Consider the following 56,600-nt stretch of genomic DNA (forward strand, 5'->3'; position numbering starts at 1 on the left):
CCTCAGCGTTTCGCACCAGCAAAAAGGCCGATATGAAGGTGAGAGCCAGAGGCAGGGCGTCCCCGTTGAAGTAACTGAAAACATACCACGCCTGGGGTGAAATATAGAGTGGCAGGAATCCGATGCGGTATCTGCCCGGCAGCTTCCAGGCCAGCACGGTGACAAGCACCAGGAGGCCGACGTTGAAGAGGCGCAGGGCAAGATAATCTTTTCCCACAAACGGCTTCACCAGGCAGGCGAACTTGCCGGCCACGAAATACACGGCGTCCAGCTGGTTCAGATAGGAAACACCGTAGTTGCTGTAGGCGCCCAAGGCCCTTTCATCGCCGATTTTCGGGGGGTCCCAGTATTCCATGTAATACTGGCCGGCGCCCACGTGGTCCTTTTCGTCCGGATGGGCGTTGAAAGCGCTTGAAAAGGCCATGGCAACCACCAGGGCCAGTGTCGCCGAGGTCAGCAGGAACCAGAGAACGGTCCAGACGTGCGTTGAGGCCAGCCGTGCCTGTGATCCGGAGGGAGGTAACACCTGACCTCCCGGAAGAGACTCGCTCCGGGCAGCGGTGCTCCCCGTGCCCGGCCCGGGATGGCCGGAATCGGTCTGCAGGCCGCCAGGGGCGTTGGCCACTACGCGGCTCCCGCTCCGTAGACGGCTGACAGAATCTCCGCCCCGCCCTGAGCCAGAACGTCCTCGGCAACAAGCTGGCCGAGCGTCCCGGCTTCGATGCGCGGGCCGGACCGTTCGGACCGGATGATCTTCTTGCCGTCGGGATCGGCCACCAGGCCGGTCAGCGTCACCACATGGCCATCCACGCGCCCGAACGCGGCGATGGGCACCTGGCAGCCGCCCTCAAGCCGGGCCAGAAAGGCCCGCTCGGCTGTGACCGCGTCGCGGGTCTCCATGTGGTCCAGAAAAGCGACCAGGTCGCGCACGCGCTTGTCTTCGGCGCGCTGTTCCAGGCACAAGGCGCCCTGGGCCACTGCCGGGATGAACCGGGGAGGACCCAGCCGGACCATGCACGGGGCGGTGATGTTCAGCCGGTTCAATCCGGCAGCGGCCACAACGATGGCGTCGTACTGGCCTTCCAGAAGCTTGTTCACCCGGGTGTCCAGGTTGCCGCGCAGCATGCGGATATCAAGATCTGGACGCAAGGCCAGCAGCTGGGCCTGGCGGCGCAGGCTCGAAGTGCCGATGGTCGCTCCATGGGGCAGCGCGTCCAGGCTTGCGTGCGAGGAGCTCAAGAGCATGTCCGCAAAGTCCTCGCGCTCAGGGATCGGCCCAAGAGCCAGGCCCTCGCGGCGCTCCACGGGCACGTCCTTCATGGAATGCACGGCCAGGTCGGCCCTGCCGTCGGCCAGCGCCTCCTCGATCTCCTTCACGAACAGGCCCTTCCCTCCGACCTTGGCCAGCGGGACGTCTAAAATCTTGTCCCCCTGGGTTTTCAGTATGAGCAGCTCGACCGAAAGTCCGGGATGACGCTCCTCGAGCAGAGATTTGATGTGGTTGGCCTGCCACAATGCCAGCTTGCTGCCCCGGGTGGCGATGGTGATTTTTACTTGCACGTGGCGCAGCTCCCGCCCGAACATCCGGCACATCCGCCACCGCCGGAAGATGCCGGAACCGTGCTCCCCTGGTAGCCGCCCGGGTTGTGGCCCGCACTGTGACGGCAGGCGCTCATGAGCTTCTTGGTATTTTCCGAGGAGCACTTGGGGCACGGCGGGGTGGCATCGCCGAAAACAAGCTCCTCGAAGTCGCAGCCGCATTTTTCGCAGCGGTATTCATAGATAGGCATTTCAACACTCCTTAGAAGTCAACTACGCCATCGCTTCGAGATACGGCTTCAGCTCCACGACGGCCTCGAAGAGATAATGGTCCGCCAGCTTGCACATCAGGTGTCCGCAGGCGATGTGGATCTCCTGGATATACGCCGTGACCGAATGCGGCACCAGAATGGCCAGATCGCTGAACTGGACGATCTCGCCGTTTTTACCGGTCATGCCCACAGTGGTCATTCCCTTTTGCCTGGCCTGGCGCATGGCGGCGATCACGTTGGGGCTGTTGCCCGACGTGGAAATACCCACCAGCACGTCTCCCGGGCTGCCCAGGGCCTGCACCTGCTTGGCAAAAACCTGATCGAACCCGTAGTCGTTGCCGATAGCGGTCAGTATGGACGAATCGGTGGTCAAGGCTATGGCCGGAAGGGGAGGACGCTCCAGCTGGAACCGGTTCACGAACTCCGCGGCCAGATGCTGGGCGTCGGCCGCCGAGCCTCCGTTGCCGCAGAACAGAATCTTGCCGCCCTTGGCCAGGCATATTGCCATGGTACGTCCCGCGGCCACAACGGTCTGGCTGTTTTCCCGAAAGAAACGCTCTCGCAGCTGTGTCCCTTCATTGGCGTACTCGGTCACCAATTCCATTGCGTCTTGGGTCATAATGGAATCTCCTGGATTTATCGGCCGGGGGCGGAAAATAGCGGAAACCCCCGAAGATGACAACGCTGGACGCTCGTTGCCGACACCTGTTGCCAGGATTTCTGTTCCAGGGTATTTAGCTGAACCTTTTTCCCGAGGTTCGAGTCTGTATTTTGCGCGGACGAGAAAGCGGTTCGCTGAGCGGAACGACGCACCTTTTCCGTTTCGCTGAGAGGAACGATCTTTCTTTTTGTCTCGCCAAGGGAAACAATGTAGTTTTTTTGCATTTTTGTACTTTTTTTTCACTGGCGGTTGCGGTATCTGAAGCGTGCCGCGCAATGCGTGGCTTGTGTTTTGGGGAGAGTCCTTGCTTTTGAGGAATTACGCCAACCCTAACCACAGGAGCGGTCAATGAAAAAACTCTTCGTTGCCTTGCTTATTGCGGCCTTCGCCTTCCCGGCGGCCGCCTTCGGTGCCGATACCATTAAAATCGGCTTCAACATCCCGCTTACCGGCGACATCCCCAAGGTCGGCGAAATGAGCAAGAACGCCGCCGAAATGCTCAAGGAAAAAGTCAACGGCGCCGGGGGACTGGACGTTGGCGGCAAGAAATACAAGCTCGAATTCGTTTACGTGGACAACGAGGCCAAGCCCGAATCCGCAGTGAACGCCGCATTGAAGCTCATCGAGGGCGAGAAGGTGCTGGCCATGGTCGGCCCGCAGGGTTCGGCCCGCGCCATCCCGGCCGCTGAAATCGCCAACAACAACAAGACCGTGATGGTCTCCGGCTGGTCCACCAACCCCAAGACCACCCAGGGCCGTCCCTTCGTTTTCCGCGCCTGCTTCCTGGATGATTTCCAGGGCCCCGTGGCCGCCAAGTTCGCCTCCGGGGAACTGAAGGCCAAGACCGCCGGCGTGCTCTACGACGTGGCCTCCGACTACCCCAAGGGCCTGGCCGAAGAGTTCAAGAAGGCCTTCGAGGGCATTAACGGCCCCGGCTCCGTGAAGGCTTTCGAAACCTTCACCACCAAGGACGTGGACTTCAAGGCCCAGCTGACCAAGATCATCAAGGCCAAGCCCGACGTCCTCTTTACCCCCCAGTACTACAACGAGGTTCCGCTGATCGTGAAGCAGGCCCGCGACCTGGGCTACAAGGGCCCCATCCTGGGTTCCGACTCCTGGGGTTCTGCCGAGCTCATGACCCTGTGCGGCGACGACTGCAAGGGCCAGTACTTCGTGACCCACTACGCCGCCGCCGGCGCCAAGGGTGCCACCAAGGAGTTCATCGACGCCTTCAATGCCAAGTTCAAGCAGGTTCCCGACGACGTGGGCGCCCTGACCTGGGACGCCACCGGCATGGTGCTGGCCGCCATCCAGAAGATGGGCGCCGTTTCCGGCGATCTGGCCAAGGACCGCGTGGCCCTGCGTGAAGCCATGTCCACCATGCGCGGCTTCGACGGCATCACCGGCAAAATGAGCTACGACGGCAAGACCGGCGACCCGGTCAAGTGCGCCGTGATCGTCAAGATCAACGAGAAGGGCGAATTCGCCTTCCACGAATCCGTCTGCCCGTAAGCGAGTGACCCTGGGCGCGGGGGAAGAGTTCCTCCGCGCCCGTTTTTCAGTTCTGGACCCAAAGGGTCCTCAATCCGTAAGCTTCGGGACAGGTCATGTTCGACACCCTCATCCAACAGGCGTTCAATGCGCTGCAGCAGGGAAGCATCTACGCCCTCATCGCCCTGGGCTACTGCCTGGTCTACGGCGTGCTGCTTCTGATCAACTTCGCCCACGGCGACATTTTCATGGTCGGAGCCTATATAGCCTTTTTCGTGGCCTCCACGGCCCTGGGCAAATACGGGCTTCTTCCTCCGGGCATGCCCAAGTGGGTTATCCTGGCAGCTACCGTGCCTCTCACAATGCTTCTCACCTCCGGGGTGGGTGTGTTCATAGAGAGGGTGGCCTACCGGCCACTCAGGCTCAAAGGCGCCAACAGGCTCTACGTGGTCATCACCGCGCTCATGATGGGCATCATCCTGGAATACGGGAACCTTTCCATCCTTGGGGCCAACAGGCTCTCGTTCCCCACGCTCACCCCCCGCATGATCTTCGAGCCTTTCGGCGCCAGGATAACCATCACCGAACTTTCGACCATCATCACCAGCTTCGCGGTCTTCGCGCTCCTGCAGTGGATCGTCACCAAGACCAAGCTGGGCATGGCCATGCGCGCGGTGTCCTACGACAAGTTCGCGGTCCCGCTCATGGGCATCCCCCTGGACGCGGTCATCGTGTTCACGTTCTTTCTGGGTTCGTCCATGGCCGGTCTGGCTGGCCTTCTCTACGCCATGAACTTCCCGGTGCTCGACCCCTTCATGGGAGCCATGGTGGGCTGGAAGGCCTTCGTGGCCGCGGTTGTGGGCGGCATCGGCGACATCCGGGGCGCATTCGTGGGCGGCTTCCTCATGGCCTTTCTTGAAGTGGCAGTGGTGGCCGCCAGCGACTACATCCCCTTCATCAAGCCTGAAATGCGCGACCTCGTCTCCTTCTCGGTGCTCCTTGTCATCCTGACGTTCAAGCCGACCGGCATTTTCGGCAAACCCAAAACCACCAAGATTTAGCCATGGGCAACCGCATAACCGTACCCACGGCGCTCGGCGCCCTGCTTATTCTCATGATGGCCATGGCCCAGGTGGGGGCGCTCTCCCAGTACATGCTCACCTTCTTGTGCAGCATGGGCATCTACATCATCTTGTCCGCCAGCCTGAACCTGGTGAACGGCTACATGGGAGAATTCTCCTGCGGCCACGCCGGATTCATGGCCGTGGGAGCCTACGCCTCCTCCATTGTCGGGGTGTTCCTCTTCGTGCCGGACCCGGTGTTCGGCCAGCCCTGGCTGCCCATGTCGCTTACGCCCTTCGCCTTCCCGCTCATCCTGGCCGTGGGCTTCGTCACCGCCGCCCTGGCCGGGCTCGTGGTGGCCATCCCCTCGTTCAAGACCCGGGGCGACTATCTGGCTGTCATCACCCTGGCCGCCGGCTACATCGTGAAAAGCGCCATCGAGAACATCGAGGCCGTTGGCGGCCCCAGGGGATTCATGGGCATGGGCAAGATCGTCCAGGGCATGGAGAGTCTGGCCGGAATTCCCTGGATGCTCGTCTGGATCTTCCTTGGGGTGACCTTCACCATCTGGATACTGCGCCGCTTCGTGTACTCCACCTACGGCAAGGGCGTCATGGCCATCCACCAGGACGAGGTGGCCGCCGAGATCATGAGTGTTGACACCAACAAGATGAAGCTCATCGCCTTCATGCTCTCCTCTGGCCTGGCCGGTCTGGCCGGAGGGCTCTACGCCTACCTGATCAGCTTCGTGAACCCGGCCTCCTTCACCATCCTGCGCTCCACCGAGTGTCTGGTCATGGTGTATCTGGGAGGCATGGGCTCGCTCACCGGCTCGGTGCTCGCGGCCATCGTGTTCGCCATCATGCTGGAGTTCTTGAAACCACTTGAGCAGCTCAAGTGGGTGGCCATCCCGCTGCTCCTTATTCTTCTTATGCAGTTCAGGCCCGAGGGAATCATGGGCAACCGCGAGCTTTCGGACATTTTCCCCAAACTCAAGCGCTTCTACAGGTTCAAATAGCCATGGCCCTGCTCGAAATAAAAGATCTCACCCAGCGCTTCGGCGGGCTCATCGCGGTCAACGACTTCGAGGTCGCCCTGGAAGGCCGGGAGCTGAATGCCCTCATCGGCCCCAACGGCGCGGGCAAGACCACCGTGTTCAACCTGGTGAGCGGCTTCTACCAGCCCACTTCCGGGTCCATCACCATAAACGGGGTGAACACCAAGGGCATGAAGCCCCACCAGGTGACGGCATTGGGCGTGGCCCGGACCTTCCAGAACATCCGCCTCTGGAACGACATGACCGTGCTCGACAACATCCGCGTCAGTCAGCACTACCGGCTGGGATACTCCCTGGCGGATTCGCTCCTGCGCACGCGCCGCTACGCGGACCGCGAGGCGGCCATCGAACGCACGGCCATGGAGCTTCTGGAATTCATGGGCATGAAGGAGCTGGCGGGCGAATTCCCGCCCAACCTCTCCTACGGCATCCAGCGCAAGGTGGAGATAGCCAGGGCGCTCTCCACCAAGCCCAAGCTTCTGCTCCTGGACGAGCCCGCCGCGGGCCTGCCTTCCACGGACGTGGTGGAACTCATCAAGCTCATCGGGTGGATCCACAAGGAATTCGATCTGGCCATCTGGATGATCGAACACCAGATGACCGTGGTCATGAGCCTGTGCCAGTGGATCAAGGTCATCGATTTCGGAGCCACCATCGCCGAAGGCAACCCCGAGGACATCCGCAACAATCCCACGGTCATCAAGGCCTACCTGGGAGACGAGGCCATCTGATGCTCACCGTCACCAATCTCAAGGTCAAATACGGCAATATCGAGGCGCTGCACGGGGTGAGCTTCACCGTGCAGAAGGGCGAAATCGTCACCCTCATCGGAGCCAACGGCGCTGGCAAGACCACCACCCTTCTCTCCATCGCCCGCCTGGGACCGCCAGAGGGACCGAAGGTGATCGAAGGCGACATCACCCTAAATGGCGAAAGCCTGCTCCCGGTTCCGCCGCACCAGGTGGTGGCCGACCTGCACATGGCTCTGGTTCCCGAAGGCCGCCACATCTTCGGCAACCTCTCGGTGATGGACAACCTCACCCTGGCCACCTACGCCCGCAAGGACAAGGACCGCCTGGATAAGGACCGGGACTTCGTGTTCGAGCTGTTTCCAAGGCTCAGCGAACGCCGCAAGCAACGGGCCGAATCCCTTTCCGGCGGCGAACAGCAGATGCTGGCCGTTGGCCGGGCGCTCATGTCCGCTGCGGATTTCATTATGCTGGACGAGCCCAGCATGGGCCTGGCCCCGCTCTTGATGTACGACATGTTCCGCACCCTGAAGAAACTCAACCAGCAGGGCATGACCATCCTGCTCGTGGAACAGAACGCCCGCCTGGCCCTGGACTTCGCCCACAGAGGTTACGTTCTGGATACCGGGCGCATTGTGGCCGAAGGGTCCTGCGACGAACTGCGGGACAACCCCGAGGTGAAGAAGGCGTATCTCGGCGGTTAGGAAACTTCGGTTCGGGTTCTCCGGATGAACGTGTCCCGGACAGACACGTCGAAACGGCTGCGCTCCAAGGCAAGACATGACACAGGACCAGTCACCGCTCGAAGCCATGACTCCATTCGCCCCGCTAGGCCGCATAACCGACGAGCAGTGCGTCAGCCTGATCGGCATCGCCGGGGCAGGAAAGTCCACCCTGGGCAAGGCCCTGGCCGAGCGGCTGGGTTGGGCCCACCTGGATACCGACCGCCTGATCGAGGCCACCTGGGGCCAACCCCTACAGATGATCATGGACCAGCAGGGCCTCAAGAGCTTTCTCTCCATGGAAGAGGCCGTGGTGTCCATTCTCGGGGTCAAACGCACGGTCATCTCCACGGGCGGCAGCGTGGTGTACAGCCGCAAGGCTGTTGAGCGCCTGAAATCACTCGGCCCGGTGATCCACCTTCGCATCGAACTCGACACCTTCCTGGACCGCGTCAAGGACGCCTCGGGCCGGGCCTTCGTGCGCCCGGACGGGCGGAGCCTGGCCGACGTGTACGCCGAACGGGAGCCCTTGTACCTTGAGGCGTGCGATTTTCACGTGTGCACGGATGCGACCGGGCTTGACGAGTGCGTGAACGAATGCGCCGACAAGCTCGCGGAGATTTTGACGAAAGGATGACCGGGGCTTTGCCCCGAACCCCACCGGGGGGAAAGCCTCCCCCCGGACCCCGGCAATGGCTTCGTCCCCCTCGGTGTCTGGCCGTTGCAGCGCGAAGCCATACGGGTGTCCAGAGGGCTGCACAATTTCGCAGGAAAGCGAAATTGGACGCTGCGAAGCAGCGCCCGCAGGGCGAGGGCCAGGATGGCCCGAGTCAACCCTTTGGCCGCCGGAGGCCTCCCCCCTATGAACCTTCTCGCTCTCGTCCTGATGCTCCTTCTTGCCCCTGTGGCCTCCTTCGCAGCCTCCCCGGATGCGGCCACGCTCCTCAAGAAACAGCTCCCTCCCCTCATCAAGAAGCAAATGGCCCTTAATATGGTCAAGGGCCTGTCCATTGCCGTGGTCTCGGATCAGCGCGTGGTCTGGTCCCAGGGATTCGGCTTTGCCGACGAAGCTGCCAAGATCCCGGCCACGCCGGATACTGTCTACCGGGTGGGCTCCATCTCCAAGGTCGTCACGTCCATGCGCGTCTTGCAACTGGCCGATGCCGGTCTGGTGGACATCGACGCGGACGTGCGCCGCTATGTGCCGGAATTCTCCATCCACAATAGATTCGCGCTTTCCCCGGTCATCACCCCGCGCATGCTCATGAGCCACCATTCCGGCCTGCCCACTGACGTGGTGGCCGGCATGTGGTCCGAAAACCCAGCGAGCTTGGCCGAATACGTGCCGGCCATGGCCCGCGAATCCATGGCCAGCCCCCCGGCCACCCAGTGGCGGTATTCCAACATGGCGTTCAGCCTGCTCGGGCGCATGATCGAAAAAGTGGATGGCGTGGCCTTCAACGATTCCATGCGACGCGGACTCTTGCAGCCCCTTGGCATGACCGATTCCAGTTACGTGATGACCAATGATCTGCTCCCACGCTATGCCAAGGGGTATCGCGGCGGCAGTGAGGCCCCGCGTCCCACCCTGCGGGACCAGCCGACCGGCTCCCTCTTTTCCACCGTAACCGACCTGGGACGTCTGATGAGCTCGGTGTTCGCAGACGGACGCGGAATCATCTCCCGCGACGCGCTTACCGAAATGCGCCGGGCGCAATACCCTGGCCTGCCCCTGGATTTCGGCCATGTTATGGGTCTTGGCTGGATGCTCTCCGGCATGACCATGGCCGACGGCCGCTCCCTTGCCTGGCACGGCGGGGCGGCAATCCCCTTCCAGGCCTTCCTGGCCATTGACCCGGAAGCCAAGCTGGGGGTGGTCATCCTGACCAATTCCGAAGAAGCGTCCCGCTTTATTTCCACGGTTGCGGCCAAGGCCTTGGAAATCTCTCTGGAGGCCCAAACCGGGCGCAGGCCGCCGCTCCCGGCCAGGAGCAAAAAGCCGGTTCCAGTGGCTCTCCCCCGGGATGAACTTGTCCGTTATATCGGCGACTATGCCACCTTCGGAGCCCAGCTCGGGTCCGTGTGGCTGGACGGCGGGGAACTCAAGATATGGCTGTGGGACCGCAAGGTGGATCTTGTTCCAATAGCACGCTCTCGGTTTTTGCCCAAGCAGGAAGTCTTTTTCGGGCTGGCCACACGGGCCATGCCGGATTTGTCCTTTGAATTCGTAGCGGCCGAAGGTCGGGAAGCGCTCGTGCTGCACGGACACGCCATGCCTTACCCTTTCGAAAGAATCGTCCATCGGCCGGTCCCCGAAGCATGGGAAGGCCGGATCGGGAAATACGCCACGGACCAGCCCGGCGAGGGCATCTGCTACAAAGGTCTGGAACTTACAAAGAAGGATGGTCTCCTGGTGGCCAAGATCGCCGTTTCCTCAGGCGTGGCAGGTACGCCGACCGCCCAGGCCGAGTTTCCCCTGGTACCGGTTTCGGACCACGAGGCCGTCATCGGCGGTATAGGCACTGGAACGGGAGCTGTCGTACGGGCGGAAGGCGGCGGATTGTACCACTCCGGCTACGATTTCCGGCGGATTCAATAGCAGGCGAGTGTCACCGCATTTTTCCTGAGGCTGTCGGTGCTTCTCCCAAACGCTGGACATTTCTCCTGGATAAGGGTTTATTGATGCGAATACGGGTTCATATGCGGTGAGGCTTTACTTTTTAGGCGGAGACATCGGGTCTGCTCGAGTAGTTCACTACCTATTGTCGGTGATGGCGCTATGCCAATGCATTTGACTGACACCTCGTGCGGACCTTCCCTGTGCGGCACCATTTCTTGCTTCTTCGTGAACGGGAAATGAGGGGAGAGCTAACTCCATGCCAGCACCCTTCTCCTGGTCCATCCGCAAAAGCCTGACCGTCATCGTGCTTCTGGCCACATTGCCGGCCATGGCCATTATTGCCATAACCGGTTTGGAGAGCAAAAAGCACGCTGAGCAGGTTGCCCGTGAAAAGACATTGAGCTTGGTTCGAAGCCTCGCCGTCATGCAGGTGAATGTTGCCAACGAAGCTCAGGCCCTTTTGAACGCCTTAGCACGCACTCCAGCGGTAAAAAATTTAGACGCACAATCCTGCAACGCCCTATTCTCTGAGCTACATAAGGGGCGATACAACTTCATAAACCTTCTACTTGCAAAACCTGACGGCTCTGTAATAGCGTCTGGCATCCCACAGTGGTCTGATTATTAGCAGAGGAGTATTTGAACCAGTTCAGGTTTACATATACCCTGTACTAGGCACTGACAACAACATTGAAAGCGCTCTTGCACTTGCTTTATCTCCAAATAAACTCAGCGATCTCCTCACCCATTATGCACTTCCGGAAGGTTCCAGAGTTACATTTGTCGACTCTACAGGCATCCGCATGTTTGCTTATCCTGAACACGAAATGTTCCCTATTGGAAAACCCTCTCACAAACAAAACTGGGAGATCATAAACAATCTCCCTGAGGATGAAGGGACGTTCTCCGGCATCAACCTCAGCAATGAAAAGGTTCTGTTCGCCTATTCCCGCCTGAGACTCACACCATCCTCCCCGCCATACATGACCATTACGGCCTCAATCCCTGAAGTGAGCGTATTCAGAGAAGCCAAAACTCTCCTTCTGCGGAACGTGGTTTTGCTCGCGCTGACAGCTGCCATGGCGCTCATCATCACCTGGCTTATCGGAAACGCGGCGATTCTGCGCGGCTTGAGCGGGCTCATGTCTGCCACCTCCCGGCTTGGAGCCGGAGATCTGACAGCTCGGGCAGACACCAGGCAAGGGAGCAGTGAATTTCGAACCCTGGCCGTCACTTTCAACGAAATGGCATTGGCACTGGAAACAAGGCAGGACGAGCTAAGAGAATCGGCGGACACCATCAACGCCATGCGCATCATGCTCAACAACATCCTGGAATCCATGCCTTCCGCCATCATAGGGTTGGACAAGGACGATCTGGTCACCCACTGGAACAGCGGAGCGGAAAAGCTCAGTGGCAAACCAAGAGAGGCTGCGCTGGGCAAGCACCTGGAGGCGGTCTTTCCGTGGCTGTCAGGCCAGGTGCGCACCCAGAAGCGAGCCCGCAACGCGCCTCCCTTGGCGCTGGAAAAGCTCCGTTTCCCCGGGGGGAGCGACATCCAGTACGTGGACGTACTGGCTTATCCTCTGACGTCCAACGGGGTGGAAGGCGCGGTGGTCCGCATCGACGATGTCACCCGCCGGGTTCAGTTGGAAGAGATGATGGTGCAGAGCGAAAAAATGTCCACTGTGGGCAGCCTGGCCGCCGGCATGGCCCACGACATAAACAACCCCCTGGCCGGGATTCTCCAGTCGGTCCAGAACATCCAACGCCGGGTATCGCCAGACCTTTCACCCAACATCAAGGCGGCAGAAGCCGCAGGCTGTGACATCAACACCATCAGGACGTATCTTGATTCGAGGGAAATCCTGTCATTCCTCTCGGCTATCAAGGAATCAGGCGAGCGGGCCAGCACTATCGTCAAGAACATGCTGGGCTTTATTAGGAGAAGCTCCTCCGACCATATCCCATACTCTCTGGCGGAACTTGTGGACCGCACCGTGACCATTGCGGCTACTGATTACGACCTGAAAAAGCAATACGATTTCCGGGGCATCGAGATCGTCCGGGAGTATCAGCCGGACATGCCCAAAGTTCTGTGCTCCCCTTCGGAAGTGGAACAAGTTGTCTACAACTTGCTGACCAACGCTGCCCAAGCAATGAGTGCTCCCCCGGGGACCGGCAGACCGCCAAAGCTAATCCTCCGAGTTCATCAGAACGAACTCTGCAGCGTGATCGAAGTGGAGGACAACGGACCGGGTATGAGTGATGACGTGCGCAAGCGGGTGTTCGAACCCATGTTCAGCACCAAGGCTCCCGGTGAAGGAACTGGGCTTGGCCTCGCCGTGGCCTATTTCATCGTGGTCAACTCGTATAAAGGTGAGATACTCGTGGAGTCGGAGCCGGGACGAGGCACGCGGTTCATCGTGCGCTTCCCCACAAAGCCTCAGTCCCCATCGGAAGAACCGACCACCTGACCGGCCCGCACCTTCGACCGCGCATAAAAAAACTCCCGTGCCGCGTCCATGAAGGCCTCAGCCGCTGGCGAGAGCCATCGCTCGTCATGGCGCACGAGAGACACCGGCGCCAGAAGCGGTCCACCCGCCCATTCCAGCAGGGCCAAGCGCCCCTGCCGGACCTCCTCTTCCACCATGAACTCAGGCACCACCGAAAGACCGAGCCCCGCCATCACGCAGTGTATGACGATCCCCACGCTGTTGCATTCCACCAAGCCGGACAGGGATACCCCGGCCTCGAGAAGCGCTTCCTCAATAAGCGGGCGGGCGCTCCAGACGTACCGGGTAAGAAACAAGGTCATGCCCTTAAGATCCGCTGGCCGCACCGTGTGGCATCCGGACAGCTCCGAGCCCGGCGGAGCGATAACGGCCAGCCTTTCCCTGCAAAGGATCTCGACGCTTAAGTGCGGAGCCGCGAAAAGCTCGCCTATGAGAAGGGCCACATCGGTGCCTCTCTGCTTCAGATCGTGGGCCAGTTCCTGGCGCAAAGCCCGCCCCAGCGTGAGGCGGGTGTCCGGGAACTGCTCGCGAAACCTGGCCAGCATCCAGGGCAGGCACAATATTCCCAGGCTCTCGGAAACCCGCACGGACAGTTCTCCAGCCCCTTCGCCACCTTGAGAGAGAATCCTGCGCGTCTCCGCTTCCAGGTCAACCAGCCGCCGGGCATGGTGCAAGAGCCTCTGCCCGAATTCGGTGATCAAGATGGTGCGCCCCACCCGGTCGAACACGGGGGTGCCCAGTTCGGCCTCCAGAGCCTGAATCTGGGCGGTCACTGTGGATGGCGCATAGTGGAGGCTCTCGGCGGCCTTGCGAAAGGAGTTCCCTGCCACAACGGCCAAGAACGTTTTCAAGAGGTGGAGGTCCAGCATTGTTCGATTTTCCTGAATAGATGGTTCACGATTATTCGCTTGTTTCAACCTGTGCCAGAAGATAGATGCGTACTCAAGCTCAGGCACAACCATAATTCATTCGGTTTTATTGAACGATTGGAGGCAGCCATGGACGAGACCCTTCGTCAACTGTCGAGAGAAAGAAAAGCGGCGCACAAAACGCTCTGCGATCTGGACTCGGGCGTCTACAAGGCCTTTCTGGACATGGAACGCGCCACCTACAGCGACGGCCACCTGTCGAAGCAAACGAAGGAACTGATCGCCGTGGGCATATCCGTGGCCAAGGACTGCCGTTCGTGCATGCAGTGGCACATCGAACAGGCCGCATCATCCGGCGCCGGACTGCGCCAGGTACTGGAGGCCGTGGAGGTGGGCATCGAGATGGGCGGAGGACCGGCCACGGTGTCGGCCAGGTTCGCCCTTGCGGTTATGAAGGACGTTTTCGGACAGGAAGCATTCGCACAGGCCAAAACATCAGGCAGGCACCCGGCCGATTGAGTTCACGGCGCAATGGAGGTAAGTGCTGGCGCTTCGAGCTGGGGCCACGCCCCAAGCCATGGAGGCTCCTCCCATGAAATTCGTCAGCAAACGCACCCTTACCCGCCGCCTGGCCTCCCTGTATGAGAAGATGGGCCAGGCCTATTCCAAAGCCGTTCCGGAAGGCTTCACCTGCGAGGGGTGCCAGCAAAACTGCTGCGTCAGTTATTTCCAGCACCACACGCACATCGAGTGGTACTACCTTTGGGAAGGTATGAACGCCTTGCCCGAAGACAAACGGACCGAATATGTGGAGCGTTCCCGCGAGAACGTCGACAGAACCAGGGAAGCCCTGGCCAGGGGAGAGATACCCAGGGTGATGTGCCCGGTGAACGAGGACGGCAAATGCGGCCTGTACGAACACCGCATGATGATCTGCCGCATGTACGGAGTGCCGAACATTCTGCTCTCCCGGGCGGGGCTCAAGCAGTTCCCGGGTTGCCCGAAGGCCATGGAGCTTGTCGCCGGGCGGGAATACGAGCGGGTGGACCGCACCCCCCTGTATCGTGAACTTGCACAGCTGGAGATGGAATTTCTGGGCAGCCGGCGCAATCAGGTGCCCAAGGTGGACATGACCCTGGCCGAGATGATCCTGGCCGGGCCGCCCAAGCCCTGACATCAGCCGAGGTAAACGGGGACATCTCTCGCGCTGACGTCCTGGTTGCTTGCGCGAACGCAAACGAACGAACCGGAGAAGAGACTCACCCGTTATGATGTGGGACGGTATTTGGGCTCTGTGCAAAGTCCTGCTGGTCTTTGCCTGCATGCTGACCGGCATCCGGCTCCGGTTCGGCATCGGCCCGTCCATTCTGGCCGGCGGCCTCGTCCTGGCCCTGCTCTTTGGAATGGGGCCGATGACATGGCTGCATGCCGCAATCGACGCCGCCCTCACCTGGGACTGCATCTCGCTGGCCCTTATCGTGGTGTTTGTCCTCATGCTTTCGCACGTGCTCGAACGCACCAGCCAGTCCATCAAGCTCATGGACGCCCTGGCCGGCTTCCTGCCCAGCCGCCGGCTGAGGCTCATCTTCTTCCCCGTGCTCATAGGGCTTCTGCCCATGCCCGGAGGTGCGGCCTTTTCCGCCCCCATGGTGCGCCAGACCGGCCAGCCCCTGGGGCTTTCGGACGAGGAGCTCTCCATGGTGAACTACTGGTTCCGCCACGTGTGGGAGCTGGCCTGGCCCCTGTATCCAGGCATCATAATGGCCGCCGGGCTTCTGAACGTGCCCCTCTCCACCGTGATCCTGAGCACCGGGCCAGGGGCCATCTTCTTCGCTTTGCTTGGCTGGTGGTTCATCCTGCGTCCCATGGGCCCCCAACTGCGCGCCCTGGACGCTACGGCTTCCGCACCGCCCGTAAGGGATGTCCGTCTCGTTCTGCGGCTCGGCCTGCCGCTCATGATCGCCATTGTGGGATCATTCGGGCTTGAAACAGCCGTGTCCTCGCTCTTGCCGGGCATGTCCTTCGAGATGGGAATCATGGCCGCACTCGTGGCCGCCATTGCCTGCGTGTTCATCCAGAACAAGGCCGGAATATCCTTTCTCTGGCAAAGCCTCATGCAGAAGGAGCTTCGCCAGACTCTCCTCATTGTTGCCGCCATCTTCGCCTTCAACGCGGTCATGGACCAGGCCGGAGTGGTCCGCGAGATGGTGAAGTTGGGCGGCGGGGCTGCCCTTTTTTGCGCCGCAGTATTCGTGCCCGCGCTGGTGGGCATGGTTGCCGGCATAACCATGGCCTTTGTGGGAGCATCATTCCCGCTGATGCTTGGCCTTCTGGACCAGCTCGGTTTGCAGCACCAGGCCATGGCCTGGGCCGCCCTGGCTCTCATCTCCGGATTCGCGGGGGTTATGGCGTCGCCGCTCCATATTTGCTTCATCATGTGCTGCCAGTACTTCAGCGTGAACCTTCCCCGCTTCTGGCGCCTCACCGCCCCCCCTTGCCTGATTCTTCTCACGTTTGGTTTCGTCTGGTTTTGCGTGCTCCGAGTTCTCTGATCCTCGTTGACCTCATGCCTCGATAAACGTAAGAGTACGCCGCATGAGGGTGTCCTTCGACTGGAAAGGCCGATTCCCAGGACTCTTGTGTCTGGTTTTGGCCATGTTGCTTGCTTTATCTTGGAGTCCAGCATCCGTATACGCCGCATCCACTAAGGAACAGAAAAAGAGCCAGACCGCATCAAAGCCTTCAAAATCAAAAAACACATCCGCCAAAAGCTCCCAATCACAGGGAAAAAAGAAAAAACACGCCCGTTCACAGAAACACACAGTTCCGGTCTCCAGCGATCCCAGCGGCATGCAGTTGAATGTCAAAGCCGCTTTCCTGATGAACATGAACACCGGCAAGGTCTATTTCTCCCAGGATCCAGACGAGCGCATTCCTCCCGCATCCGTAACCAAGGTCCTTACGCTCTACGTGGTGCGCGAGGCGCTGGCCCAAGGCAAGATCAAGGAGAGTACTCCCATACCGGTGAGCGCCCTGGCCATCCGCACCGGAGGCTCCACCATGAGCCTGTATAAGGGCGAGAAGGTCCCTTTGTCCGAGATCATCAAGGGCATAAGCGTAGTTTCAGCCAACAACGCCTGCGTTGCCGTGGCCGAATACCTGGGCAAGGGGGATTCCCGCAGATTCGTGGCCCAGATGAACGCCAAAGCCCAAAGCATCGGCATGACCCGCAGCGTGTTCAAGAACCCCAATGGCCTGCCCGCAACCGGCCATGTGTCCACAGCCCGGGACCTGGCCAAACTTTCCGCAAGCTATCTCAAGCGATTCCCCGAGTCCCTGGCCATCCACTCCATGACCAGCCACACATACCACGGCGTCACCCACCGCAATGCCAATTCACTTCTTGGCCGCTATGAAGGGGTGGACGGCCTCAAAACCGGGTTCGTGTGCGCTTCCGGCTACAACATCTCGGCCACGGCCAAACGCGGCAACACTCGCCTGATCGCGGTGGTGCTCGGCGCCAGGAATCCGATCATCCGGGAAGTGGAGACCGCGCGTCTGCTCGAATACGGCTTCGCCCGCGCCGAAGCGGATACCCAGGCCGTTTCCAAATCTTCCCGGTCATCGAAAAAAAAGAGGGATTAAACACAGCCATGGTCCACACCACACCACCCTGCGCCTTGGGCATTCACGTGCCGAGGCGCAATGCCGATTGACCACTGGCTCGATGCCCTCACCCAGGCGAACTCCAGACATGTGGATTCGGACCTTCTCGCCCTGGCGGATCTCCCCTATCCGTTTCTCACCGCCCAGACTGTCTGTTCCCAGATAGAGCTTCTTAGCGGCCATTTGGCCCAAGTGAACGACACGGGCAGACGATTGGCCATCGCCTACTCGCTGTACACACGCCAAATGGACTCCATCCAGGAATCGTCCGTGAGAGGCATGTGCGCCGGTTCCTGCATGCGCCCGCCTGTGGGCTGCTGCAATGCGGACCATTTCGTCATCCTGTCCCCGGCTGACCTGATGGTTTCACAGCCCAGCGCAACCGCACTCCAGCTCTCGCACGTTATTTCCGGCATGCAACGAACCGAGCACAACCACTCGATCAAGAACGGGAAGACCCTGAGAAACGCCTACTGCAGCTGCCTTTCCACATCAGGATGCACCCTGCGCCTTTTCAAATCCCCCAGGTGCACCCACTACCTGTGCAAGGATGTCGAAGAGTCCCTGCGTGTTAGCCATGGCTTGTCCTCATCCGCCTTCATCGAGGCCATGCGTTCTTCCGCGTCCGCAACCATCACCAGTTCCAAAGACTTCACCAACGGACATGTCCTGACAGCTGCCACAGCGTTTCTTGACCTTCTCCCCTAACTCTGCCTCCCTCACTGGATCCACCGGAAACAATCCCGAATTTTTCTGGTCGGTGTGCGATTTCCTTTTTTGCATATATTGACATCCTCGTTGCATTGAGCGATTTCCTTCTCAGCAAAGACGGACTCGCTGTTTCTTTAATTGAAACATTATTCCTCTTAGCGGAACATGGGCTAGTCGCGGCAGCAACTTCAACAAGGATAGAATTCCATGATCATCGGCATTCCCAAGGAAATCAAACCTCAGGAAAACCGGGTGGCCATGACCCCCGGCGGCGTGGCATCTCTGGTGCGGGCCGGCCACAAGGTTCTTGTGGAGGACGGCGCGGGTCTGGGGTCCGGGCTCACCAACGACGAATACGTGAAGGCCGGTGCCGAGCTTGTCAGCGCCGACAAGGCCTGGGGCGCGAAGATGGTCATAAAGGTCAAGGAGCCCATTGCCTCCGAGTACCAATACCTTCGCCCCGACCTGCTGCTCTTCACCTATCTGCACCTGGCCGCTGCCGAGGAACTTACTAAGGCGCTCCTGGCCTCGAAATGCACCGGCATCGCCTACGAGACGGTCCAACTGCCCGACGGCAGCCTTCCCCTGCTGACCCCCATGTCCGAAGTTGCCGGACGCATGGCCACCCAGGTCGGCGCGCACTACCTGGAGAAATACCAGGGAGGACGCGGCGTGCTGCTTGGCGGCGTGCCCGGAGTGGCCCCCGGAAACGTGGTGGTCCTGGGCGGCGGAGTGGTGGGCACCAACGCGGCCAAGATGGCGCTGGGCCTGGGCGCGCAGGTGACCATGCTGGACGTCTCCCATAAGCGGCTGCAGTATCTGGACGACGTGTTCGGCGGCCGGCTCATCACCATCACCTCCACCGAACCCAACATCTGGGAAGCCGTGGCCCACGCCGACTTGGTCATCGGCGGAGTGCTGATCGTGGGCGCCAAAGCCCCCAAGCTGGTCACCCGAGAGATGCTCAAGGTCATGAAGGAAGGCTCGGTCATCGTGGACGTGTCCGTGGACCAGGGCGGCTGCGTGGAAACCATAAAGCCCACCACCCACAAAGACCCCACCTACGTTATCGACGGCGTGGTGCACTATGGCGTGGCCAACATGCCAGGAGCCGTGCCCCGCACCTCCACCTTCGCCCTCACCAACCAGACCCTGCCGTACGCCATGAAGCTGGCCGCCAAGGGCTTGGACGCACTCAAGGAAGACAAGGGGCTCTTGCTGGGGCTCAACACCCACAACGGCCTGCTCACTTACAAAGCAGTGGGCGAGGCCTTCAACATCGCCTGCGTTTCTCCTGCGGATTTGTTCTAGACAGGTTAAGCACCCCTCAACGCGAAGCTCCCGCCGGACCAAGTCCGGCGGGAGCTTTTTCGTGCCCCCCTGCCAGCAGCGCGAAACCTCTACCGATTCGCGCCGTCCAGCACCGCTTTCAAACGCTCGGCATCCAGGGCGTTTTCCGACTTGGCCACAACGATGCAAGCCACGCTGTTGCCTATCATGTTGGTCAGGGCCCGGCAGATGGCCATGAACCAGTCCACGCCCAGAAGAAGGGAGAGACCGGCTATGGGCAGGGTGGGCACGGTGGACAGCGTTGCTGCCAGGCAGATGAAACCGCCACCGGCCACAGCGGCCGCCCCCTTGGAAGTGAGCAGCAGGATGCCCAGAATGGCGGCCTCCTGCCCCCATGTCAGAGGGGTGTTCGTGGCCTGGGCGATGAATATCGCGGCCATGGTCAGGTAAATCGAAGTCCCGTCCAGGTTGAAGGTATAGCCCGTGGGCACCACAAGACCGACGACGGATTTGGCGCATCCCGCGTTTTCCAGCTTGACCAGAAGCCTGGGGAGCACAGTTTCCGAAGAAGAGGTCCCCAGGACGATGAACACCTCTTCCTTGATGTAGCGCAACAGCTTCCACAAGCTGAAGCCGGCCATTTTGCAGATGCTCCCCAACACTAGGACAACAAAGAGCAGGGCCGTGCCGTACACTCCGACCAACAGCTTGAACAAGGATTCAAGGGTCCCGGACCCGAAACTGGCCACGGCGAAGGCCATGGCCCCCATGGCGCCGACCGGAGCCAGCCGCATGATGTAGCCTATACCCAGAAACATGCAGTGGTTGAATTCCTCGATGAAGCTCAAGACCCCCTTCCCCTTCTCTCCCATGCTGGCCAAGCCGAATCCGAAAATGCACGAGAACAGCAACACCTGCAGAATCTCTCCCTTGGCGAAGGCGTCGACAACGGTGCTGGGAATGATGTTCAATATGAAATCCACTGTGCTCAGGTGCTTTGCGCCCTCGGTGAACTGGCTTAGTCCCGAAACGTCCAGCTTGGCAGGATCGGCGTTCACCCCTGCGCCCGGCTGGAGCACATGGACCATGACCAACCCGATGATCAAAGCCAGCACAGTGACTGCTTCGAAATAGATAAGCGCCCTCAGCCCCACCCGTCCGACCTTCTTCATGTCGCCCATCTTGGCGATGCCCACCACCACTGTTCCGAAGATGATCGGCGCAATCATCATCCGGATGAACTTGATGAAGCCCGTCCCCAGGGGTTTAAGATCCTTGGCGAAGGCGGGCGCAAGAAAGGCCAGGGCGATTCCCGCGGCAATGCCCACGGAAACCTGAAAAAGAAGCGACGTGTAGAATGGAGCCTTGTTTTCGGAAGTCATGAAGCCTCGCGAGCCAGCAGGCGGCAAAAAGGTCAGCAGCGGCTTAAGAAGAATCTCCGTCAACTCCGCCAAGGAGTTACGCTTTCTTAGCCTGATCTTCGTCTGGCGCACAAGCTCTTCCGCCAACAAAGCCTCTGTCCCCTCTTGTTGGCGCATGCTGTTCACAGCGCATTCACTCTCACACAACTCTTTTCGGAATTTGTGTCAAATCAAAAGGAAGGTGCTTGTTTTTGACGAAAACAGTGTGCAAATGTACCTATGCTTTATGTGGAAAAAAGGGGTGGAGAAACCATGCTCAGACATGGGAGCGAGAACCCTTCCGGCCTTTTGTGGCCTGGGGTTGCCCATGGATGCGGCATTGTTTCGCGCCGCGCGTCTGAACCGGAGTCTGACGAGGCCCCCGGTGCGAGTAGCGCTTCGGTCCGCCCCTTTCCCCGCGCGTCTTTGGGGGTTTGAGCTTCTGGTAACCCTTGGCCGCCAGACACGGGCAGGCTGAGGCAACCTCTGGCAGGAGGAGGCATATGTCACTCGAAAGGCGAGATTTTCTTAAACTGACCGCGGCCACGGCGGCGGTCACGGCCTTCGGCGGCCTGGGTCTGGACCTGACAACGGTCCACGCGGCTGCCGAACTGGCCAAGCTCAACGGAAGCAAACAGACCACCTCGGTGTGCTGTTACTGTTCCGTGGGCTGCGGCCTGATCGTTTCCACGGCCCAGGGCGGCAAAGGCCGCGCCGTGAACGTGGAAGGCGATCCCGACCATCCCATCAACGAAGGGTCCCTCTGTCCCAAGGGCGCTTCCATCTGGCAGCTCACCGAGAACGACAAGCGCATCACCAAGGTTCTCTACCGCGCCCCCAACTCGGACAAGTGGCAGGTAAAAACCTACGACTGGGCCCTCGACCAGATCGCGGCCAGGGTCAAGAAGGTGCGCGACGCATCCTTCACGGCCAAGAACGCCAAGGGCCAGGAAGTCAACCGCCTGGAGACCATCGCCTCCGTGGGCTCGGCCGCCATGGACAACGAAGAATGCTGGATATACCAGCAGATGCTCAGAGCCCTGGGACTAACATACATCGAACATCAGGCCCGTATCTGACACAGCGCAACTGTAGCGGCTCTGGCAGAGTCGTTCGGGCGCGGCGCGATGACGAATCACTGGATCGACATCAAGAACAGTGATGCGGTGTTAGTAATCGGCTCCAATCCTGCCGAAAACCATCCCATATCCTTCAAGTGGATCATGCGGGCCAAGGACGCTGGCGGCAAGCTCATCGTCGTTGACCCCAGGTTCACCAAATCCGCCCAGAAGGCCGACTTGTACGCACCGATCCGCTCGGGGTCGGACATCGGTTTCTTCGGCGGCTTCATCAACTACATTGTCGCCAACAACATGATGTTCAAGGACTACGTGGTGAACTACACCAACGCGTCCTTCATCCTGGGCGACAAGTATGAATTCAAGGACGGCATGTTCTCCGGCTTCGACGCGGGGAAAAAGGCCTATGACAAGTCTTCCTGGTCCTTCGCCAGGGACGACGCGGGCATGATCAAGAAGGATCCCACCCTGCAGGATCCCAAGTGCGTCTTCCAGATCATGAAGAAGCACTACGAGCGCTACACCTTGGACAACGTGTCCAAGATCACCGGCTGCCCCGTGGCCAAGCTGGAAGAAGTCTACAAGATGTTCGGAGCCACCGGCGCCCCGGACAAGACTGGCACGGTGCTCTACGCCATGGGCCAGACCCAGCACACCGTTGGCGTGCAGAACATCCGGGCCATGTCCATCGTGCAGCTCCTTTTGGGCAACATCGGCACGGCCGGCGGCGGCATCAACGCCCTGCGCGGCGAAGCCAACGTCCAGGGTTCCACGGACCAGGGCCTGTTGTTCCACATCCTGCCCGGCTACAACCCCACACCCTCGGCCTCCGTTGTGGACCTCAAAGCCTACAACGAGAAGTTCACCCCCAAGACCAAGGATCCCAAGTCCGCCAACTGGTGGGGCAACCGGCCCAAGTACCTGGCCAGCTACCTGAAGGCCATCTACCCCAAGCAGAAGCCGGAAGATTCCTACAAGTGGCTCCCCAAGTGCGAGGACGGCAAGGACTACTCGTGGCTTAGCCTGTTCGACGAGATGTACAAGGGCGCGTTCAAGGGCTTCTTCGCCTGGGGCCAGAACCCGGCCGCCTCCACGGCCAACTGCGGCAAGGCCCGCCAGGCCATGGCCAAGCTGGACTGGATGGTCACGGTGAACATCTTCGACACCGAGACCGCCTCCTTCTGGAAGGGCCCGGGCATGGACCCCAAGAAGGTGAAGACCGAGGTCTTCTTCCTGCCCTGCTGCGTGTCCATTGAAAAGGAAGGCTCCATCTCCAACTCCGGACGCTGGATGCAGTGGCGCTACCCCGGGCCCGCGCCCTTGGGCGGAACCAAGCCCGACGGCGACCTGATCTACGAGCTTTTCGACAAAATCCAGAAGCTCTACCAGAAAGACAAGAAGGCCGTGTTCCCTGACCCGATCCTGAACCTGAACTGGGACATCGCCACCAACCACGTCTTCGACCCGCATAAGGTGGCCAAGCTCATCAACGGCTGGTTCATGACGGACAAGACCATCGGGGACAAGACCTACAAGGCCGGCGACCCCGTGCCCGCCTTCGGCCTGCTGCAGGACGACGGTTCCACCTGCTCCGGCAACTGGATCTACTGCGGTTCCTACACTGACAAGAACATGTCCGCGCGGCGCGACAAGACCCAGACCCCCATGCAGGAGAAAATCGGCCTGTATCCTGGCTGGACCTGGGCCTGGCCGGTGAACCGCCGCATCATCTACAACCGCGCTTCGGTCGACCCGCAGGGCAAGCCCTACCAGCCCAGCAAGCCTGTCATCGAATGGGTGGACGGCAAGTGGGTGGGCGACGTGCCTGACGGTCCGTGGGCCCCCATGGCCGACGAGAAGGGCAAGAACCCCTTCATCATGACCACTGAGGGCTTCGCCCAGATATTCGGCCCCGGCCGCAACGACGGACCGCTGCCCGAATACTACGAGCCCCTGGAATGCCCGATCACCGAACATCCGTTCTCCAAGGTGCTGCACAACCCCACGGCGCTGGTTTTCCAGGGACCGACCGAGACCCGGGCCGTGTGCGACCCGCGCTTCCCGTTCGTGTGCTCCACCTACCGGGTCACCGAACACTGGCAGACCGGCGTCATGACCCGCTGGACACCCTGGCTGCTCGAGTGCGAGCCCCAGATGTTCGTGGAGCTCTCCCCCGAACTGGCGCAGCTCCGTGGCATCAAGGCCGGCGACAAGTGCATCGTGGAGAGCGTCCGCGGTTCCCTGTGGGCCATCGCCATCGTCACCGAACGCATCAAGCCCATGCAGGTCATGGGACAGACCGTTCACATGGTGGGCATCCCCTGGCACTACGGCTGGGTCTATCCCAAGGACGGCGGAGACTCCGCCAACCTGCTCACCCCGTCTGTCGGCGACCCGAACACGGGTATCCCGGAAACCAAGGCCTTCATGGTCAACATCAAAAAGGCCTAGGGAGGTAAACGAACATGCCAGGTAAGACCTTCTTCGTCGACCTCTCCAGGTGCACTGCCTGCCGCGGTTGCCAAGTCGCGTGCAAGCAGTGGAAGCAGCTCCCCGCGGAGCAAACCAAAAACACGGGTTCCCACCAGAACCCGCCGGACCTGTCCTTTGTGACCCTCAAGGTGGTGCGCATGAAGGAAGTGGGAGACGCCAGCGACTTCAAATGGCTCTTCCTGCCCGACCAGTGCCGCCACTGCGTGGACCCGCCGTGCAAGGACGCTGGCGACGGCGTGATCAAGGACGCCATCACCCAGGACAAGACCACCGGCGCTGTTCTCTTCACCGAGAAGACCAAAGGTCTGCCCTTTGACGTGGTCAAAGGCGCCTGCCCCTACGACATCCCCAGGCAGGATCCCAAGACCAAGGTCATAAGCAAGTGCGACATGTGCAACGACCGTGTCACGGCCGGGTTCCTGCCCGCCTGCGTCAAGACCTGTCCCACCGGAGCCATGAACTTCGGTGAGCGCGACGAGATGCTGGCAATGGGCAAGAAGCGTCTTGAAGAGCTCAAGAAAACCAAACCCAAAGCCGTACTGGTGGACTATGAACAGGTGCGGGTGGTGTTTTTGACCGAACACGCGCCCAACCTCTATCACAAGACCCTCATGTCGGACGCGGACGGGCCCGACACGTTCACCCGCTTCGCCGCTTTGGACAAACTGCTGAACCCCTTGCGCCAAGCCAGGGGTTAGCGGAAACCGTCGCCTGGACCCGGCCGCCTTGGGGGCGGCCGGGTCTTCGACCCCCCACTCGTAGGCAGGACGGGTTTCCTTAGCAGATGCGGCGGGCCGGGATTGCCGGCCGTTTCCCGACGGGACTGGACCTCCCACTTCGGGAAGCGGCAGGAACCGGTCCGCCGCACTTTTTTGGTCCGGGCACCACATTTCAAGAGCTCTTCACTCTGTGCTCTCTTTTGGAGGTGGATACCGTGAGCGTTTTCGTCTATGCTTCGACAACCTACCATTTGAGGGAAACCATGAATTTTTTGGCAGCCCTTGTACTTGGCCTGTTGCTTGGTTTTACACCGGTTCAATCCCTGGCCGCTAATGCCTCGGATTCTCCCGCCATGAAGCCCCTGCCCATTGGTCAGGCTTTCCCGGACATCGCCTTCAAGGGGCCGCTTTCAGCAACGGAGGCGAAAGACCTTGGAGTTGACGCCGCGGATAAAACCATCCGTTTTAGCCAGCTGAAAACCGAAGCCATCATCCTGGTGGTGTTTTCCATGTACTGCCCCTTCTGCCAGAAGGAAGGGACCGAGCTTGACAAGATGCACAAGCTCATCGGGCAGAAGGGACTTGCGGACAAGGTCAAGCTGGTCGGCCTCGGCGCTGGAAACTCGCCCTTTGAGGTCAACATCTACCGAGAGAAGTTCGGACTGGGCTTCCCCCTCTTCCCGGACCAGGACTTCGAGGCCTACAAGGCCCTGGGCCAGGTCGGAACCCCCTATTACTACATTCTCAAACGCCGAGGCTCTGAATTCATCATCGTGGACGAGCAACTCGGCTGCGTGGCCTCACCAGGGTCTTTCCTGGACCGCGTGCTCGAAAAGACCGGCATGGCCAAGGGGAAGTGACATGACAGCCCGAGCCTTCACGGCTTTTGTTTTTGTCCTTTCCTTGTGCCAGCATGCATACGCCCAATCACGAATCCCGCCCGAGCTCATGTGGCAATCGGGCCAGCAAAAACCTACGGACAGCCAGCTTGCGGTCAAAGTGGGTGACAAGGCTCCTCTCTTCGATCTTCCCGGAATCGACGGAAAGAGGGTTGCTCTGTCTCAGTACCTGGGCGTGAAAAACGTTGTCCTTTCCTTTATTCCCGCGGCATGGACCCCTGTCTGCTCAGGGCAATGGCCCGGCTACAACCTGGCCAAAAGTGTCTTCGAATCCAATGAGGCGGTACTCATCGGCATAAGCTGCGACAATCTTCCGTCCTTGAACGCCTGGGTGGTCGAGATGGGTGGAGTGTGGTTCCCGGTAGCTTCGGATTTCTGGCCCCACGGGGCCCTGGCCAAGAAGCTCGGCATCCTGCGCTCGGATGGCATAACGGAACGGGCCATCTTTATTATCGATAAGAAAGGGGTCATCAGCTATATTGACGTGCACGACATAAACTCCCGGCCCGACCTCGGCCAGATTGCCGAGGCGCTTGCAAGGCTCAAATGATCAAAGCCGCGCTCATAATACTTTTGGTCTCGCTGGTTTCCTGCGAATCGCCTCCCCCTCCTCCTCAGCTTGCGGAGCGCATGGGCGTGACCCAGGACGAAATACGCATAGGGGCCAGCCTGCCCCTCTCGGGCCACGCATCCTACCTCGGTCAGGAGACCCTGCGCGGGGCAGTGGCTTATTTGGACTTTGTGAATGCCCAAGGTGGAGTCCACGGCCGAAAAATCAGGCTCATCACCCGAGACGACGGATACGATCCGCCCCGTTGCGTGGCCAATACCCAACAGCTTGTCGTCGAGGATCAGGTTTTCGCCCTGTCCTGCTACGTGGGCACGCCCACGACCACCAAGATTCTGCCCATGCTCGTGGATGCCAAGGTTCCGCTGGTCGGGGCCTTCACCGGTGCGTACGATCTGCGCGAGCCTTTCCAGCGCTACGTGATAAACGTCCGGCCTTCCTACTACCAAGAGACCTCTTCCGCGGTGAAGCACTTTGTCGATGACCTTGGGACCAAGCGCATCGGCGTTTTCTACCAGTTCGACGCCTACGGTTTCGACGGACTCAAGGGAACCGAGCTGGCCCTTCGCAGCTATGGCCTGGCGCCAGTGGCCAGAGGGTCCTACGCCAGGGGAACCATGGACGTGGAAGAAGGCTTAGCCAAGATTCTCGAAGGAGGAGCCCAGGCCGTGGTCATCATCGGCACTTCGGCTCCCTCGGCCAAATTCATCAAATTGGCCATGGAGAAGGACCCGGACCTGATCTTCTACGCCGTTTCCTTTGTGGGAGCCGAAGAAATCGCCAAGGCTCTGGGGCCCGATGAGAAAGCCCGCGTGCTCGTTTCCCAGGTGATGCCCCCGCCTGACCTTCCGGAAACCCAGGCCCTGCTCTGGGGGGTTCGGGAATACGACGACCTGCTCCGCCAATCCGCTCCAGGGCACCCGCCCACGGCCGTGGGTCTGGAAGGGTTCATCAACGCCAAGGTTCTGGTGGAGGGGCTCAAACGGGCCGGACCGCAGCTCGACCGCGAACGTTTCATCGAAGCAGTGGAATCCATCCGGGACTTCTCACTGGGCCTGGCCAACACCCTGGGCTACGCACCCGGTGACCATCAGGGACTCGAGAGGGTCTATTTCACCAAGCTCGAGTCGGGCCGATTCGTCCTGGTCACGGATTGGTCCGACCCCTTCGCCAACCGGAACTGCCCGTGACAGGCCCACTCGCCGCCATAGCCCCCCCAAGGGCTCGAAGCTGGATTTTTCCCATCCGCCCTCGTTAAGCCATCATGCTCAACCGCGTCCGCAAATTAAGCCTCCGCAACAAGATATTCTTGGCGACTGTTGGCGTGGTGCTGCTCATTAGCGGAGTAATCGCCCTGCTGGCCCGGGGAATCCTGGTGAACAGCCTGAGCCGGGAACTCGAACTGCGCGGTTTGGCCATCGCCCAGTCCATTGCCGAGCGCGGTGGCGGCTACATCCTGGACAAGGACCAGGCCGGGCTGGTGGCCCTTCTTTTCGACGCCGCCCAATTGGGGGAACGCAAGGCTCTTGTGGCCTACATCTTTCTGACCGACAACGAAGGCAAGCTCCTGGCGCACACATTCATTCGCCCCTTTCCCAAGGAACTCCTGGATACGGTAACCCCAGCGGACAGCCAGGAACTGGTCACCCGCCCGGGCAGTTTCGAAGGAAGCGAGGCCGTGGACATTTCTGTTCCCATCCAGGAAGGCATTTACACCCTGGGCCGGGTTCACGTGGGGCTCAGGCAGAGCCACATAGACAGCCTGGTGGGCAAGCTGAGGCTGACTTTTCTCGGATTCATCTCCCTGGTCATCGTTATCATCTTTCTCATTGCACTCGGACTGTCAGGATATGTGGTCGACCCGCTATCGAAGCTGACCAAGGCCGCAGAATCCATCAGCCGAGGCAGGCTTGACCAGCCGCTGGACCTGGGCGGGCCGTCCTGGGACGCCAGCGAATGCCCAGCCTACAACGACAACGACCTGCCCTGCTGGCACCTGGATGAATTGGGTAGGAACCGCAAGCGCCAGCCGCGCACCTGCAACCCCTGCAAATTCTACCGGGAGCGCTCCGGGGACGAGGTGGTCCAGCTGGCGGACGCCTTCGCCAACATGGTCTGGTCCATCAAGCTCTACCGGCATCGCCTGCGGGAATCCGAAGAGCGCTACCGGCCCCTGTTCGACGCCAACCCCGACCCGTTCCTGGTGCTCGATGTCTCATCCATGCGGTTTCTGGACGCCAACCCGCGCGCCTCGGAACTCTACGGCTATTCCAAACGGGAATTCGCCGGCATGACCCTCTCGGACATCGAACCCGAAGGCAGCTCAGCGGGGGTGCAGCGGTTCCTCACGGAGGGCGGCGCGGGCGACCATGTGCTCTATACCAAAGTCGGCCACATCACCCGGGGAGGGTACGGCATTTTCGTGAACATCCACGCCACAATGGCCCATTACCGCGGCAAAGAGGTGGTCATCTTCTCCGCCACGGACGTGACCGGGCTTGTGGAAAAGGACGCCCAGCTCATCCAGGCCAGCAAGATGAAAACCCTGGGCGAGATGAGCGCGGGCATGGCCCACGAACTCAACCAGCCGCTCAACGCCATCAAGCTCGGCAGCGACTTTTTGAAGTTGGCCGCTCAAAACGGAATCGACATATCCCCGGAGCGCTTCAAGCAGGTAGCCGATGAAATAAGCGCCCAGGTGGACCGGGCAGCCGGCATCATCACCCACCTGCGCGAGTTCGGCCGCAAATCAGATCTCATTGCGGACGAGGTGGATATCAACATCCCTATTCAGGGGGTGTTCACCATCATCGGCAAACAGCTGGCTCTCGAGAATATTCATGTGGACCTGGAGTTGCGAGAGAATCTGCCGAAGGTGCTGGCACACTCCAACCGTCTGGAACAGGTGTTTTTCAATCTTGTGGTCAATGCCCGAGATGCCATACAGTCATCTTCAAGTGGCGGTGGCGAGATCGTCATCCGGTCTTTCATGGAAGACGGTTTGGTCGCGGTGAGCGTGTCTGACACCGGATGCGGCATACCACCCGATGATCTGCTAAAGATATTCGAACCCTTCTTCACGACGAAACGCACTGGGGAAGGCATGGGTTTGGGGCTTGCCATCTCTTACGGCATCGTCAAGGATTATGGCGGCGACATCCAGGTTGGGAGCGAAGTCGGCGAAGGAACCACCTTCAAGCTGCTTTTCCACCCCGCCACCGTGTGAGGCTCCACTATGGACGTTTTGGTCATCGACGATGAAAGGCCAACCCTGGCCATGTTCGAGCTCTTGCTGCAGGCCATGGGCTATAACCCCGTGGCCGCGGATTCAGGCGAACGCGGCTTGGAGATATTCGGACTGGGCGATTTCCCCATCGTCCTCACGGACATCAAGATGCCCGGCATGGACGGCATGGAGGTGCTTTCGCGCATAAAGCTCACCCGCCCCACCACCGAGGTTATCGTCATCACCGGGCATGGAGACGTGGAGCTGGCTCTGGAAGCTCTCAATCTCAAGGCCGCGGATTTCATAGACAAACCCATCTCCCAGGAAGCCCTGGCCAATGCCCTGCGTCGCGCCGAGGGGCGTATCGCCCGCAGGGAACATTCTAATCCTCCAGCCGTTCTGCGTGAAACCGACGGCGTAAGCGTTCTGGACATTGCCGGCAATCTTTCCACGGCAATGGACTCGCTTGCCGACGAGCTGGCTTCCGCCAAGGACCGGGCCGGACTATTGATCACCGTTTCCGAGTGCGCCTCCATTAATGGTGCCGGCATTGAAAGCCTCACCGCTATCATCCGCGACCAGGCCGCACTGGGTCAGCCCGTGGCCATAGCGTGCAAACCCGAGAACTTCCGCCGCGTGTTCGAGGCAGCCGGGCTCACCAATGCGGCCACCTTGTACGAGAACGAAGAGGACGGACTGCGCGCGCTGCTTGCGAAAAGCCCCTGACGAATTCGTCAATATCCATGAATCTCCAAATTTAATATTGACGCACTATTCAAATCCAGCTACCGCCGCTTTTACGTGAGATCGCTCATCGGGCTTCGCTTATTGCGGGGGACAGGCCCGACCAAGCGGTTTCCCTTTCACGGGGCGCGTAGACCGGATTTCCTATGCGAGGCCTTGCTGGATGAAACGGCCGGGCAGGGTGCCAGGCCGATTATGGTAACCTCTTGCAGGAGCATTTTTGAGTATGGTGACGAACATCTACGTCGGGAATCTGCCTTTCAGCGCCTCCGAAGACCAAGTGCGCCAGATGTTTGAGGCCCACGGACAGGTCAACTCCGTGAAGCTCATCAACGACCGTGAGACCGGCCGTCCCCGCGGCTTCGGATTCGTGGAGATGGAAGGGGATGGTGTGAAGGAGGCCATCGAGGCCCTCAATGGTGCCGACTTCGGCGGACGCACCATGAAGGTCAACGAGGCCCGTCCCCGCGAAAAACGTCCCGCGCGCTGGTAACCCCCTTACCGAACGAAAATCAAAACGGCCCCCATCGTCCTGGCGGGGGCCGTTTTTTTTCTTTCTCAGCTGTTCCTGCTTGACACTCGGCTCGTTTTATAACCGGCGGACGATCCATTATTCCCCTGAAGGCACGAATGCCACGGCGAGCCGTGTCAAAAGCCCCTTCATGTCGTGCCCCTGGTGGTTCCAGCGGTACTCGAACTCCTTGAGGTAAAGGGGAAATTTCTCAGCGGACACTCCCTGGAGCTTCTCCAGCCTGCGCCTCAGGTACGGCCAAAAACCACCGTCTTCATCAAGGGGCAGGGCAGAATCCTTGGTTCTAAGGGCTGGCGTCAGCCAATCCGGCCCGCCACAGCATACCAGCCCCTGGTATCCACGCATGGGGCCTGTGTACACCACCGAGCCCACTCGTGAGGTTTTCAGACGAAAATGCAGTTTGAAAAGCGTCAAATCTGTCGCATCCACATCCGGTATCAAGTCGACGAAGACCCATCCCTGGCGCGGCATTATGCCGAACACCGGCGGCCAGGAACCCGCGCGTCTCGCCTTCAGGGCCTGACTGATCTGCCGAGCGTCTATGGCCTGGTACAGAATGGCTTGCCGAAGCGCGTCCATGGCCTTGTAGACCGTGTTGTACGCCACTCCAAGATGTATGGCGGCCTCTTTCACCGGCCGCTCATCCGCGAACAGACTGATGAGGCTAAGCCATTTGGAGCAGCTTAGCCCCCCGATCCCCATGAAGCGCCCGGTGAGCTCGTGGAAGGTGTACCCGCAGGCCTTGCACCGCAGCCGACCCGACCCCAAACGGTAGATTCGTTCTCCCCGGCAGCGGGGACACCCCGTGGCGCCCACTGTTTTGCACAAGGAAGCCACCAGCTCCCTGGCCGCAGTCTCGTCCGAACAGGCGTTTGCTGGGACCGGGAATTCCTCCATGGACGCAAAGCGCCTTAAAAGCCCAAGGCCGACGCCGTGGGGCGAATGAAGCTACGCTTCACAGCCAGGATGTCCAAAGCCAACGATTCGAGATCGTCCAATACCGGCAGGCTGGGACGGTCGAACTCGCGAAAATCGGTGGTTTTGATGTAGCCCTTGCAGCTTTGGCAGGCATCCACCCGGTATCCCGGCTCCTCATCGGCCGTGAAAAAAGGAAGCTTGGCTGCGTCACGTTCCTGGCAATAGGCGCATTGCAGCCTGAACGTTCTGTAGCTGGCCCGGCAGAATGAGCAACAGCTCATCCTGATCCCTTCCTTGCCCGTGAGCGCGGATATGAAAGGCAAGCTGCCGCAAACGGGGCAGGAGCCCTGCTCCCACGTTCTGTCCTGGGGGAGCGTTTTCGAAAGGTTCTCAGCCAGAGCCATTATCGATGGCGTCATGCTTGATTGAGCAAGAAAACTTAATGTTTTCGGGGCTTGCGGGAACCGCTTGCCAAACCCCTCGAAAAAAGCCTCATCGTTTTTGAGGAAGGCTTCAAAAGCCTTGCGCATCAAGGGGTCTCCCTCATCCAGAGCCACCCCGGCAGCCTGGGCCATTGCCCCTCCCATGCCGCAGAGAAGATTTCCGAATTGAACGAAGAGCCGGGCGGCCTGTTGGACATCGTAACGAAAATTCTCCCTGGCTAGCAACGAAGCCCCCTGGATCACGTGGTCCAGGGAAGCGAGTTCAGCCTGTGGCGTTTCGGGCAGCCGGGCTTCCCCTCTGGCCTTGTTCTGGGCGTCCAGAACCTGTTCCACCAAATCCAGAAGCTGCGCGGGGATGTGCGTCTTCTTGCGAAGGTCCGCAAGTTTGCGGCCGACAAGTTTTTCCTCGTGTTCCACGGAATTGAACATGGTCACCTCATTGAAAATTAGCTCACGGTGTCTGGGCATCCGTAGCGGTCAGTCTGTATGTCGCCGCTGCGGGAGGAGGTTTTCTGAAAACTGCCATGAATCCGACGGACGCGCCGCCTTGGACTTCAGTGGCCTTGCATGGGGACTGCGCCGGGGGTTGCAGTTTTGCCAGAAGTTCTTCCCAGCCCAAGAACTTCAACTCCGAGATGGATGCGGTAAGGCCCGCCTCAACCACTTCTTGTGCCAGCTCTTGCCCCTTCGCGTCCAGCAGGGACGCCTTGATTTTAATCCGGCACCTGGCGGAACGAAGGTTATTGGTCAGGGTACCCTCGACGATATAGAGATGGCCAAGGTGCTTGTTCTCAACAAAATAGGCCTTGTCCCCGGCCAGGGTGAATTCCTGGGAATCGGCCGCTTCTTTGGACCGTCCTCCGAACACAGCATACAAGGCCAACGCCGCCAGCCCGATGGCTGCAGAAATAAGAGCGATTCGTTTCGCTGGCATTACTTGGCCTCCTTGCCCGCAAATTTCACAGCGACCTTGGTGCCGGGATCAAGCCCTGAAAGGACCTGGGTCCGCTGGGAGCCGCGCGGACCGAAAACCGGTTCGGCCTCCCGGGCACCGCCCCGCCCGTCGTCCACGTAAACCCGGCGCTTCCCCCCTCGGGAGACCACCGCCTCATTGGGCACCGAAAGAACACCCTTCAAGTCTTCAACCAGAACAAAACACTGCACGTTCATTTCCGGCCGCAGTATGGATGCCGCCTGCGGCGGCAAAGGAGCAATGGCCGGATAATACAGCACCTTGTCCACTATTTCTGGTGCGGGAGAGATGCGGTCGACCTGGGTAGGCATGACCTGGTCTTTTTTTGACGGCAAAAAAAACCGGACCGGCATGCCCGGCCTGACCCCCGCGGCGTCCGCCTCGTTTATGAATATCCACAGGTCCAGAAAGCGGGGATCGATGATGGTCATAATCTTCACCGCTTCGAGTTCGGCCACCACCTGCTCGCCTTCCTGGGTAAGCACCTGCCCGACAATGCCGTCGATGGGGCTTTCAACGCGGGTCATGGAGATGAGGGTGTCTACCTGATCTACCAGAGCCTTGGCCTCTGCGACCATTTTTTCGTATCGCTTCAGATCGTGTTGCGAATCCTTGGCTATCCGGCCAAGCGTGGCCTTGTCCTGCGCCACTGTCTGGGCGGCCGTGGCAGCGTCACGCCGGGAAGCGTCCAGGTCGTTCTGGGCCAAATGCCCTGCCCCGCTCAAAGCATGCTTTCTCTCGAGATTCTTATCCGCATAGCTTTGGCGGCTGCGATTCGCCGTAAGCGAGGCCCCGGCCGCCTCCAGGCGTTTGTCACCCATTGGCTTCACCCGGTTCAGCTCATTTTGGGCGCTTTCGAGCTTGGCCACCGCCTGGCGTCGCATTCCCTGAAGCTCGCGGTCATCTATCTCGGCAAGCAGCTGTCCGGCGCGCACAACATCACCAGTCCGGACGTGCATCCTGAGGATCTGCCCTCCGACCCTGCTGCCGACCCGAACGAACCCCTTGTCCCTGGCTCTTACAACGCCCTGAGCCTCAACCACGCGCACCACGTCGCCCGGCCCCGCCTCTCCCCATTCGGCCACTTTCGGCCCGAGCGGAGCGTCCTGCCCGCTCGAACAGGAAGAACAAAGAGGCAGAAGACAGCAAAGAAACGCCAAAAGCCACGGAGTAGTCATATGCCATTCACGCCGAGGGTCGCGGGAGCAACAGTCCTGCCTGGCCAAGCGCCAAGGTCCGATGGGGAAGGGGCAATTTGCCGGCTGATGCTGGGAAGCATGAACTCACACGACAGTCCTGACGATCCGGCCTTTCTCAGTCGTTTCGTCAGGGAATCCGGCCTTGGCAAGACGCACCGCGGGTACGACAGGCTCAACCGCCACAGCCTTCACGGTGCGAGCATTGGCTTCGTACATGGCCTTCTCCAGCCTGGAGGCCAAGTCCTCACCGGTTACGGCATTTCTGGATTCAACCGCGTTCACTCTCATGGTCGCTCCCTGACTGATAAGTACTTTTCACCATACCCAGAAAGTTGGCAAGCCCTTCCGCCCTTGCCTAAGACCATACTCCGGGGTAGAAAAGCCGCCGCCCGAGCCGCTTGGCCGGGCAGGAGCATCCATGTTCTATCTTCTGCGCACCTTAAGAGAAAATGACATCAATTCCACCCACCTGGGGAAGCAGCGCAAGTACAAGCTGGCCCGCGGGGACCGTTCCCTGCTGTTCAGGGGGAAACTCCTGGGCTTCTACCACGCTGCCGACGATTGCCTGGAACCGGCAGCGCAGAACCAAACCCACCTCGCTACCATCGCAATTTTCAAGACGCAGACCAAGTATCTCATCTACTACGTTCTCGAATACATCAACAACGAGCATATCTCCGGCAAGCAGGTTCACATCCACGCCACGTCCGATCTGGACGGCGCGGCCACCTTCATAAACGCCATGACCTACATCAACAAGAAATCCTTCGCGCAGGCCGTGATAGAAGACGCAAGAGCGCAGGACGATTAGGCTCCCGGGACTCCTCTGTACTTCCAGCCTTCGTTTGTTGGGGAATAGCTCTTGAAGCTGGCCGGGATGGGGACTTGGCGGCCATGGTGCCCGCTCTGGCGCGTCATGGGGCCCAAGCGGGGGATGTGAGGACTATTTGGCTGCCAGCCCTTTGAGCTTCGTCACTTTAAGCTGGCCCGTGGAAGACAGGAAAATGACTTTGCGGCCTTTTTCTCCCCCGACATCGGTGAAGGCGGTGCGCAGGCGATATTTTTCAAGGGTCTGGTACGCCGCGTCAACGTTTTTCAGCCCCACGCCCCCGCGTTCGTCCACCAGGCCGTTGGCTCCGCCCACCAGGCTCACATTCAGCTGTGCGGGCTTTACGCCAAGGCGGGCGAATTGGGCGACCACATGTTCGATGGCCGTATCCACATATCTGTACACCGAGTTGCCGCCGTTGGCCTCGTAATCCGCCCTGTAGGGCAGAAACGCGTGAAAGATCGCCCCTATTCCTTTTGAAGGCGCGAAGAAAACTCCTCCAAGGCAGGACCCGAGAACGGTCTGCACCATGGTGGGGGCGAGATACACGCCTCCCTCGGCAACCTTCAGGTATTCGCTTCTGATATCCGGGTTTTGTTTGAGAATTTCTTTCAGTCTGTTCATATGCGCGCCTGCTAGAAGGCCGAAAGGCCTGGATAGAGGCTACTGCCTGTACGGACTGAAATTGGCGGAGTCTCTATGTTCTTTGTTAGCACTATGTTCACTTGGAGACAACGTTCTTGACGAGGAAATGAAAATACTGCCTTGTTTCTCCTGAAGAACCAAGACACGGTAAGAACACAAGGCCATGCCACGATCACTCATGCCAAGAAACGAGGGAGATCCTTCCTTTGGAAAGCACCACCCCATGTGGGTTTCGCTGGTTCTTTGCCTAGGCCTTCTGTGTGCCTCATGCGCCCCGGACGTCTACCACGCCAGAGTTGATGCCGCTTCCGCTCAAGGCTCGCTCGATCCCACCGAGTTCACCATTCTACGCGGCCAGAAGGATATCGATCCGGACAGCCAGGATTTCCGGCGCTACTGCGCCGCGCTGGCCGGGGAGCTGGAACGCCACGGTTTTTCACAAGCAAAGACCGTGGAATTGAGCCACGTGTTCGTCTACCTGCGCTTCGGCCTGATCGGCGAGGAGGTGCCCCACCAGGGGACGTCCCTGGAACATCTCTTCATGCTGGAGATCGAAGCCGTGGACGCCCTGGAGATGCGCGCCGGGCGCGGGCCCGCCAGCCTGTGGAAGGTCACTGCCACCGCCCACGGCCACCTGGACCACCGGCACAAGGTCTTCAAGGTGCTTCTGGCTGCCAGCGTTCCCTTTTTCGGAAAGACTGAATCCCTTAATGTCCGCGTCCACCGCGATCCCGTGACTGGCAGTTACGAATTCCACCCTCGCTGACAGCTGTTGAGCTCCCTGCTTGGTTCATCTCGTTCGCTCCAGGGTTCAGGTAACCATCATCAATGGGTTTCAGTGACACCTGTCTGGATAGACGCCGCTTAGGCACGTACTGTTTCCGGCAATTCGCTCCCCGCACTTTGCAGCTGTAGCGAAGTGGGCGGGGTCCATGGTATGAAGTGCAGATGGACGCGGTAATCGAAGCTGTCGGGCTTCGCAAAAGTTTCGGCGAATTCATGGCCGTAAACGGGTTGGACATGCGGGTCCCGCGTGGCCAGGTGTACGGTTTGCTTGGGCCAAACGGGGCGGGCAAGACATCCACCATACGCATGATCTACGGTTTTTCCCCAAAGACCGGCGGAGAGCTTCGGGTGTTCGGCCTGGACGTTCAAACCCGCTGGAGGGAGATCCGGGCCCGCATCGGGGTGTGCCAGCAGGACAACGCCCTGGACCCGGACCTCACCGTGGAGCAGAACATCCTGGTCTTTGCAGGGTATTTCGCCCTGCCCCGGGCTGAAGCCAAGCGCAGGGCAGGAGAGCTGCTTCATTTCTTCGCCTTGGAAGCCAAGGCGTCAGCCGACGTGCGCGACCTCTCCGGCGGCATGGCCCGGCGGCTTATGCTGGCCCGCTCGCTGGTCAACCAGCCTGAGCTGGTCATTCTGGACGAGCCGACCACCGGGCTCGATCCCCAGTCCCGACACCAGCTTTGGGACAGACTGCACGAGCTGCGCGCCCGCGGGCTCACCATCCTCCTCACCACGCACTACATGGAAGAAGCGGCCACCCTCTGCGACGAGCTCATCATCATGGACAACGGCCGGGACATGGTGCGCGGGACCCCATCGGAGCTGATCGCCTCCCATGCCGGACGGGCCGTGCTTGAACTGGTCGAACCCGACCAGGAGACGAAGGACAAGGCGCAGGCCTCGGGACTCGACATGGAGGATTTCGGACGACGGCTTCTCGTATTCGCGGAATCGTTTTCCGAACTGGAGTCCTTCAGGCAGGCCCTGCCTCCCGGCCAGACCGTGACCAGACCGGCAACGCTCGAAGACGTCTTCCTGCGTCTCACCGGGCGGGAGCTTCGCGAATGAACATGCTTCGCAATCTCTCCTGGCGGCTCTGGCGCGTGTGGGCCCGGAACCTCATGGTGTACATGCGCACCTGGAAGGTGAATTTCATTCCCCCACTGGCAGAGCCAGCCCTGTACATCCTGGCCTTCGGCGCCGGCCTGGGAGGTATCGTGGGGAGCATCAATGTGGACGGGCGCGATGTGGGCTACACCGCATACATCGCTCCGGGACTGGTGGCCGCCTCGGTGATGTGGCAGAGCTTCTACGAAAACACCTACGCCTCGTTCGTGCGCATGTACTATCAGAAGACGTTCGACGCCATGCTGGCCACACCGCTCTCCCTGGAGGACGTCATCACGGCGGAGATATTCTGGGGAGCCACCAAGGCGGTGGTGGGCACGCTGCTCATGGGCGCGGTGATCGCGGCCTTCGGGTATATCCCGTGGCCTCAGGGGCTGTGGCTCATCCCGCTGTCCGCCCTGGGGGGGTTGGCCTTCGGGGCCGTGGCCATGTGGATGACCGGCATAACGCCCACCATCGACATGTTCAACCTGCCGATATTTCTCTTCATCACGCCCATGTTCCTGTTCTCGGGGGCGTTCTTTCCGGTGGATGGACTTCCAGCATGGGCATCCGGCCTGGCCCAGACCCTGCCTCTCTACCACCTGACCCAGGCGTGCCGGTCGGTGTGTCTGGGGGAAATCGGGGTGGGGGTTCTCTATAACGCGCTCTACCTGGCCGCGTTTACTGTGGTGTTCTATCCGCTGGCCGTAGGAGCCATGAGGAAACGGTTGATAAAGTAGCCGGCTACCCCATCACCCGGCGTTCGGTGAGATCGAGAACCTCCTTGGCCTCCGCCAAGGTGGGGTCGCGGTCGTAGGCGGCGCGGGCGGCATCGTAGGACTGATCCCACTTGCCCATCTGGTAAAGCACCCGTGCCAGGGACACGAACGTCTTGGGGTGAGCCCCGAAATTCTTGAGAGCGTCCCGCAGGAGCTTTTCGGCCTTCACCAGCTCGCCCGCCTGCTTGCAGGATTCCACGCCCAGGCTGAAGGCCAGCGTGTCCTTGGGGTTTATCTCGATGGCCTTTTCGGCAAAGGGGATGACATCCGCGTGCAGGCCCGCCTCGGCGAGCATTTTGGCTGCGTTGCTGAATATCCCAGGCTCACCCTGGTTCTGCTCGCACACGGTGTTGAGTATGCGCCGGGCCGTCGGCAGATTCTTCTCGCGCAAAGACTCCTGAGCCTTTTCAAAGGCCTGGGCAATGCGGCTCAACCTGTCCTGGTTGGCGGCTTCTCCGGCCTTTTGCTCCAACTTTTCCAGGTGCATGGCCAGGGCGGACAATGCCAGCGCAAAGGTTTTCTCAGCGCCTTTTTTAAATTTGAACGGACCGCGGATATGAGCCTTTACATCAGGCACCAGCTCGAATTCGCGCAGCATATCCAGAAGCATGACATCCAACTCGAATTTGGCCCGCCCCATGACGGCCGTGGTAGAGGCATAAGACTCGAATGCGGTAGCACCCGCCCTGAGCGCCTTGATGGCTTCGAAGCGGCGCGCATAGCCCGTAGCCCGGGATATGTGCTCCTTGATGGTCTTAGCGGTGGCACCGCTCATGCGTATCTCCTGAAAAGATAACCATTTTCCACAAACGACAGTATACAGGTTCGCGCAACTAAGAGCAAGCCGCCCCGGCGCCACTTGTCATTTCCCGTGGCTTTTGCCACAAACACCTGAGGGGTCACTCCCCTGGACAGGCACATGACCACCCCAGGCGCACTCAACGCAAAAATCCTCATCCAGACCTACCTGCGCTGCTACTTCGTGGGGGCGGCCTTCAACACGCGCGGACTGCAGACCATTGGCCTGGCCATGGCCATGGAACCGGGCCTCGCAGCCCTGTACCCCGACCAGGCGGATCGCCGGCAAGCCTGGAAGCGCTACCTCAAGATATATAATACTCACCCCTTCTGGACGCCTTTTTTGGTGGGGGTTTTCCTTGCGCTCGAGGCGCGCATTGCCCGCAAGCAGTTCCCGGACGCCATGCTCGACCAGGTGAAAAGCACCGTGGTCTTCACCCTTTCCGCAGTTGGGGATTCGTTTTTCGGCGGCAGCCTGACAGTATTCTGGGCGCTTGGAACCGCCTGCCTGCTCACGGCCGGCCAGATGTGGGCGGCGTTTAGCCTGGGGCTTACGCTCTTTCTTATGCTGAACGCCTTCAAGCTGGGCACCTTCATTCTCGGCTACCGGCAGGGGTTCGCCGCCCTCACCCGCATCCGCTCCTGGGACCTGGTGAACTGGGGCCGGAGGCTCAAGGTGTTGAACGCCGCGCTTTTGGTTACGCTCTGGGCGCTGGTGTGGCCCAGGGACATGGACCCTCTGGGCTGGACCGGAGGGGTGGCCGCCGTGCTCGCGATGGCCTACGCCTCCGGTAAACTGCGTATCAACCGGGAGTTCCTGGTGGGCCTGGGTATTGCCGCTGGTTTGTTTTTTCTTTGGATTCGATTATAATAGGTTGGTTTTGCGCGGTGAAAAACATGCCAGAAACGATTACCACAAACGAACAAGAACCGGATTGCGGCAATGCTTGCGCCCGGATCGTCTGCGTTCTCAATGAACAAGGGCTGCATGCCCGCCCTGCCGCCAAGCTTGCGCAAACGGCCCAGCAGTTCGGCTCGGCCATCACCATCTCCATGGGTTCCCAACAGGTGGACGCCAAGTCCATCCTGGATATCCTCACCTTGGCGGCCAGACACGGGGCCAACCTGGAAATTCGGGCCACGGGCGACGACGCGAGCCAGGCCCTGGATACCCTGGCGGACATGTTTAAAAATCGTTTCCAGTAAGGCGGCCCCATGGCCCTAGCCACTCTCACCGGCATCCCCATCTCCGCTGGCATAGCCATCGGAAAGGCATATTTCCTCAACCGTTCCCACTTCGGCCAAGTGCCGAGGCAAACCCTTGCCGACGACTTGGTGGAGGACGAAGCCGCACGCCTGCGGGATGCGTTCGCAGAAGCCAAGCTGGAGTTGTCCGACATACGCCAGCGTGTGCCAGCCGAACTCAAGGACCACGCCCTGATCATCGATTCCCATCTCATGATCATGAGCGACCCCAAACTTCAGGGCTCGGCCGTCACCCACCTCACTACGCTTCGCATCAACGCCGAATGGGCTCTGGAAAAGGCCGTTTCCGACCTGGAGGAGGCCTTCAACGCCCTGGACGACCCGTATTTCCGCGAGCGGGCCCAGGACGTGCGCATGGTGGCCGGACGGGTACGCGCCAAGCTCATGGGCCAGAAGGTGGACTTTAAGGCCCTGGGCAGCCGGGCGGTGCTCCTGGCCCATGACCTCACCCCGGCGGACACCGTTGAGTTGCAGGTGGACAAGATCATGGGCTTCGCCACGGTGCAGGGCGGCAAGACCTCTCATGCGGGAATTCTGGCCAAGTCCCTGGGCATCCCAGCCGTGGTTGGCGTGGGCGGCATCGAAGAGGCCGTCACCGACGGCAACCTGGTGATCGTGGACGGGATCAAAGGCATGGTCCTGGTGGAGCCCGACGAAGACGAACTGGCCCACTACGGAGACCTCAAGTACCAGTTCGAATCCCACCGCACGGCCATAATAAAGAACTGCCACCTCCCCGGAGAGACCATCGACGGCTACCGCATCAAGGTGAAGGCCAACATCGAGCTCTACGAGGAAGTGGCCCAGGTCATCGACAACGGCGGGGACGGCATTGGCCTGTTTCGCACCGAATACACCTACTTGAACCGCACGCAGCTCCCCACGGAGGAAGAACTCCTGGAGCACTACCGCGACCTGGCGGACATCCTCTCGCCCAAGCGGGTCATCCTTCGCACCTTGGACCTGGGCGCGGACAAATTCATGGCCCATTTCGGACGCCTGGAGGAACAGAACCCGGCCATGGGGCTTCGGGCCATCCGCTTCTGCCTGCGCCACCGGGAGCTCTTCCGCACCCAGATCCGCGCCATCCTGCGCGCCTCGGTGGTGGGCAACATCTCAATCATGTTCCCCATGATCTCGGGCCTGAAGGAACTGCGGCAGTCCATCAACCTCTTGAGGCTCTGCCAGCAGGAGCTCTCCAAGGAAGGCCTGGCCTTCAACCCCGAGATGCCCGTGGGCATGATGGTGGAGCTCCCTTCGGCGGTGATGACCGCGGAGATCATGGCCAAAGAGGTGGATTTCTTCTCCATCGGCACCAACGATCTTATCCAGTATTCCCTGGGCATCGACCGCACCAACCGGCACGTGTCCTATCTGTATCAGCCGCTGCACCCGGCGGTGGTGCGCTCCATAAAGCACGTGGTGGACGCGGCGCACCAGGCAGGCATCGAGTGCAACCTGTGCGGCGAGATGGCCTCGGACCCGTTCTGCGTTCCCATCCTCATGGGCATGCAGATGGACGCCATCAGCCTGACCCCCCAGACCATCCCAGGCATAAAGCACCTCATCCGCCAGGCCACAATGGACGACTGCAAGAAGCTTTTGAAGCAGGTGCTGGAAAGCCCCACCGTGGCCCGCACCAACCAGCTCGTTCGCGAGACCATCTTCCAGAAATTCCCGGACCAGCTCTCGTACTTCTATTCTCTGCTGGATTCCGAGGAGGGCCCCACCAAGTGAGTTTAAAAACGGGCGACGGTATCAAGATCGTCGCAGTCAATAAAAAGGCCCGGCATTTCTACGAGATTCTCGGGACCATGGAGGCCGGCATCGTCCTTACCGGTTCCGAAGTCAAAAGCCTGCGCGGCGGCAAGGTCAACTTCAAGGACGGCTACGTCCGCTTCACCGGCGGGTTCGAGGCGTTCTTGTGCGGCGTGCACATAAGCCCCTACGAAAACGCCGGCATGGACCAGCACAACCCGGACCAGGACCGGAAGCTTTTGCTGCACGAGCACGAGATACGGGCATGGAAAGCCAAGGTGGAGCAGAAGGGGCTGACCGTGGTGCCCCTGAAGATTTATTTAAAACGAGGCCGCTTCAAGGTGGAGATCGGGTTGGCCCGGGGCAAGAACGTGCATGACCGGCGCGACGCCATGAAGGAAAGGGACCTGGACAGAGAGGCGCAGAGGGAGAAGGAGAGGTATTGACGCCCAAGGAGGCATCATGTCCCACCGCTACGACATCCTGATCATCGGCTCCGGCGCCGCTGGGGGCACCTGCTCCCGCATTCTCAAGGCCGAGGGGCTCTCCGTTGCCATGGTCGAAGCCGGCGACTTCGGCGGCACCTGCGCCCTGCGCGGCTGCGAACCCAAGAAGGTCCTGGCCGAAACAACCCATGCCGTGGCCCGCTGCCGGGAAATGGCCGCAAAAAACGGCGTGACCGGCGAACTCTCCATCCACTGGCCCACCCTGGCCGCGCTCAAGCAGGCTTACGTGGACAGCGTGCCGCCCAGGGCCGAGAGCTCCTACGAAATGGCCGGCATAGACCTGTACTACGGCCAGGCCCGCTTCACCGGGCCGGACACCGTGGCCGTTGGCGAAGACGAATCCCTCCAGGCCGGAAAGATCGTGATCGCCACAGGCTCGCGCCCGAAGACACTCACCTTCCCCGGCGCTGAACACGTACGCACAAGCGACGATTTCCTGAACCTCAAGGAACTCCCCCCCCGCATCGCCTTCATCGGCGGCGGCTTCATCTCTATGGAGTTCTCCCACATAGCGGCCATAGCCGGGGCCAAGGCGTACGTTGCCGTGCGCGGCGACCGCTGCCTCAAGCGCTTCGATCCGGACCTGGTCTCCCAGCTGTGCCAGGCCACCTCGAAACTCGGCGTGGAAGTGCTCTACGATTCCCCGCCCCACTCGCTGGAAAAGACCGGCAACGGCTATCTTCTGCGCCTGGGCCGAAACGGCGAGAAAGCAGTGGAGGCGGACCTGGTGGTCCACGGCGCGGGCCGGGTGCCGAACCTGGACGGGATGGCCCCGGAAGCCGCAGGCATCGCCGTGGAGGGCGACAAACTCACCCTGGACGAATTCTTAAAAACCACCAATCCCAACGTATACGCAGCCGGAGACGCGGCCGGACACTACCAGCTCACGCCCACGGCCGTCATGGAAGCCAAGGCCGTTGCCGCCAACATCCTGCGCGGCGACCACGCCAGGCCAGACTACACAATCATCCCCAGCGCCACCTTCACCCACCCCACCCTGGCCGGGGTGGGGCTCACCGAAGATGCGGCCAGAGCCAAGGGCATAGCCTTCGAGGTCAAGGCCAAGATGGGGCTTACCTGGCCCGAGCTTACCCGTCTGGGCATCACCCACTCGGGCTACAAGGTTCTCCTGGAGCCGGGCACAGGCAAGCTGCTCGGGCTTTTCTACCTGGGCGAAGACGCCGAGGAGGTGGTCAACCTGGCCGCTCTATGCATGCGCCAGGGCATGACCGCAAGCCAGATCATGGACATGGTCTGGGCCTACCCGTCCTTTGGCTACACCCTGCGCTACATGCTGTCCTGATTTCCCTGCCACCAAGGCTCGCCTTGTCGCTGCGGGGAAGAGCTGAGCCATGTCCGCAAACCTTGCGCATGCCCTGGCAAAGGATTATTTGTCTATTCTGTCGGGCTGTATTCGCCCACACCTTGGGTTTGTCTTTGCCGGACTGACCGCCTCGACAAACTTAAAGACATACCCCGCCAAACCGGCCGGTTGTATCACCAGCGTAAAAGCCCAACCATGACCAACGATTCTCCGCTCTCACAATCCCAGTTGCGCGTCCTCAAGCGGCTGTTCCCTGAAGACGGCCTGCTCCTTTCTCCGGAGGAGACCCTCATCTTCGGGACCGACCGCAGCAAAAAATTCGCCGCTCCCGCCGCTGTGGTCCGCCCCGAAAGCGTGGAGCAGGTTTCTGAACTCCTGGCCTTCGCCCATGCCGAGCGCATCCCTGTTTCCTCGCGGGGACGGGGGACCAACTCGGTGGGGGGCTGCGTTCCGGACAGAGGGGGGGTCGTGCTGTGCACGGCCCGTTTGAACAGCATTCTGGAAATCTCCTCCAGCGATTTCGTGGCCCTGGTCCAGCCCGGGGTCATAACCGGGGATCTCCAGGAAGCATGCGCTGCCAAGAGGCTCTTTTATCCGCCGGACCCGGCCAGCGCCAAATTCTCCACCATCGGCGGCAACCTGGCCATGAACGCCGGGGGCATGAGCGCTGTAAAATACGGCTGCACAAAAGATTTCGTACTTGGCCTCACGTTGGTCCTGCCCGGAGGCAAAATCATCCGGACAGGTTCCAGATGCCACAAGGACGTTGCCGGGCTTGATCTGGTCCGGCTGTTCGTGGGGTCCGAAGGAACCTTGGGTTTTATCGCGGAAGCCACACTCAAGCTCCTGCCCCTGCCCGAATCCCAGGCTTCCCTCCTGGTGGCGTTCGCGAGCCAGGAACTCGCCCTGAATGCCGCGGCAGCGGTCTTCGCAGCCGGGCTTTTGCCCACGGCCATGGAATTCATGCCCAAGGAAGTGCTGGAAGCATTGGCCAATGTGGGGCTGACCCCCTGGCCCGCCAGTGCCCACACCAGCCTGCTTTTCAAGCTGGACGGCTCCGAGGGAAGCGTCACCGCTGAGCTGGCCCTTCTGCGCGGGGTGATGGAATCCTTTTCGCCGGTCTTTCTTGACGTGGCGCTCACTCCGGACAAGGAGAACGGCCTCTGGGAAGTCAGGCGCCAGATCAGCCAGGCGACCTCCACCATCGCCCCGAACAAGTTCTCAGACGACATCGCCGTGCCCCGCGGCAAGGTGGGCGAGGCCATCGAACGCATCCGGGCCATTGGCGAACACGCCGGGATCAAGACCCTGGTTTTCGGCCACCTGGGCGACGGGAACCTGCACGTGAACCTGATGTACGACGCCTCCAACGAAGACGAGGCCCGCAGGGCCCAAGCCGCAAAGGCCGAGGTATTGGAAATGGCCCTGTCGCTTGGCGGCACCATTTCCGGAGAGCATGGGATCGGGCTCAACAAGGTGGGCTGGCTGCCCCGCAAGGCCGGGGACGATGCCGTGGCCCTCATGCACCAGATCAAAGCGGTCTTCGACCCCCACGGGATAATGAACCCGGGTAAAGCTTACTGAGATGATCCCTCCTGCTTCGCCAGCCGACACACTTCGTCCTCTCCCGGATGGCCCCCGCCCGGACTGCGTGCTCTGCGGCAAGTGCCTGGAGGTCTGCCCGCTGTTCGCCGCCACCAGGCGGGAGGAGCTCTCCCCCAAGGCCAAGTTCTTCCTGGCCCAGACCATGGCTGGCAACGCCGTGGCACTTTCTGAAAAGGCCGCGGTGGAACTCGCGACCAAATGCCTGGCCTGCGGCAAGTGCGAGAAGGCCTGTCCTCTGGGCCTGTGCGCGCCGGAGCTCATGGGGGAGCTTCGCGCAACGCATCCCAGCATTGAATCCACGCTCTGGAAGACCTGGGTGGAGAAAGCCCCGGTGCTCTGGCCCATGCTGGCCACCCTGTCGCGGATGGTGCCGCGTCTTAACCAGGGCGGCTATGCCGGGCTCCTGAACGGCCTCAAGGCCATGGACTCCAAGGCAGGCCTGGAACCGTGGCTTACGCCGGTGAGCTTCGAAGCTTGCGGGAAGGGGCGCAAAGCCGTAGTGTTCCCCGGCTGCGTCGGCTCCCATGTGCAGCCCCGCTGGACGGCCACGGCCAAGAAAATTCTTGAGGGATTGGGTTTTGACGTGCTGCCCCAGCCGGAATTCGCCTGTTGCGGCTGCACCCTGGGCCATGCGGGCCTGAAAGACGCCCAGGGCCAGATGCAGAGGACGAACATCCAGGCCTGGCGCGACGCCGGCCGCCCGGAGCTCATAAGCTTCTGCGCCACCTGCCGCTGCGGCCTGCGAGGCTATGCCTCCCGCGAGCTGGGCTGGGGCCTGGGCGAACGCGAGCAGTGGCTCGCGGGCCTGGTCCCGTTTTCGGAACTGGCTTCGCGGGTGACGTATGCCACCGAGCCCGATGCGCCCTCCAGGGTGCACTACCACACACCCTGCCACGGGGCGGGCGGCGGGCACGACGAAAATTTTCTGCGCCAGGTGCTAGGCGAAAGGCTCAGCGCCAAAACGAAAAAGAACCTGTGCTGCGGGTTCGGCGGAGCGCTCAAATTAAGCGCCCCGGAACTCTCCGACCAGGTGGCCAAGCGTTGCCTGGAATTCTATGGTGCCCGGCCCGGCGAGCAGATACTCACCGGCTGTTCGGGATGCGTTATTCAGCTGAGGGCCAACGCGCCCGCCGGAGTCGGCGTGGGGCATTGGCTCGAGATTATTAAATAGCCGGGACAGGCTCTCCAGCCACGCTGATCGCGCCCAACGCGACTGCAAAAGCCGCAGGAGAGCGGTTCCCGGATGGTCCAGGGCATATGCCCTGGCGCAGTATGGGGCCAAGCCCCCACGTCAAGGAGACACCATGTTTGGAAGCATTTTGAAAATGGTCGTTGGCTCGAAAAACGACCGCTACTTGAAAAGCCTTACCCCCACCGTGGACAAGATCAACGCCATGGAGCCCCAGATCCAGAAGCTGGACGAGGGGCAGATGCAGTCCCGCGTGGCCGAGCTCATGCAGGAAGCGGCCAACGGAAGCGACTTGAACGCGCTTCTCCCCGAGACCTTCGCCCTTGTGCGCGAAGCCGGGCGCCGCACCCTGGACATGCGCCACTTCGATGTGCAGCTCATCGGTGGCATGGTCCTGCACCAGGGCAAGATCGCCGAAATGAAGACCGGTGAAGGCAAGACCCTGGTGGCCACCCTGCCGGCGGTGCTGAACGCGCTTTCGGGCAAGGGCGTGCACCTGATCACGGTGAACGACTACCTGGCCAAGCGAGACGCCGCCTGGATGGGCACCATATACAACTACCTGGGGCTTTCCGTGGGCACCATCGTGCACGGCCTGACCGACGAGGAACGCCAGGCGGCCTATGGCTCGCACATCACCTACGGCACCAACAACGAGTTCGGCTTCGACTACCTGCGCGACAACATGAAGTTCTACAAGGAACACCTGGTCCAGCGCGAACTCAATTTCGCCATCGTGGACGAGGTGGACTCCATCCTCATCGACGAGGCGCGCACGCCGCTCATCATTTCCGGCCCGGCCGAGGAATCCACGGCCCAGTACGCCCGGGTCAGCGCGCTCATTCCCATGCTCAAAAAGGACGTCCACTTCAACATGGACGAGAAGGCCCGCACGGTGCTTTTGACCGACGAGGGCGTGGCCCGCTGCGAAGAGATATTCAAGATCGACAACCTCTACGATCCGGCCAACATCTCCATGCAGCACCACGTGCTCCAGGCTCTGCGGGCCCACCATCTCTATGCCCGCGACGTGGACTACATCGTAAAAGACGGCCAGGTGGTCATCGTGGACGAGTTCACCGGGCGCCTCATGCCAGGACGGCGCTACTCCGACGGACTGCACCAGTCCCTGGAGGCCAAGGAAGGCGTGAAGGTGGAGAGCGAAAACCAGACGCTCGCCTCCATCACCTTCCAGAACTACTTCCGCATGTACAACAAGCTCTCGGGCATGACCGGCACAGCCGACACCGAGGCCGTGGAGTTCAGGCAGATCTACGGCCTGGAAGTGGCCGTGATCCCCACCCACCGGCCCATGGTTCGCCTGGACCACCCGGACATGATCTACAAGACCCAGCAGGAGAAGTTCGCGGCCATCGCCGAGGACCTGAAAAGGCTCCACAAGAAGGGCCAGCCCGTGCTGGTGGGCACCATCTCCATCGAGAAATCCGAGCTTCTTTCCCACCTGCTGAAAAAAGCCGGAGTGCCCCACGAGGTGCTCAACGCCAAGCAGCACGAGCGCGAAGCCCAGATCGTGGCCGAGGCCGGGCACCAGGGCCGCGTGACCATCGCCACCAACATGGCCGGCCGCGGCACGGACATCAAGCTTGGCGAAGGCGTCAAGGAACTGGGGGGACTCTTCATCCTGGGCACCGAACGCCACGAATCGCGCCGCATCGACAACCAGTTGCGCGGCCGTTCCGGCCGCCAGGGCGACCCCGGCGAGTCCCGCTTCTACCTGGCCCTGGACGACGACCTCATGCGTCTCTTCGGCTCCGACCGCCTAAAAAGCATCATGGAGCGCCTGGGCATGCAGGAGGGCGAGGCCATCGAGAACCGCATGGTCTCCAAGGCCATCGAAAACGCCCAGAAGCGCGTTGAAGGCCACAACTTCGAAATCCGCAAGCAACTCCTGGACTTCGACAACGTCATGAACCAGCAGCGTGAGGTCATCTACTCGCGCCGCCGCCACTACATGTCGGCCGAAAATCCAGGGGATTCACTGCTCGACTTCGTGGACGAACTGCTCGACGAGATCTACGAACCCCTGGCCCTGGCCTCCAAGCAGGCCCCCGATCCGGACACCCTGGAGATGGTCTCCGCGCGCATGGAGGAGGTCTTCAACATCCGCCTGGACCTCACCCAGGAAATCCCCACCCTGGAGCAGCTGCGCGAGGCCATCGTAGGACGCTTCGAGGGGCTCAAGGCCGCCGCGCCCGAGCATTATGCCGAGATACTGCGCTACTTCCTGCTCGAAGCACTGGACAAGCACTGGAAGGAGCACCTGCTCAACATGGACCACCTGCGCGACGGCATCGGTCTTCGCGGCTACGGCCAGAAGGACCCCAAGCAGGAATACAAGCGCGAGGGATTCGAGCTGTTCCAGGGCCTGCTCGGCATGATCGCCGAGAGTACGGTGCGGTCGCTGTCGCGGCTGCAGATAAGGGCCGAGGTGCGCGAGGAGGAGTTCACACACAAGGAAAAGGCGTCGGACCTTCAGTATCACGGAGCCGAGGACGGCACGGAGAAGAAGGCCCAGCCCAAGAAGCGCGCCGCGCCCAAAGTGGGAAGGAACGATCCCTGCCCTTGCGGCAGCGGGAAGAAATACAAGAAATGCTGCGGGGCCAAGGGATAAGAGAGACGGGGCTCCGCCCCGAACCCCGGCAGGGCGCTGCCCTGCACCCGCCGGGGGAAATGGTTTCCCCCGGACCCCCTCAATAGCTTCGCGGGTTTCACCGGAATATCGGTGAAACCCGCGAAGCTATTTGGGATTCCAAAGGGACACCGTCCCTTTGGCCGCCGGAGGCTTCCCCCAAACTCAAAGATCAACCAGGCTCGCTACCTTCTCTGAATCGCTCCCGGATACCCCATTTCCGCCAGCCTCTGCCTGAACGCATCGGGATTTCCCTTGCCCCGGGCCAGCACCCGGTACACTTCCTTCCCGTTCACCTCGGCCCGCTCGAAAGTGGCCTCGATTCCCTTGGCGGACAGCCGGTCGGCCACAGTCTCGGCCTGCACCAGGCTTGGAAGCGCGGCCACCTGCATGATGATCTCACCTGCAGCTGTACCATAGGCAGGGGGTTGCGCTGCGGCAGGGGCAGACTGCGCCGGGGAGGCTGAAGCAGTGGCGGGCTGCACCGCCGGAGTCTTCGCTCCCGAAGAAGCAGGAGACGATGCGGGCTGCGCCCCAGGCCCCTGTTTAACGCCAGTGGCGGGAGCGGTCTCCTGCGGCCCGGCCAGCTGGTCCATGGCGAACTTTGCCGAGGCCTTGGGATCATTGCCTGCCATGGGCAGCATGTCCGGCAATTGCACGAAGGCGTACACCAGCTCGTACCCGGCCACGCCCTGCCCGTCGGGGCGGATGGTTTCGCCTTCGGTGGTGCCGCACTTGAGCACGGCCAGAAGCGAGCCTTCCTTGCGGGCCCTGGTCACCATCTCCCTGAGCACCTTCATGAGCTTCACCCGGCAGGCCGCATCGTCCGGGGCCGTGTCGGAAAAACCCTCCCGGCACACCAGGGCGGTGAAGGTCTTGTCCCTGGCAATGGATATCATCTTCTTGGAAATGAACGCGTAGCGGATGGTGTATGCGGAGTCCGGGCAGTGCTTCGGGTCGCGGCAGGGGGCTTCCCAGTTCACGCCCGCCTTTTCCATGTTGTCCGTGAAATCAGCCAGCACGGCCACGTTACCCGGCCCGGCCTTTTCGGGCAGGAGCATGATCACCTCGGAGGCCAGAAGTGAACATTCCGCCCCACGGTTGGCCCCGCCCTTGCGCAGATCGCACACGGCCCGTATCTGCCAATCCTGGGCCCAGGCCTGGGAGCAGGCGCATAAAACAAACAGTGAAACAAACAGCTTTCTCATGAAGGTTTCCCCCCGCCGCCCCACTACTCCTAACGGGGCCGCTCCACAAGACCCGCAACGCCTTTGGAAAATGTGCCCGCTCTCTCGGTGCAACACCACATCCCCTGGAACGCCAGGCTTGCGTCCAGGCTCCTGGCCGGGCATGTTGCGCCCATGTCGCATCTTCTGGAACTCTTTATTGAACGGGCGGTGTTCGGCGGGGCCGGGCTTGCCCGCCTGGATGGCCGGGTTGTCTTCGTGGAAGGAGCCCTGCCGGGTTCGCGGGTGATGGCCCGCGTGGTCAAGGAAGACAAGGGCAGCTTGAAAGCCGTGGTCCAGGAAGTGCTCTCCCCCTCCCCGGATGCTGCCGAGCCGTTCTGCCCCCACTTCGGAATCTGCGGCGGCTGCACCTGGCAGGACGCCGCATATCAGGCCCAGCTGGAATGGAAGCGCGACATCGTGACCGAACAGCTGCGCCGCCTGGGCAAAATGGACACCGAGGCCTCACCGACCCTCGCCTCACCCCTCACGCGCCACTACCGAAACAAAATGGAATTTTCCTTCGGCCCAGGGCCGGGCCGTGGCTTAAGCCTTGGCCTGCGGGAGCGTTTCAATCCCGGACGCATCGTGGAGGTCGAGTCCTGTTCTCTCATGCCTGATCCGGCCATGGACATCCTCCAGGCCGTCCGGCGTTTGACCAGCGCCACGCAGCTGCCCTCCTACTTCGCCAGGACCGGCACCGGGGCGTGGAGGCATCTGGTGCTCAGGCAGTCAGAAGCCACGGACAAGTGGCTGGCCCAGATCATCGTGGGTCCCAAGACCCCCTTCAAGCGGCTGGCATCGCTGGGCGAAGCCTTGATGGGGGAGTTCCCACAGTTGGCAGGAGTGGTCCTGGACATGCGCCGCGACCGGGCGGACTTCGCCATCGCCGAACACAGAATCTGGGCCATGGGCGAGGACGCTCTCGAAGAAGAACTCGACGGCCTGCGCCTGCGCGTGAGTTCCGGAGCATTTTTCCAGACCAACACCCAGGCTGCGGCCATGCTCTACGCCAAGGCCGTGCAGGCCGCCAGGTTAAGCGGCAATGAAGCGGTGTGGGACCTGTACTGCGGCGCCGGGGGCTTGAGCCTGTTCATGGCCCGGCACGCAACATCCGTAACTGGTTTCGAGATATCGCAGGAAGCCGTGGAAGACGCGACAACAAACGCCGGGCTGAACGGGCTGACCAACTGCGCCTTCGTGGCCGGGGATTTGAAGGACGCGGTTTCGCGCCGCAAGGCCAAGCCGGACGTGGTGGTGATCGACCCGCCCAGGGCCGGGCTCCATCCGGACACGGTGGACGCCCTTTTGAGGATCGCCGCGCCAAGGCTGGTCTACGTATCCTGCAACCCCTCCACCCTGGCCAGGGACTTGGGCAAGCTGGGAACCATGTACTCCGCCCAGGCCGTGACCCCAGTGGACCTCTTCCCGCACACCCCGCACATCGAGTGCGTGGCCGAGCTCACGAAGAACAATAACGCCTGATACGCAAGGATTCTCCTGCCGTGGGCCATGCCCACAACTGGAATTCTTTGGAATTTAATCCCGCTTCTGGTCGTTGCGTCAGAAGCGGGATTCGTGATTAGTTGGCCGACGACAGGCTCTCGTCGCCGCTCCCCCCCACAGTATCGACCACTTCCAGGATTTCATCCCCCTGCCACGGTGGGTTGGACTTGCCGACAAGTTCATCCACATCGATGCGGACCACGCAGGTCACCTCCAGCACCTTGGCGTCGTACTTGCCGGAAGGCCCTCCGTAATGAGCCATGATCATGTCCAGGGCGCGTGCTTTTTCAGCCGGGTCCTCAACGAAGCTCACCCGGCCAGACCCCACCACGGATTTGAAATGCGCGGTGTAGCCGCAGGCCTTGGGCGTACGCGAAATTTCGTATTCGACCACGGCGTCGAACCCCACCCGCTGGCAGTTCCCGAGGCAGGCGGCCTTCTTGCCGTCGAAGGAGCTGTGAAAATACAACACACCGTCCTTGTACCCGAAGCTCACAGGCACCACGTAGGGGGACGCACCGTCCCACATGGCCAGGTGAATGTATTCGGCCCGCTGCAAGAGGGCTTCCACCAATTTGTGATCGTTTATCTTCCGTTCGATCTTGCGCACTTGGAATTCTCCTTTGGAAGTGAGGCGAGGATAAGAAGCCTCCGGCGGCCAAAGGGGCAGTGCCCCTTTGGAATCCCATTTAGCGCAGGGGCTTGCACCGGTTCCGGTGCAAGCCCCTGCGCGTTAATGCGGGTCCAGGGGGATCATCCCCCTGGCGGGTGCAGGGCAGCGCCCTGCAAAATAATAATCAGATCTCCCTGGCCATGTTGTCCATCAGCTTGTGCAGCATGACCCCAAGCCCGCCCAGATGCCCGATACCCGCCCGCATCTGGTCGGGAGTCTGCACGAAAGGCCCAGGGACAATGTCATCCGCGCCATGCTCAATCAGCTTCTCCATGCTCTCGCCTGTGGTCTCAAAATGAAACTGCAGCCCCACCAGCTTGCCGCCCACGGCAAACGCCTGGTTGGCGCACGCCTCGGAACCCGCCACCAGCGATGCCCCGCGCGGTATGGAGAAGGTCTCGCCATGCCAGTGGAAGGCCGTGAACTCCTGGGGAATTCCGGCGAAGGCCGGACACGTTGCCGCCCAGGGAGAAAGCTTCACTTTGTGCCAGCCGATTTCTCGGTGCTCGTTCTTGTAAACCTGGCCGCCGAGCACTTCAGAGAGCATCTGGGCGCCAAGGCACACGCCAAGCACGCTCCGGCCCCTGGCCACCGCCATTTTCAGGCATTCCTTTTCAGCGACAAGCCAGGGAAATTCCAGCTCGTCATGCACGCTCATGGGTCCGCCCATCACCACCAGCAGGTCGAAATCCCGCGGATCTGGCAGCGGGTCCCCGGCATGCACGAGAGTCCTGGAGACTGGAAAACCCCGCCCGGCAGCCCAGGGGATGATCCCGGCAGGATCCTCGAACGGCACGTGTTCTATGGTCTGGATACGCATAAAAACTCCTGGCAGCGTGTTGGACTGTTTTTCACTCTTTCGTCAAGAACAAAGCCGAAGGTTGCGTTTGCGCGCCCTCTTGCCTGCTGCTATAGCCCGGTTAGCCATGACCCCATCATTTTCCGTAATCGTTCCGGTCCTTGGCGAAGAGGACCTGGTCAACCGGCTGGTGGATCACATCCGCACCGTGGGATACGGGCGTCAGGTGGAGATCATCATAGCCGACGGCCATCCGCAGCGCAGCACGCTGGCCGCCATTGCCAGGCCCGGAGTTCTGGCCGTGCCCGCTCCGCGCGGACGGGCCCGGCAGATGAACGCCGCGGCGCGCTACGCCTCCGGCGATATACTTGTCTTTCTGCACGCGGACAGCACGTTGCCTGCCGGAGCCTTCGAAGCCATGGAACAGGTGCTCGAAGGCGCAGACAACGTCGGCGGGGCGTTCGATCTGGGAATCCGCTCCAACCGCTTTTCGCTCAAGCTCATCGCCCAGATGGCGTCGTTTCGCTCGCGCCTGACCCGCGTCCCCTATGGTGACCAAGCCATATTCCTCACCCGCCGCGTTTTTGAAACGCTGGGCGGCTATACGGACATGCCGGTGCTGGAAGAAGTGGACCTGATGCTTCGCCTGCGCCGGGCCGGAATGCGCATCGGGTTCGCCCGGGGACGGGCCGTCACCTCGCCCAGGCGCTGGGAAGCCGAAGGCGTCTGGCGAAGGACGTTCACCAACTGGGCCATAATAGTACTTTACCATCTGGGCGTTCCCGCCGAAAGGCTCGCGCCATTGCACAAGAATATTCCTCCCATGGAGATCAGATCATGAACGTATTCGATGAGCTTGCCGGAGGAGACATCTCGGCCACCGGCCTCGACGTGCTTCAGGTGAACGTGGGGCTCAAGTGCAACCTGTCCTGCATCCATTGCCACCTCGAGGCCGGGCCTGCACGCATGGAGGTCATGGACGCCGGGACCTTGGACAAGACCGCCGCCGTGGCCCTGGCCGTGCGTCCGGCCCAGGTGGACGTCACCGGGGGTTCGCCCGAATTAAACCCCAACCTGCCGCAGTTCTTGCGCCGTTTGCGCGAAGCGGGCCTGGCCGTGCAAGTGCGCTCCAACCTGGCCATCCTCATGGAAGCCGGGTTCGAGCATTTCTTCGACCTGTACGCCGGGCTGGCCATCGACCTGGTGGCTTCGCTCCCCTGCTATCTGGAAGAGAACGTGGACCCCATGCGGGGCCGTGGAGTCTACCAGAAGGCCATCTCGGCCATGCGCCGTCTGAACGCTTTGGGGTATGCCGGTCCTTCCGGCCCGCGCCTGGACCTGGTGTTCAACCACCCTCTGGGGCCCTATCTGCCGCCCTGCCAGGAGGCTCTTGAGAACGACTACCGCAGGGAACTCGCCAAGCATGGCGTCAGCTTTTCCAACCTGCTCACCATCACCAACATGCCCCTGGGACGCTATCTGGACGAATTGGAGTCCAAGGGCCAGGCCGGAGGCTACTGGGAGCTTCTGCGCGAAAAGTTCAACCCCGCCACCCTGCCCGGGCTCATGTGCCGCAAACAGGTGAACATCGGCTGGGACGGGGCTCTCTACGACTGCGACTTCAACCAGGCCCTGGGGCTTCGCATAAACCACGGCGCCCCGGACCATATCGACTCCTTCGACCCGGACGCCCTGGCCAAGCGCATCATCGTCACCGGACCGCACTGCCTGGGCTGCACGGCCGGAGCCGGGTCCAGCTGCGGCGGCGCACTGGAGTGACAAGCGGGGCTTTGCCCCGAACCCCAGCAGGGCTCCGCCCTGCACCCGCCAGGGGGATGATCCCCCTGGACCCGCATTCATGCGAAGGTCTTTTCGCCGGTTTCCCGGCGAAAGGACCTTCGTTAAATGGGATTCCAAAGGGGCACCGCCCCTTTGGCCGCCGGAGGCGTAATCATCACAACACAACATTCACCCGTGAATAAATCTCCCTGCCTGCTTCTCATGCTCCGCTCGCCCCGGCTCGGCCGGGTGAAAACCCGTCTGGCCCGCGATGTGGGGGACGAGGCCGCCCTGGCCCTCTACAAAGCCTTTGTTCAGGACATGCTGCAGGCTTTGGACGGATGCGGCGCGGATATCATGCTGTGGGTCGAACCTGCCGAGGATGTGGAGAGCGTTCGGGACTGGCTGGGCAATGAGCTGGTCTGTCTGCCTCAGCCCGAGGGAGACCTGGGAGTGAAGATGGACTACGCATTCAAGTGGGCCTTTGAGCATGGCTATGCGGCCGCGGCCGTCCTGGGTTCGGACATTCCTCAGCTTTCGCCGCGCATGGCCAAGCATCTGATTAGGCTTATAAAATCCGAACCTGCCGTGTTGGGGCCTTCTCCGGACGGCGGTTACTGGACCATAGGATTTCAGTCCGGCCGGTACCTGCCGGAGGTGTTCGCAAATATCCCCTGGAGCACGCCAGACGTTTTCGAACGTACCCAACAGGTGCTGCACCCTCTTGAGCCAGCCGTGCTTCCCGAACTGGCGGACATGGACACGCTTGAGGACCTGCGGGAACTGATACGGACTTGCCCGCCTGGAATGGCGCGAAGAACGCTCGCCCTGGCAAAGAAACTGGCCTGAGCTTTTGCCCACATCATCCGATTGAAGACCCGGTAGGTTCAAAGTCCTGTCGGCCAACACGGCGGGCGGGATTCAAGAACTGCACATCCCGGGCAAACCTGT

At 60.9% G+C, this 56,600-nt stretch carries 56 protein-coding genes (1 of these 56 only partly in view); 39 read left to right on the top strand and 17 right to left on the bottom strand.

Annotation, left to right across the window (positions count from 1 at the left end; genetic code table 11):
- The 4 genes in view from HY795_11985 to HY795_12000 are tightly spaced (at most 22 nt apart) and all read right to left on the bottom strand, a layout consistent with a single transcriptional unit that may run on beyond the window.
- Positions 1-625, bottom strand: the 5' end (the start) of a protein-coding gene (locus HY795_11985; protein ID MBI4805944.1) for a DUF2142 domain-containing protein. It extends 815 nt beyond the left edge of the window; 625 of the gene's 1,440 nt are visible here — the first part of the coding sequence; its start codon is at positions 623-625; the stop codon falls past the left edge of the window.
- The gene (hemC, locus tag HY795_11990; protein ID MBI4805945.1) at positions 625-1,560 is read right to left on the bottom strand and encodes a hydroxymethylbilane synthase; all 936 of its coding nucleotides are present in this window, start codon (positions 1,558-1,560) and stop codon (positions 625-627) included. The genes HY795_11985 and hemC overlap by 1 nt, the downstream gene beginning before the upstream one ends.
- The gene (locus tag HY795_11995; GenBank protein ID MBI4805946.1) at positions 1,551-1,790 is read right to left on the bottom strand and encodes a zinc ribbon domain-containing protein; all 240 of its coding nucleotides are present in this window, start codon (positions 1,788-1,790) and stop codon (positions 1,551-1,553) included. The genes hemC and HY795_11995 overlap by 10 nt, the downstream gene beginning before the upstream one ends.
- Before the next feature lie 22 nt (positions 1,791-1,812).
- The gene (locus HY795_12000; protein ID MBI4805947.1) at positions 1,813-2,430 is read right to left on the bottom strand and encodes a D-sedoheptulose 7-phosphate isomerase; all 618 of its coding nucleotides are present in this window, start codon (positions 2,428-2,430) and stop codon (positions 1,813-1,815) included.
- A 390-nt stretch (positions 2,431-2,820) separates the two neighbouring features.
- Between HY795_12000 and HY795_12005 the strand changes: the two genes are divergently transcribed.
- The 9 genes from HY795_12005 (at position 2,821) to HY795_12045 (ending at position 12,650) form a co-directional block, all read left to right on the top strand.
- Entirely contained in the window at positions 2,821-3,984 is a 1,164-nt protein-coding gene (locus HY795_12005; GenBank protein ID MBI4805948.1) for an ABC transporter substrate-binding protein, read from the top strand.
- Between the two features lie 95 nt (positions 3,985-4,079).
- Positions 4,080-5,024: a branched-chain amino acid ABC transporter permease gene (locus HY795_12010; GenBank protein MBI4805949.1), complete on the top strand. Its 945-nt coding sequence runs from the start codon at positions 4,080-4,082 to the stop codon at positions 5,022-5,024.
- Positions 5,025-5,026: 2 nt separating this feature from the next.
- Positions 5,027-6,043: a branched-chain amino acid ABC transporter permease gene (locus tag HY795_12015; protein MBI4805950.1), complete on the top strand. Its 1,017-nt coding sequence runs from the start codon at positions 5,027-5,029 to the stop codon at positions 6,041-6,043.
- A 2-nt stretch (positions 6,044-6,045) separates the two neighbouring features.
- Positions 6,046-6,813 (top strand): ABC transporter ATP-binding protein, encoded by a 768-nt coding sequence (locus HY795_12020; GenBank protein MBI4805951.1) that lies wholly within the window; start codon positions 6,046-6,048, stop codon positions 6,811-6,813.
- Positions 6,810-7,535 carry an ABC transporter ATP-binding protein gene (locus HY795_12025; GenBank protein MBI4805952.1) on the top strand — a complete coding sequence of 242 codons (726 nt, stop codon included), beginning with the start codon at positions 6,810-6,812 and terminating at the stop codon, positions 7,533-7,535. Before HY795_12020 ends, HY795_12025 begins: the two co-directional genes overlap by 4 nt.
- Before the next feature lie 106 nt (positions 7,536-7,641).
- Positions 7,642-8,190 (top strand): AAA family ATPase, encoded by a 549-nt coding sequence (locus tag HY795_12030; GenBank protein MBI4805953.1) that lies wholly within the window; start codon positions 7,642-7,644, stop codon positions 8,188-8,190.
- Positions 8,191-8,415: 225 nt separating this feature from the next.
- On the top strand, positions 8,416-10,152 hold the full coding sequence (locus tag HY795_12035; GenBank protein MBI4805954.1) for a beta-lactamase family protein: 1,737 nt from the start codon (positions 8,416-8,418) through the stop codon (positions 10,150-10,152).
- A 277-nt stretch (positions 10,153-10,429) separates the two neighbouring features.
- Positions 10,430-10,801 (top strand): hypothetical protein, encoded by a 372-nt coding sequence (locus HY795_12040; GenBank protein ID MBI4805955.1) that lies wholly within the window; start codon positions 10,430-10,432, stop codon positions 10,799-10,801.
- A gap of 199 nt (positions 10,802-11,000) precedes the next feature.
- The gene (locus HY795_12045; GenBank protein MBI4805956.1) at positions 11,001-12,650 is read left to right on the top strand and encodes a PAS domain-containing protein; all 1,650 of its coding nucleotides are present in this window, start codon (positions 11,001-11,003) and stop codon (positions 12,648-12,650) included.
- On the opposite strand, the gene HY795_12050 is transcribed toward HY795_12045, so the two are convergent.
- Positions 12,620-13,558 (bottom strand): LysR family transcriptional regulator, encoded by a 939-nt coding sequence (locus HY795_12050; GenBank protein MBI4805957.1) that lies wholly within the window; start codon positions 13,556-13,558, stop codon positions 12,620-12,622. The two genes, HY795_12045 and HY795_12050, sit on opposite strands and share 31 nt — an antisense overlap.
- A 129-nt stretch (positions 13,559-13,687) precedes the next feature.
- Here HY795_12050 and HY795_12055 point away from each other — a divergent pair, with 129 nt between their 5' ends.
- The 3 genes from HY795_12055 (at position 13,688) to HY795_12065 (ending at position 16,110) form a co-directional block, all read left to right on the top strand.
- Positions 13,688-14,077 (top strand): carboxymuconolactone decarboxylase family protein, encoded by a 390-nt coding sequence (locus HY795_12055; GenBank protein MBI4805958.1) that lies wholly within the window; start codon positions 13,688-13,690, stop codon positions 14,075-14,077.
- A gap of 73 nt (positions 14,078-14,150) precedes the next feature.
- Complete coding sequence (locus HY795_12060) at positions 14,151-14,732, top strand: hypothetical protein (GenBank protein ID MBI4805959.1); 582 nt, start codon at positions 14,151-14,153, stop codon at positions 14,730-14,732.
- Positions 14,733-14,826: 94 nt separating this feature from the next.
- Complete coding sequence (locus tag HY795_12065; GenBank protein MBI4805960.1) at positions 14,827-16,110, top strand: DUF401 family protein; 1,284 nt, start codon at positions 14,827-14,829, stop codon at positions 16,108-16,110.
- Between the two features lie 12 nt (positions 16,111-16,122).
- Here HY795_12065 and HY795_12070 read toward each other — a convergent pair whose 3' ends face one another.
- On the bottom strand, positions 16,123-16,446 hold the full coding sequence (locus HY795_12070) for a hypothetical protein (protein ID MBI4805961.1): 324 nt from the start codon (positions 16,444-16,446) through the stop codon (positions 16,123-16,125).
- On the opposite strand from HY795_12070, the gene HY795_12075 reads away from it, so the two are divergent.
- From HY795_12075 to ald, 3 genes are all read left to right on the top strand, one after another.
- A complete protein-coding gene (locus HY795_12075) occupies positions 16,439-17,203 on the top strand; it encodes a D-alanyl-D-alanine carboxypeptidase (protein MBI4805962.1) in 765 nt (254 codons plus the stop codon). The two genes, HY795_12070 and HY795_12075, sit on opposite strands and share 8 nt — an antisense overlap.
- A gap of 60 nt (positions 17,204-17,263) precedes the next feature.
- Positions 17,264-17,932: a hypothetical protein gene (locus HY795_12080; GenBank protein ID MBI4805963.1), complete on the top strand. Its 669-nt coding sequence runs from the start codon at positions 17,264-17,266 to the stop codon at positions 17,930-17,932.
- A 210-nt stretch (positions 17,933-18,142) separates the two neighbouring features.
- Complete coding sequence (gene ald / locus HY795_12085) at positions 18,143-19,246, top strand: alanine dehydrogenase (protein ID MBI4805964.1); 1,104 nt, start codon at positions 18,143-18,145, stop codon at positions 19,244-19,246.
- Positions 19,247-19,335: 89 nt separating this feature from the next.
- Here ald and dctA read toward each other — a convergent pair whose 3' ends face one another.
- Positions 19,336-20,607: a C4-dicarboxylate transporter DctA gene (gene dctA, locus HY795_12090; protein ID MBI4805965.1), complete on the bottom strand. Its 1,272-nt coding sequence runs from the start codon at positions 20,605-20,607 to the stop codon at positions 19,336-19,338.
- A 521-nt stretch (positions 20,608-21,128) separates the two neighbouring features.
- Between dctA and fdnG the strand changes: the two genes are divergently transcribed.
- The 8 genes from fdnG to HY795_12130 all read left to right on the top strand — a co-directional run bounded on the left by fdnG (position 21,129) and on the right by HY795_12130 (position 30,846).
- Positions 21,129-24,155: a formate dehydrogenase-N subunit alpha gene (fdnG, locus tag HY795_12095; GenBank protein MBI4805966.1), complete on the top strand. Its 3,027-nt coding sequence runs from the start codon at positions 21,129-21,131 to the stop codon at positions 24,153-24,155.
- Between the two features lie 14 nt (positions 24,156-24,169).
- A complete protein-coding gene (locus tag HY795_12100; GenBank protein ID MBI4805967.1) occupies positions 24,170-24,895 on the top strand; it encodes a formate dehydrogenase in 726 nt (241 codons plus the stop codon).
- 236 nt (positions 24,896-25,131) lie between these two features.
- Complete coding sequence (locus tag HY795_12105) at positions 25,132-25,776, top strand: TlpA family protein disulfide reductase (protein ID MBI4805968.1); 645 nt, start codon at positions 25,132-25,134, stop codon at positions 25,774-25,776.
- A gap of 1 nt (position 25,777) precedes the next feature.
- On the top strand, positions 25,778-26,365 hold the full coding sequence (locus tag HY795_12110; GenBank protein ID MBI4805969.1) for a redoxin domain-containing protein: 588 nt from the start codon (positions 25,778-25,780) through the stop codon (positions 26,363-26,365).
- On the top strand, positions 26,362-27,573 hold the full coding sequence (locus HY795_12115; GenBank protein ID MBI4805970.1) for an ABC transporter substrate-binding protein: 1,212 nt from the start codon (positions 26,362-26,364) through the stop codon (positions 27,571-27,573). The genes HY795_12110 and HY795_12115 overlap by 4 nt, the downstream gene beginning before the upstream one ends.
- Before the next feature lie 74 nt (positions 27,574-27,647).
- Entirely contained in the window at positions 27,648-29,609 is a 1,962-nt protein-coding gene (locus tag HY795_12120) for a PAS domain S-box protein (protein ID MBI4805971.1), read from the top strand.
- A 9-nt stretch (positions 29,610-29,618) separates the two neighbouring features.
- Complete coding sequence (locus tag HY795_12125; protein ID MBI4805972.1) at positions 29,619-30,335, top strand: response regulator; 717 nt, start codon at positions 29,619-29,621, stop codon at positions 30,333-30,335.
- 244 nt (positions 30,336-30,579) lie between these two features.
- Positions 30,580-30,846 (top strand): RNA-binding protein, encoded by a 267-nt coding sequence (locus HY795_12130; protein MBI4805973.1) that lies wholly within the window; start codon positions 30,580-30,582, stop codon positions 30,844-30,846.
- Positions 30,847-30,963: 117 nt separating this feature from the next.
- Here the strand turns inward: HY795_12130 and HY795_12135 are convergent, their stop codons facing one another.
- The 5 genes from HY795_12135 to HY795_12155 form a co-directional block, all read right to left on the bottom strand.
- Positions 30,964-31,782, bottom strand: a complete 819-nt coding sequence (locus HY795_12135; protein MBI4805974.1) for an IS1595 family transposase — start codon at positions 31,780-31,782, stop codon at positions 30,964-30,966.
- A gap of 14 nt (positions 31,783-31,796) precedes the next feature.
- Positions 31,797-32,675, bottom strand: a complete 879-nt coding sequence (locus HY795_12140) for a formate dehydrogenase accessory protein FdhE (protein ID MBI4805975.1) — start codon at positions 32,673-32,675, stop codon at positions 31,797-31,799.
- A 22-nt stretch (positions 32,676-32,697) separates the two neighbouring features.
- Positions 32,698-33,180, bottom strand: coding sequence for a DUF3426 domain-containing protein (locus HY795_12145; GenBank protein ID MBI4805976.1), 483 nt, complete (start codon positions 33,178-33,180; stop codon positions 32,698-32,700).
- Positions 33,180-34,397 carry an HlyD family efflux transporter periplasmic adaptor subunit gene (locus HY795_12150; GenBank protein ID MBI4805977.1) on the bottom strand — a complete coding sequence of 406 codons (1,218 nt, stop codon included), beginning with the start codon at positions 34,395-34,397 and terminating at the stop codon, positions 33,180-33,182. The genes HY795_12145 and HY795_12150 overlap by 1 nt, the downstream gene beginning before the upstream one ends.
- Positions 34,398-34,502: 105 nt before the next feature.
- Positions 34,503-34,706 (bottom strand): hypothetical protein, encoded by a 204-nt coding sequence (locus HY795_12155; GenBank protein ID MBI4805978.1) that lies wholly within the window; start codon positions 34,704-34,706, stop codon positions 34,503-34,505.
- Between the two features lie 130 nt (positions 34,707-34,836).
- On the opposite strand from HY795_12155, the gene HY795_12160 reads away from it, so the two are divergent.
- The gene (locus tag HY795_12160) at positions 34,837-35,229 is read left to right on the top strand and encodes a hypothetical protein (GenBank protein ID MBI4805979.1); all 393 of its coding nucleotides are present in this window, start codon (positions 34,837-34,839) and stop codon (positions 35,227-35,229) included.
- A gap of 132 nt (positions 35,230-35,361) precedes the next feature.
- Here the strand turns inward: HY795_12160 and HY795_12165 are convergent, their stop codons facing one another.
- On the bottom strand, positions 35,362-35,871 hold the full coding sequence (locus HY795_12165; GenBank protein ID MBI4805980.1) for a chemotaxis protein CheD: 510 nt from the start codon (positions 35,869-35,871) through the stop codon (positions 35,362-35,364).
- A 199-nt stretch (positions 35,872-36,070) separates the two neighbouring features.
- Here HY795_12165 and HY795_12170 point away from each other — a divergent pair, with 199 nt between their 5' ends.
- From HY795_12170 to HY795_12180, 3 genes are all read left to right on the top strand, one after another.
- A complete protein-coding gene (locus tag HY795_12170) occupies positions 36,071-36,658 on the top strand; it encodes a hypothetical protein (GenBank protein ID MBI4805981.1) in 588 nt (195 codons plus the stop codon).
- A 182-nt stretch (positions 36,659-36,840) separates the two neighbouring features.
- Positions 36,841-37,749: an ATP-binding cassette domain-containing protein gene (locus tag HY795_12175; GenBank protein ID MBI4805982.1), complete on the top strand. Its 909-nt coding sequence runs from the start codon at positions 36,841-36,843 to the stop codon at positions 37,747-37,749.
- 2 nt (positions 37,750-37,751) lie between these two features.
- Positions 37,752-38,531 (top strand): ABC transporter permease, encoded by a 780-nt coding sequence (locus HY795_12180; protein ID MBI4805983.1) that lies wholly within the window; start codon positions 37,752-37,754, stop codon positions 38,529-38,531.
- A 4-nt stretch (positions 38,532-38,535) separates the two neighbouring features.
- On the opposite strand, the gene HY795_12185 is transcribed toward HY795_12180, so the two are convergent.
- A complete protein-coding gene (locus HY795_12185) occupies positions 38,536-39,345 on the bottom strand; it encodes a hypothetical protein (GenBank protein ID MBI4805984.1) in 810 nt (269 codons plus the stop codon).
- Between the two features lie 144 nt (positions 39,346-39,489).
- On the opposite strand from HY795_12185, the gene HY795_12190 reads away from it, so the two are divergent.
- The 8 genes from HY795_12190 (at position 39,490) to secA (ending at position 49,648) form a co-directional block, all read left to right on the top strand.
- Positions 39,490-40,239: a PTS system mannose/fructose/sorbose family transporter subunit IID gene (locus tag HY795_12190; protein ID MBI4805985.1), complete on the top strand. Its 750-nt coding sequence runs from the start codon at positions 39,490-39,492 to the stop codon at positions 40,237-40,239.
- Positions 40,240-40,265: 26 nt separating this feature from the next.
- On the top strand, positions 40,266-40,574 hold the full coding sequence (locus HY795_12195; GenBank protein MBI4805986.1) for an HPr family phosphocarrier protein: 309 nt from the start codon (positions 40,266-40,268) through the stop codon (positions 40,572-40,574).
- Positions 40,575-40,583: 9 nt separating this feature from the next.
- On the top strand, positions 40,584-42,371 hold the full coding sequence (gene ptsP / locus HY795_12200; protein MBI4805987.1) for a phosphoenolpyruvate--protein phosphotransferase: 1,788 nt from the start codon (positions 40,584-40,586) through the stop codon (positions 42,369-42,371).
- Positions 42,368-42,838: an SsrA-binding protein SmpB gene (smpB, locus tag HY795_12205; GenBank protein ID MBI4805988.1), complete on the top strand. Its 471-nt coding sequence runs from the start codon at positions 42,368-42,370 to the stop codon at positions 42,836-42,838. Before ptsP ends, smpB begins: the two co-directional genes overlap by 4 nt.
- A 16-nt stretch (positions 42,839-42,854) precedes the next feature.
- Positions 42,855-44,201 carry an NAD(P)/FAD-dependent oxidoreductase gene (locus HY795_12210; GenBank protein MBI4805989.1) on the top strand — a complete coding sequence of 449 codons (1,347 nt, stop codon included), beginning with the start codon at positions 42,855-42,857 and terminating at the stop codon, positions 44,199-44,201.
- A 216-nt stretch (positions 44,202-44,417) separates the two neighbouring features.
- Complete coding sequence (locus HY795_12215) at positions 44,418-45,806, top strand: FAD-binding protein (GenBank protein MBI4805990.1); 1,389 nt, start codon at positions 44,418-44,420, stop codon at positions 45,804-45,806.
- 1 nt (position 45,807) lies between these two features.
- Complete coding sequence (locus HY795_12220) at positions 45,808-46,998, top strand: (Fe-S)-binding protein (protein ID MBI4805991.1); 1,191 nt, start codon at positions 45,808-45,810, stop codon at positions 46,996-46,998.
- Between the two features lie 133 nt (positions 46,999-47,131).
- Positions 47,132-49,648 (top strand): preprotein translocase subunit SecA, encoded by a 2,517-nt coding sequence (secA, locus tag HY795_12225; GenBank protein ID MBI4805992.1) that lies wholly within the window; start codon positions 47,132-47,134, stop codon positions 49,646-49,648.
- Between the two features lie 203 nt (positions 49,649-49,851).
- On the opposite strand, the gene HY795_12230 is transcribed toward secA, so the two are convergent.
- Positions 49,852-50,874 (bottom strand): SPOR domain-containing protein, encoded by a 1,023-nt coding sequence (locus HY795_12230; GenBank protein ID MBI4805993.1) that lies wholly within the window; start codon positions 50,872-50,874, stop codon positions 49,852-49,854.
- A 153-nt stretch (positions 50,875-51,027) separates the two neighbouring features.
- Between HY795_12230 and rlmD the strand changes: the two genes are divergently transcribed.
- Positions 51,028-52,377: a 23S rRNA (uracil(1939)-C(5))-methyltransferase RlmD gene (gene rlmD, locus HY795_12235; protein MBI4805994.1), complete on the top strand. Its 1,350-nt coding sequence runs from the start codon at positions 51,028-51,030 to the stop codon at positions 52,375-52,377.
- 97 nt (positions 52,378-52,474) lie between these two features.
- Here rlmD and HY795_12240 read toward each other — a convergent pair whose 3' ends face one another.
- Together HY795_12240 and HY795_12245 are read right to left on the bottom strand one after the other, a co-directional pair.
- Positions 52,475-53,008 (bottom strand): pyridoxamine 5'-phosphate oxidase family protein, encoded by a 534-nt coding sequence (locus tag HY795_12240; protein MBI4805995.1) that lies wholly within the window; start codon positions 53,006-53,008, stop codon positions 52,475-52,477.
- A gap of 187 nt (positions 53,009-53,195) precedes the next feature.
- Complete coding sequence (locus HY795_12245) at positions 53,196-53,891, bottom strand: type 1 glutamine amidotransferase (GenBank protein MBI4805996.1); 696 nt, start codon at positions 53,889-53,891, stop codon at positions 53,196-53,198.
- Between the two features lie 106 nt (positions 53,892-53,997).
- Between HY795_12245 and HY795_12250 the strand changes: the two genes are divergently transcribed.
- From HY795_12250 to HY795_12260, 3 genes are all read left to right on the top strand, one after another.
- Positions 53,998-54,711 (top strand): TIGR04283 family arsenosugar biosynthesis glycosyltransferase, encoded by a 714-nt coding sequence (locus HY795_12250; GenBank protein ID MBI4805997.1) that lies wholly within the window; start codon positions 53,998-54,000, stop codon positions 54,709-54,711.
- Entirely contained in the window at positions 54,708-55,649 is a 942-nt protein-coding gene (gene arsS / locus HY795_12255) for an arsenosugar biosynthesis radical SAM protein ArsS (GenBank protein MBI4805998.1), read from the top strand. Before HY795_12250 ends, arsS begins: the two co-directional genes overlap by 4 nt.
- A gap of 195 nt (positions 55,650-55,844) precedes the next feature.
- Positions 55,845-56,498: a TIGR04282 family arsenosugar biosynthesis glycosyltransferase gene (locus HY795_12260; protein MBI4805999.1), complete on the top strand. Its 654-nt coding sequence runs from the start codon at positions 55,845-55,847 to the stop codon at positions 56,496-56,498.
- Positions 56,499-56,600: the final 102 nt, after the last annotated feature.

It is taken from the genome of Desulfovibrio sp., from assembly GCA_016208105.1.
Classification (GTDB): domain Bacteria; phylum Desulfobacterota; class Desulfovibrionia; order Desulfovibrionales; family Desulfovibrionaceae; genus Fundidesulfovibrio.

Coding starts and splice junctions, on each gene's coding strand:
- HY795_11995 (MBI4805946.1), bottom strand. CDS start 1,790: ATGCCTATCTATGAATACCGCTGCGAAAAATGCGGCTGCGACTTCGAG.
- HY795_12000 (MBI4805947.1), bottom strand. CDS start 2,430: ATGACCCAAGACGCAATGGAATTGGTGACCGAGTACGCCAATGAAGGG.
- HY795_12005 (MBI4805948.1), top strand. CDS start 2,821: ATGAAAAAACTCTTCGTTGCCTTGCTTATTGCGGCCTTCGCCTTCCCG.
- HY795_12010 (MBI4805949.1), top strand. CDS start 4,080: ATGTTCGACACCCTCATCCAACAGGCGTTCAATGCGCTGCAGCAGGGA.
- HY795_12015 (MBI4805950.1), top strand. CDS start 5,027: ATGGGCAACCGCATAACCGTACCCACGGCGCTCGGCGCCCTGCTTATT.
- HY795_12020 (MBI4805951.1), top strand. CDS start 6,046: ATGGCCCTGCTCGAAATAAAAGATCTCACCCAGCGCTTCGGCGGGCTC.
- HY795_12030 (MBI4805953.1), top strand. CDS start 7,642: ATGACTCCATTCGCCCCGCTAGGCCGCATAACCGACGAGCAGTGCGTC.
- HY795_12035 (MBI4805954.1), top strand. CDS start 8,416: ATGAACCTTCTCGCTCTCGTCCTGATGCTCCTTCTTGCCCCTGTGGCC.
- HY795_12040 (MBI4805955.1), top strand. CDS start 10,430: ATGCCAGCACCCTTCTCCTGGTCCATCCGCAAAAGCCTGACCGTCATC.
- HY795_12045 (MBI4805956.1), top strand. CDS start 11,001: ATGTTCCCTATTGGAAAACCCTCTCACAAACAAAACTGGGAGATCATA.
- HY795_12050 (MBI4805957.1), bottom strand. CDS start 13,558: ATGCTGGACCTCCACCTCTTGAAAACGTTCTTGGCCGTTGTGGCAGGG.
- HY795_12055 (MBI4805958.1), top strand. CDS start 13,688: ATGGACGAGACCCTTCGTCAACTGTCGAGAGAAAGAAAAGCGGCGCAC.
- HY795_12060 (MBI4805959.1), top strand. CDS start 14,151: ATGAAATTCGTCAGCAAACGCACCCTTACCCGCCGCCTGGCCTCCCTG.
- HY795_12065 (MBI4805960.1), top strand. CDS start 14,827: ATGATGTGGGACGGTATTTGGGCTCTGTGCAAAGTCCTGCTGGTCTTT.
- HY795_12075 (MBI4805962.1), top strand. CDS start 16,439: ATGAACATGAACACCGGCAAGGTCTATTTCTCCCAGGATCCAGACGAG.
- HY795_12070 (MBI4805961.1), bottom strand. CDS start 16,446: ATGTTCATCAGGAAAGCGGCTTTGACATTCAACTGCATGCCGCTGGGA.
- HY795_12080 (MBI4805963.1), top strand. CDS start 17,264: ATGCCGATTGACCACTGGCTCGATGCCCTCACCCAGGCGAACTCCAGA.
- ald (MBI4805964.1), top strand. CDS start 18,143: ATGATCATCGGCATTCCCAAGGAAATCAAACCTCAGGAAAACCGGGTG.
- dctA (MBI4805965.1), bottom strand. CDS start 20,607: ATGACTTCCGAAAACAAGGCTCCATTCTACACGTCGCTTCTTTTTCAG.
- HY795_12100 (MBI4805967.1), top strand. CDS start 24,170: ATGCCAGGTAAGACCTTCTTCGTCGACCTCTCCAGGTGCACTGCCTGC.
- HY795_12110 (MBI4805969.1), top strand. CDS start 25,778: ATGACAGCCCGAGCCTTCACGGCTTTTGTTTTTGTCCTTTCCTTGTGC.
- HY795_12115 (MBI4805970.1), top strand. CDS start 26,362: ATGATCAAAGCCGCGCTCATAATACTTTTGGTCTCGCTGGTTTCCTGC.
- HY795_12120 (MBI4805971.1), top strand. CDS start 27,648: ATGCTCAACCGCGTCCGCAAATTAAGCCTCCGCAACAAGATATTCTTG.
- HY795_12125 (MBI4805972.1), top strand. CDS start 29,619: ATGGACGTTTTGGTCATCGACGATGAAAGGCCAACCCTGGCCATGTTC.
- HY795_12130 (MBI4805973.1), top strand. CDS start 30,580: ATGGTGACGAACATCTACGTCGGGAATCTGCCTTTCAGCGCCTCCGAA.
- HY795_12135 (MBI4805974.1), bottom strand. CDS start 31,782: ATGGAGGAATTCCCGGTCCCAGCAAACGCCTGTTCGGACGAGACTGCG.
- HY795_12140 (MBI4805975.1), bottom strand. CDS start 32,675: ATGTTCAATTCCGTGGAACACGAGGAAAAACTTGTCGGCCGCAAACTT.
- HY795_12145 (MBI4805976.1), bottom strand. CDS start 33,180: ATGCCAGCGAAACGAATCGCTCTTATTTCTGCAGCCATCGGGCTGGCG.
- HY795_12150 (MBI4805977.1), bottom strand. CDS start 34,397: ATGACTACTCCGTGGCTTTTGGCGTTTCTTTGCTGTCTTCTGCCTCTT.
- HY795_12155 (MBI4805978.1), bottom strand. CDS start 34,706: ATGAGAGTGAACGCGGTTGAATCCAGAAATGCCGTAACCGGTGAGGAC.
- HY795_12160 (MBI4805979.1), top strand. CDS start 34,837: ATGTTCTATCTTCTGCGCACCTTAAGAGAAAATGACATCAATTCCACC.
- HY795_12165 (MBI4805980.1), bottom strand. CDS start 35,871: ATGAACAGACTGAAAGAAATTCTCAAACAAAACCCGGATATCAGAAGC.
- HY795_12170 (MBI4805981.1), top strand. CDS start 36,071: ATGCCAAGAAACGAGGGAGATCCTTCCTTTGGAAAGCACCACCCCATG.
- HY795_12175 (MBI4805982.1), top strand. CDS start 36,841: ATGGACGCGGTAATCGAAGCTGTCGGGCTTCGCAAAAGTTTCGGCGAA.
- HY795_12180 (MBI4805983.1), top strand. CDS start 37,752: ATGCTTCGCAATCTCTCCTGGCGGCTCTGGCGCGTGTGGGCCCGGAAC.
- HY795_12185 (MBI4805984.1), bottom strand. CDS start 39,345: ATGAGCGGTGCCACCGCTAAGACCATCAAGGAGCACATATCCCGGGCT.
- HY795_12190 (MBI4805985.1), top strand. CDS start 39,490: ATGACCACCCCAGGCGCACTCAACGCAAAAATCCTCATCCAGACCTAC.
- HY795_12195 (MBI4805986.1), top strand. CDS start 40,266: ATGCCAGAAACGATTACCACAAACGAACAAGAACCGGATTGCGGCAAT.
- ptsP (MBI4805987.1), top strand. CDS start 40,584: ATGGCCCTAGCCACTCTCACCGGCATCCCCATCTCCGCTGGCATAGCC.
- HY795_12210 (MBI4805989.1), top strand. CDS start 42,855: ATGTCCCACCGCTACGACATCCTGATCATCGGCTCCGGCGCCGCTGGG.
- HY795_12215 (MBI4805990.1), top strand. CDS start 44,418: ATGACCAACGATTCTCCGCTCTCACAATCCCAGTTGCGCGTCCTCAAG.
- HY795_12220 (MBI4805991.1), top strand. CDS start 45,808: ATGATCCCTCCTGCTTCGCCAGCCGACACACTTCGTCCTCTCCCGGAT.
- secA (MBI4805992.1), top strand. CDS start 47,132: ATGTTTGGAAGCATTTTGAAAATGGTCGTTGGCTCGAAAAACGACCGC.
- HY795_12230 (MBI4805993.1), bottom strand. CDS start 50,874: ATGAGAAAGCTGTTTGTTTCACTGTTTGTTTTATGCGCCTGCTCCCAG.
- rlmD (MBI4805994.1), top strand. CDS start 51,028: ATGTCGCATCTTCTGGAACTCTTTATTGAACGGGCGGTGTTCGGCGGG.
- HY795_12245 (MBI4805996.1), bottom strand. CDS start 53,891: ATGCGTATCCAGACCATAGAACACGTGCCGTTCGAGGATCCTGCCGGG.
- HY795_12250 (MBI4805997.1), top strand. CDS start 53,998: ATGACCCCATCATTTTCCGTAATCGTTCCGGTCCTTGGCGAAGAGGAC.
- arsS (MBI4805998.1), top strand. CDS start 54,708: ATGAACGTATTCGATGAGCTTGCCGGAGGAGACATCTCGGCCACCGGC.